This is a genomic window from Tateyamaria sp. syn59, from assembly GCF_007995245.1.
Taxonomy (GTDB): Bacteria; Pseudomonadota; Alphaproteobacteria; order Rhodobacterales; family Rhodobacteraceae; genus Tateyamaria.
On record NZ_VCBA01000002.1, the window covers coordinates 1 to 55,407 of the forward strand.

At 59.1% G+C, this 55,407-nt stretch carries 59 protein-coding genes and 1 tRNA gene (1 of these 60 only partly in view); 35 read left to right on the plus strand and 25 right to left on the minus strand.

What is annotated here, in order from left to right:
- Positions 1 to 500 precede the first annotated feature (500 nt).
- On the minus strand, positions 501 to 725 hold the full coding sequence (locus FD715_RS03315; protein ID WP_147105233.1) for a hypothetical protein: 225 nt from the start codon (positions 723 to 725) through the stop codon (positions 501 to 503).
- 49 nt (positions 726 to 774) lie between these two features.
- On the opposite strand from FD715_RS03315, the gene FD715_RS03320 reads away from it, so the two are divergent.
- The 3 genes from FD715_RS03320 (at position 775) to FD715_RS03330 (ending at position 3,552) form a co-directional block, all read left to right on the plus strand.
- Positions 775 to 1,485 carry an ABC transporter ATP-binding protein gene (locus tag FD715_RS03320; RefSeq protein WP_147105236.1) on the plus strand — a complete coding sequence of 237 codons (711 nt, stop codon included), beginning with the start codon at positions 775 to 777 and terminating at the stop codon, positions 1,483 to 1,485.
- A 29-nt stretch (positions 1,486 to 1,514) separates the two neighbouring features.
- A complete protein-coding gene (locus FD715_RS03325; protein WP_147105239.1) occupies positions 1,515 to 2,642 on the plus strand; it encodes a SufD family Fe-S cluster assembly protein in 1,128 nt (375 codons plus the stop codon).
- A gap of 265 nt (positions 2,643 to 2,907) precedes the next feature.
- Positions 2,908 to 3,552, plus strand: a complete 645-nt coding sequence (locus FD715_RS03330; protein ID WP_189799399.1) for a protein-S-isoprenylcysteine O-methyltransferase — start codon at positions 2,908 to 2,910, stop codon at positions 3,550 to 3,552.
- Between the two features lie 148 nt (positions 3,553 to 3,700).
- Here FD715_RS03330 and FD715_RS03335 read toward each other — a convergent pair whose 3' ends face one another.
- Positions 3,701 to 6,868, minus strand: a complete 3,168-nt coding sequence (locus FD715_RS03335) for an Ig-like domain-containing protein (RefSeq protein ID WP_147105244.1) — start codon at positions 6,866 to 6,868, stop codon at positions 3,701 to 3,703.
- A gap of 378 nt (positions 6,869 to 7,246) precedes the next feature.
- Between FD715_RS03335 and FD715_RS03340 the strand changes: the two genes are divergently transcribed.
- The 7 genes from FD715_RS03340 (at position 7,247) to FD715_RS03370 (ending at position 15,458) form a co-directional block, all read left to right on the plus strand.
- A complete protein-coding gene (locus tag FD715_RS03340) occupies positions 7,247 to 9,007 on the plus strand; it encodes an extracellular solute-binding protein (RefSeq protein ID WP_147105247.1) in 1,761 nt (586 codons plus the stop codon).
- Positions 9,008 to 9,261: 254 nt separating this feature from the next.
- The gene (locus FD715_RS03345; RefSeq protein WP_189799400.1) at positions 9,262 to 11,283 is read left to right on the plus strand and encodes a TonB-dependent receptor; all 2,022 of its coding nucleotides are present in this window, start codon (positions 9,262 to 9,264) and stop codon (positions 11,281 to 11,283) included.
- 396 nt (positions 11,284 to 11,679) lie between these two features.
- Positions 11,680 to 11,970 carry a hypothetical protein gene (locus tag FD715_RS03350; protein WP_147105253.1) on the plus strand — a complete coding sequence of 97 codons (291 nt, stop codon included), beginning with the start codon at positions 11,680 to 11,682 and terminating at the stop codon, positions 11,968 to 11,970.
- Between the two features lie 69 nt (positions 11,971 to 12,039).
- Positions 12,040 to 12,924, plus strand: coding sequence for an MbnP family copper-binding protein (locus FD715_RS03355; protein WP_147105256.1), 885 nt, complete (start codon positions 12,040 to 12,042; stop codon positions 12,922 to 12,924).
- A 6-nt stretch (positions 12,925 to 12,930) separates the two neighbouring features.
- Entirely contained in the window at positions 12,931 to 14,118 is a 1,188-nt protein-coding gene (locus FD715_RS03360) for a methanobactin export MATE transporter MbnM (RefSeq protein ID WP_147105259.1), read from the plus strand.
- Complete coding sequence (locus FD715_RS03365; RefSeq protein ID WP_147105262.1) at positions 14,118 to 14,939, plus strand: copper uptake system-associated protein; 822 nt, start codon at positions 14,118 to 14,120, stop codon at positions 14,937 to 14,939. Before FD715_RS03360 ends, FD715_RS03365 begins: the two co-directional genes overlap by 1 nt.
- A 45-nt stretch (positions 14,940 to 14,984) precedes the next feature.
- Positions 14,985 to 15,458: a copper chaperone PCu(A)C gene (locus tag FD715_RS03370; protein ID WP_147105265.1), complete on the plus strand. Its 474-nt coding sequence runs from the start codon at positions 14,985 to 14,987 to the stop codon at positions 15,456 to 15,458.
- A gap of 242 nt (positions 15,459 to 15,700) precedes the next feature.
- Here FD715_RS03370 and FD715_RS03375 read toward each other — a convergent pair whose 3' ends face one another.
- From FD715_RS03375 to FD715_RS03385, 3 genes are all read right to left on the minus strand, one after another.
- A complete protein-coding gene (locus FD715_RS03375; protein WP_147105268.1) occupies positions 15,701 to 16,291 on the minus strand; it encodes a regulator in 591 nt (196 codons plus the stop codon).
- Between the two features lie 72 nt (positions 16,292 to 16,363).
- On the minus strand, positions 16,364 to 16,945 hold the full coding sequence (locus FD715_RS03380) for a tetratricopeptide repeat protein (protein ID WP_223274721.1): 582 nt from the start codon (positions 16,943 to 16,945) through the stop codon (positions 16,364 to 16,366).
- A gap of 110 nt (positions 16,946 to 17,055) precedes the next feature.
- Positions 17,056 to 17,868: a winged helix-turn-helix domain-containing protein gene (locus FD715_RS03385; protein ID WP_189799401.1), complete on the minus strand. Its 813-nt coding sequence runs from the start codon at positions 17,866 to 17,868 to the stop codon at positions 17,056 to 17,058.
- A 452-nt stretch (positions 17,869 to 18,320) separates the two neighbouring features.
- Here FD715_RS03385 and FD715_RS03390 point away from each other — a divergent pair, with 452 nt between their 5' ends.
- The 5 genes from FD715_RS03390 to FD715_RS03410 all read left to right on the plus strand — a co-directional run bounded on the left by FD715_RS03390 (position 18,321) and on the right by FD715_RS03410 (position 20,869).
- Positions 18,321 to 18,761: an ion channel gene (locus tag FD715_RS03390; RefSeq protein WP_147105274.1), complete on the plus strand. Its 441-nt coding sequence runs from the start codon at positions 18,321 to 18,323 to the stop codon at positions 18,759 to 18,761.
- A gap of 78 nt (positions 18,762 to 18,839) precedes the next feature.
- Complete coding sequence (locus tag FD715_RS03395; protein ID WP_147105277.1) at positions 18,840 to 19,691, plus strand: isoprenylcysteine carboxylmethyltransferase family protein; 852 nt, start codon at positions 18,840 to 18,842, stop codon at positions 19,689 to 19,691.
- Positions 19,654 to 20,376: a bifunctional 2-polyprenyl-6-hydroxyphenol methylase/3-demethylubiquinol 3-O-methyltransferase UbiG gene (gene ubiG, locus FD715_RS03400; RefSeq protein ID WP_147105280.1), complete on the plus strand. Its 723-nt coding sequence runs from the start codon at positions 19,654 to 19,656 to the stop codon at positions 20,374 to 20,376. Before FD715_RS03395 ends, ubiG begins: the two co-directional genes overlap by 38 nt.
- 23 nt (positions 20,377 to 20,399) lie before the next feature.
- A complete protein-coding gene (locus FD715_RS03405) occupies positions 20,400 to 20,675 on the plus strand; it encodes a hypothetical protein (RefSeq protein ID WP_147106675.1) in 276 nt (91 codons plus the stop codon).
- Between the two features lie 2 nt (positions 20,676 to 20,677).
- Positions 20,678 to 20,869 (plus strand): hypothetical protein, encoded by a 192-nt coding sequence (locus FD715_RS03410; protein WP_147105283.1) that lies wholly within the window; start codon positions 20,678 to 20,680, stop codon positions 20,867 to 20,869.
- Here the strand turns inward: FD715_RS03410 and FD715_RS03415 are convergent.
- Together FD715_RS03415 and FD715_RS03420 are read right to left on the minus strand one after the other, a co-directional pair.
- Complete coding sequence (locus tag FD715_RS03415) at positions 20,866 to 21,246, minus strand: VOC family protein (protein WP_147105285.1); 381 nt, start codon at positions 21,244 to 21,246, stop codon at positions 20,866 to 20,868. The genes FD715_RS03410 and FD715_RS03415 overlap by 4 nt on opposite strands.
- Positions 21,247 to 21,287: 41 nt before the next feature.
- Positions 21,288 to 22,376, minus strand: coding sequence for a PQQ-dependent sugar dehydrogenase (locus FD715_RS03420; RefSeq protein ID WP_147105288.1), 1,089 nt, complete (start codon positions 22,374 to 22,376; stop codon positions 21,288 to 21,290).
- A 155-nt stretch (positions 22,377 to 22,531) separates the two neighbouring features.
- On the opposite strand from FD715_RS03420, the gene FD715_RS03425 reads away from it, so the two are divergent.
- From FD715_RS03425 to FD715_RS03455, 7 genes are all read left to right on the plus strand, one after another.
- Positions 22,532 to 23,719: an ABC transporter substrate-binding protein gene (locus FD715_RS03425; RefSeq protein WP_147105290.1), complete on the plus strand. Its 1,188-nt coding sequence runs from the start codon at positions 22,532 to 22,534 to the stop codon at positions 23,717 to 23,719.
- A gap of 90 nt (positions 23,720 to 23,809) precedes the next feature.
- Positions 23,810 to 24,592, plus strand: coding sequence for an ABC transporter ATP-binding protein (locus FD715_RS03430; protein ID WP_147105293.1), 783 nt, complete (start codon positions 23,810 to 23,812; stop codon positions 24,590 to 24,592).
- A complete protein-coding gene (locus FD715_RS03435; protein ID WP_147105296.1) occupies positions 24,589 to 25,209 on the plus strand; it encodes a hypothetical protein in 621 nt (206 codons plus the stop codon). Before FD715_RS03430 ends, FD715_RS03435 begins: the two co-directional genes overlap by 4 nt.
- Positions 25,202 to 25,915, plus strand: a complete 714-nt coding sequence (locus FD715_RS03440; RefSeq protein WP_147105299.1) for an ABC transporter ATP-binding protein — start codon at positions 25,202 to 25,204, stop codon at positions 25,913 to 25,915. The genes FD715_RS03435 and FD715_RS03440 overlap by 8 nt, the downstream gene beginning before the upstream one ends.
- 364 nt (positions 25,916 to 26,279) lie before the next feature.
- Positions 26,280 to 27,290 (plus strand): branched-chain amino acid ABC transporter permease, encoded by a 1,011-nt coding sequence (locus FD715_RS03445; protein WP_147105301.1) that lies wholly within the window; start codon positions 26,280 to 26,282, stop codon positions 27,288 to 27,290.
- A complete protein-coding gene (locus FD715_RS03450; protein WP_147105304.1) occupies positions 27,287 to 28,591 on the plus strand; it encodes a branched-chain amino acid ABC transporter permease in 1,305 nt (434 codons plus the stop codon). The genes FD715_RS03445 and FD715_RS03450 overlap by 4 nt, the downstream gene beginning before the upstream one ends.
- A 1-nt stretch (position 28,592) precedes the next feature.
- Positions 28,593 to 29,297, plus strand: a complete 705-nt coding sequence (locus FD715_RS03455; protein ID WP_147105307.1) for a DUF2306 domain-containing protein — start codon at positions 28,593 to 28,595, stop codon at positions 29,295 to 29,297.
- 7 nt (positions 29,298 to 29,304) lie between these two features.
- Here the strand turns inward: FD715_RS03455 and FD715_RS03460 are convergent, their stop codons facing one another.
- Positions 29,305 to 29,604 (minus strand): Dabb family protein, encoded by a 300-nt coding sequence (locus FD715_RS03460; protein WP_147105310.1) that lies wholly within the window; start codon positions 29,602 to 29,604, stop codon positions 29,305 to 29,307.
- 60 nt (positions 29,605 to 29,664) lie between these two features.
- The gene (locus tag FD715_RS03465; RefSeq protein WP_147105313.1) at positions 29,665 to 31,206 is read right to left on the minus strand and encodes a helicase HerA-like domain-containing protein; all 1,542 of its coding nucleotides are present in this window, start codon (positions 31,204 to 31,206) and stop codon (positions 29,665 to 29,667) included.
- Positions 31,207 to 31,666: 460 nt separating this feature from the next.
- Here FD715_RS03465 and FD715_RS03470 point away from each other — a divergent pair, with 460 nt between their 5' ends.
- Complete coding sequence (locus FD715_RS03470) at positions 31,667 to 32,245, plus strand: invasion associated locus B family protein (protein ID WP_147105316.1); 579 nt, start codon at positions 31,667 to 31,669, stop codon at positions 32,243 to 32,245.
- A 48-nt stretch (positions 32,246 to 32,293) separates the two neighbouring features.
- Here the strand turns inward: FD715_RS03470 and FD715_RS03475 are convergent, their stop codons facing one another.
- From FD715_RS03475 to FD715_RS03490, 4 genes are read right to left on the minus strand one after another with little or no spacing between them, the layout of a single operon-like run.
- A complete protein-coding gene (locus tag FD715_RS03475) occupies positions 32,294 to 33,502 on the minus strand; it encodes a beta-ketoacyl synthase (RefSeq protein WP_147105319.1) in 1,209 nt (402 codons plus the stop codon).
- Positions 33,502 to 33,762, minus strand: a complete 261-nt coding sequence (locus FD715_RS03480; RefSeq protein ID WP_147105321.1) for an acyl carrier protein — start codon at positions 33,760 to 33,762, stop codon at positions 33,502 to 33,504. The genes FD715_RS03475 and FD715_RS03480 overlap by 1 nt, the downstream gene beginning before the upstream one ends.
- Before the next feature lie 33 nt (positions 33,763 to 33,795).
- A complete protein-coding gene (gene lpxD / locus FD715_RS03485; protein ID WP_147105324.1) occupies positions 33,796 to 34,887 on the minus strand; it encodes a UDP-3-O-(3-hydroxymyristoyl)glucosamine N-acyltransferase in 1,092 nt (363 codons plus the stop codon).
- Positions 34,888 to 34,923: 36 nt separating this feature from the next.
- Positions 34,924 to 36,531, minus strand: a complete 1,608-nt coding sequence (locus FD715_RS03490; protein ID WP_147105328.1) for a murein L,D-transpeptidase — start codon at positions 36,529 to 36,531, stop codon at positions 34,924 to 34,926.
- A 334-nt stretch (positions 36,532 to 36,865) separates the two neighbouring features.
- Here FD715_RS03490 and FD715_RS03495 point away from each other — a divergent pair, with 334 nt between their 5' ends.
- The 4 genes from FD715_RS03495 to FD715_RS03510 all read left to right on the plus strand — a co-directional run bounded on the left by FD715_RS03495 (position 36,866) and on the right by FD715_RS03510 (position 40,323).
- Positions 36,866 to 37,411 (plus strand): DUF882 domain-containing protein, encoded by a 546-nt coding sequence (locus tag FD715_RS03495; protein WP_189799416.1) that lies wholly within the window; start codon positions 36,866 to 36,868, stop codon positions 37,409 to 37,411.
- A 256-nt stretch (positions 37,412 to 37,667) separates the two neighbouring features.
- Positions 37,668 to 39,626 (plus strand): bifunctional 2',3'-cyclic-nucleotide 2'-phosphodiesterase/3'-nucleotidase, encoded by a 1,959-nt coding sequence (locus FD715_RS03500; RefSeq protein WP_147105334.1) that lies wholly within the window; start codon positions 37,668 to 37,670, stop codon positions 39,624 to 39,626.
- A gap of 83 nt (positions 39,627 to 39,709) precedes the next feature.
- Positions 39,710 to 39,786 (plus strand) — tRNA-Arg (locus FD715_RS03505).
- 129 nt (positions 39,787 to 39,915) lie between these two features.
- Entirely contained in the window at positions 39,916 to 40,323 is a 408-nt protein-coding gene (locus FD715_RS03510) for an N-acetyltransferase (RefSeq protein WP_189799402.1), read from the plus strand.
- A gap of 95 nt (positions 40,324 to 40,418) precedes the next feature.
- Here the strand turns inward: FD715_RS03510 and FD715_RS03515 are convergent, their stop codons facing one another.
- The 11 genes from FD715_RS03515 to FD715_RS03565 all read right to left on the minus strand — a co-directional run bounded on the left by FD715_RS03515 (position 40,419) and on the right by FD715_RS03565 (position 48,937).
- Complete coding sequence (locus FD715_RS03515; RefSeq protein WP_147105339.1) at positions 40,419 to 41,639, minus strand: cysteine desulfurase; 1,221 nt, start codon at positions 41,637 to 41,639, stop codon at positions 40,419 to 40,421.
- 1 nt (position 41,640) lies between these two features.
- Positions 41,641 to 42,237 carry a YIP1 family protein gene (locus FD715_RS03520; RefSeq protein ID WP_147105342.1) on the minus strand — a complete coding sequence of 199 codons (597 nt, stop codon included), beginning with the start codon at positions 42,235 to 42,237 and terminating at the stop codon, positions 41,641 to 41,643.
- Positions 42,234 to 42,716 carry a YIP1 family protein gene (locus tag FD715_RS03525; protein WP_147105345.1) on the minus strand — a complete coding sequence of 161 codons (483 nt, stop codon included), beginning with the start codon at positions 42,714 to 42,716 and terminating at the stop codon, positions 42,234 to 42,236. Before FD715_RS03525 ends, FD715_RS03520 begins: the two co-directional genes overlap by 4 nt.
- Positions 42,717 to 42,719: 3 nt before the next feature.
- Positions 42,720 to 43,994 (minus strand): SufD family Fe-S cluster assembly protein, encoded by a 1,275-nt coding sequence (sufD, locus tag FD715_RS03530; protein ID WP_147105348.1) that lies wholly within the window; start codon positions 43,992 to 43,994, stop codon positions 42,720 to 42,722.
- On the minus strand, positions 43,994 to 44,749 hold the full coding sequence (sufC, locus tag FD715_RS03535; protein WP_147105351.1) for a Fe-S cluster assembly ATPase SufC: 756 nt from the start codon (positions 44,747 to 44,749) through the stop codon (positions 43,994 to 43,996). The genes sufD and sufC overlap by 1 nt, the downstream gene beginning before the upstream one ends.
- A 105-nt stretch (positions 44,750 to 44,854) precedes the next feature.
- Complete coding sequence (locus FD715_RS03540) at positions 44,855 to 45,184, minus strand: hypothetical protein (RefSeq protein WP_147105354.1); 330 nt, start codon at positions 45,182 to 45,184, stop codon at positions 44,855 to 44,857.
- 36 nt (positions 45,185 to 45,220) lie between these two features.
- Entirely contained in the window at positions 45,221 to 45,463 is a 243-nt protein-coding gene (locus tag FD715_RS03545; RefSeq protein ID WP_147105357.1) for a hypothetical protein, read from the minus strand.
- 159 nt (positions 45,464 to 45,622) lie between these two features.
- Complete coding sequence (locus tag FD715_RS03550; protein ID WP_147105360.1) at positions 45,623 to 45,808, minus strand: hypothetical protein; 186 nt, start codon at positions 45,806 to 45,808, stop codon at positions 45,623 to 45,625.
- A gap of 3 nt (positions 45,809 to 45,811) precedes the next feature.
- The gene (gene sufB / locus FD715_RS03555; RefSeq protein ID WP_039687801.1) at positions 45,812 to 47,335 is read right to left on the minus strand and encodes a Fe-S cluster assembly protein SufB; all 1,524 of its coding nucleotides are present in this window, start codon (positions 47,333 to 47,335) and stop codon (positions 45,812 to 45,814) included.
- A gap of 29 nt (positions 47,336 to 47,364) precedes the next feature.
- A complete protein-coding gene (locus FD715_RS03560) occupies positions 47,365 to 48,408 on the minus strand; it encodes a cysteine desulfurase family protein (protein WP_147105363.1) in 1,044 nt (347 codons plus the stop codon).
- A 67-nt stretch (positions 48,409 to 48,475) separates the two neighbouring features.
- Entirely contained in the window at positions 48,476 to 48,937 is a 462-nt protein-coding gene (locus FD715_RS03565) for an Rrf2 family transcriptional regulator (protein ID WP_147105366.1), read from the minus strand.
- 157 nt (positions 48,938 to 49,094) lie between these two features.
- On the opposite strand from FD715_RS03565, the gene FD715_RS03570 reads away from it, so the two are divergent.
- The 5 genes from FD715_RS03570 (at position 49,095) to FD715_RS03590 (ending at position 52,595) form a co-directional block, all read left to right on the plus strand.
- The gene (locus FD715_RS03570; protein WP_147105370.1) at positions 49,095 to 49,748 is read left to right on the plus strand and encodes an alpha/beta hydrolase; all 654 of its coding nucleotides are present in this window, start codon (positions 49,095 to 49,097) and stop codon (positions 49,746 to 49,748) included.
- A 1-nt stretch (position 49,749) separates the two neighbouring features.
- Positions 49,750 to 49,989: a hypothetical protein gene (locus FD715_RS03575; protein WP_147105374.1), complete on the plus strand. Its 240-nt coding sequence runs from the start codon at positions 49,750 to 49,752 to the stop codon at positions 49,987 to 49,989.
- Positions 49,986 to 50,564 carry an HD family hydrolase gene (locus tag FD715_RS03580; RefSeq protein ID WP_147105377.1) on the plus strand — a complete coding sequence of 193 codons (579 nt, stop codon included), beginning with the start codon at positions 49,986 to 49,988 and terminating at the stop codon, positions 50,562 to 50,564. Before FD715_RS03575 ends, FD715_RS03580 begins: the two co-directional genes overlap by 4 nt.
- A 98-nt stretch (positions 50,565 to 50,662) precedes the next feature.
- On the plus strand, positions 50,663 to 51,877 hold the full coding sequence (locus FD715_RS03585; RefSeq protein WP_147105379.1) for an NADP-dependent isocitrate dehydrogenase: 1,215 nt from the start codon (positions 50,663 to 50,665) through the stop codon (positions 51,875 to 51,877).
- A gap of 103 nt (positions 51,878 to 51,980) precedes the next feature.
- Positions 51,981 to 52,595: a YitT family protein gene (locus tag FD715_RS03590; RefSeq protein ID WP_147105382.1), complete on the plus strand. Its 615-nt coding sequence runs from the start codon at positions 51,981 to 51,983 to the stop codon at positions 52,593 to 52,595.
- Here FD715_RS03590 and FD715_RS22735 read toward each other — a convergent pair.
- Entirely contained in the window at positions 52,521 to 52,799 is a 279-nt protein-coding gene (locus tag FD715_RS22735) for a DUF6356 family protein (protein ID WP_370455337.1), read from the minus strand. The genes FD715_RS03590 and FD715_RS22735 overlap by 75 nt on opposite strands.
- A 115-nt stretch (positions 52,800 to 52,914) precedes the next feature.
- Here FD715_RS22735 and FD715_RS03600 point away from each other — a divergent pair, with 115 nt between their 5' ends.
- The 3 genes from FD715_RS03600 to typA form a co-directional block, all read left to right on the plus strand.
- The gene (locus FD715_RS03600) at positions 52,915 to 53,370 is read left to right on the plus strand and encodes an Lrp/AsnC family transcriptional regulator (protein ID WP_147105385.1); all 456 of its coding nucleotides are present in this window, start codon (positions 52,915 to 52,917) and stop codon (positions 53,368 to 53,370) included.
- Between the two features lie 12 nt (positions 53,371 to 53,382).
- The gene (locus FD715_RS03605; protein WP_147105390.1) at positions 53,383 to 53,718 is read left to right on the plus strand and encodes a multidrug efflux SMR transporter; all 336 of its coding nucleotides are present in this window, start codon (positions 53,383 to 53,385) and stop codon (positions 53,716 to 53,718) included.
- 72 nt (positions 53,719 to 53,790) lie between these two features.
- Positions 53,791 to 55,407, plus strand: partial view of a translational GTPase TypA gene (gene typA, locus FD715_RS03610; RefSeq protein ID WP_147105393.1) — the 5' portion only. Its footprint extends 201 nt past the window's final position; 1,617 of the gene's 1,818 nt are visible here — the first part of the coding sequence; the start codon lies at positions 53,791 to 53,793; the stop codon falls past the right edge of the window.

Here is a 55,407-nt window from a genome sequence, read left to right on the forward strand (position 1 = left end):
AAACAATCGGCAAAGTATCGTTATCAAAAGTTGTGCCACGCCCCCGCCTGCCGCGCGAGTCGAGAGTGGCAAGCAGCCCGCCATCGGCGTATCTTTGCAAAGCGCGGGTCTAAACATGGGGCCAACCGCGCCCAGAACGAGGGCGTCCCGCGCCCCGCCGCCTACCACATTCTGCCCATGACGAAAGCGACCTCAACATGATGATTTTCATCAAAAAAAATAGCGAAAATCCCGCACTGTACGGCAAGTCAATGAGCTGCAAAAAGTCTGTAAAGCAGCATGCGGATCATTGAAGGCCACGGCGGAGTTGAAATGTGTAGTGCCATAGCTGCGGCAGCCCTTAGCTAAGCGGTAAGGAATGTCGTCAATGCGCGGGCTAGAGGCCAGCGCTTTGGTCGATGGTGGGTGTCTTCTTTGGGCTGTGTTTACATGCAAAAGCGGCAAGCCACTGACGATTTCGCGCAGCCTCAAAGGTTTCTAAACATCCTTACTTAACCTCTTCAGATCGTTCTGCGCGCAGCACGCGTATCGCCGCACGTGCAAAAAATGCCCTGCTGTGCGGTGATGAGGGAAATGGAAGCCCCATAACCGGCAACAACCCACAATTGTTGGCAGCAGCACTTTAAAAACGCCTCCCGCATACCAACCTTATTGCAAAGGCTGCGAGGATCAGCCACGCCAATACGCTCTGCCACCTCCCGCTCGCCGTGCTTGATCGACGCCATGTCTTGGTGACCTCAAGTTCAGTTTGCTTTTGACAGCAAGGAGGCAGCGATGTTGGAGATACGGGGCCTTTCAGTTGCGGTAGGGGATCGGCCAATCCTCACCTCGGTCAATCTCACATTGCCGGAGGGCGAGCTGCACGTCCTTCTCGGGCCCAACGGCTCAGGGAAATCAAGTTTGCTTGCAACGATCATGGGCTTACCGCCTTTCGACGTTGTCGGTGGGGATATCCTCTTTGACGGACAACCGATCCAGGATCTTGCACTGGATGAACGCGCACGATTGGGGATCGGGTTGGGCTATCAACGTCCGCCACGGCTCGGCGGTGTTTCCGTACGCAGCTTTGCAGAAGCTTTAGGCGCTGGGGAGCGTTTGGAACGCGAAGCGGCTGCACTGAACCTTGGAGACTTCTTACACCGCGACATGAATGTCGGGTTCTCAGGTGGCGAAAGCAAGCGCTGGGAAGTCCTGAAGCTGGTACTTCAGGATCCCCGCCTTTTGCTGTTTGACGAACCCGAGAGCGGCGTTGATCTGGAGCATGTGAGCGCTGTGGGCGATGCGATCGCCCGGGTTGTGCGCGCGCCCGACAAGCAAGGGCGCATATGCTCCGGTCTCGTCATCACGCATACGGGCGTGATCCTGAAATACGTGAAGGCCGATTGCGCCCATATCATGCGGGATGGGCGCATCCTGTATTCTGGCGATGCCGAAGAGGCATTCGAGCATATTCAAACCGCTGGCTACACCGCACCCGCAGCTTGAACGCGCGGGTCTGATGAGGATGTTGTGACATGATCCCGACCGAACACTCCGTTCCCACCGCGCAGGACCTGAGCAATTCTCAGAGAAACATTCTATGCGATGTAGGGTTTGATGATCAATCGAAACGGGCAGCGACAGGTATCCTGATTGATCGTGCCATGCGCATCGCGCGCTCCAACGATGCCGGTGTCGAAATCATGCCTCTGGCCGACGCCCTTCGGACCTATGATTTCGTTCAGGACCTCATGTTTGGCCTTGTGGCACCTGACGAAAACGAGCACGTTGCCAAGGTGGCCGAGCATATGCATGATCCGCTCGGCCACTTCATTTGGGTCAAAGCGGGCGCCAAGGTGACCTTGCCGGTGCAGAGTTTCACGGTTTTGGAAACGCCCCAGGCGAGGCAATTCACGCACGATATTACACTGATCGACGAAGGCGCGGAGGTCGAGATGATATCGGGTGCCGCGGTGCCACATACCGTGCACAGGGGACGCCATATTTCCATTGGCGAGTGTTACATGCGTGCAGGCTCCTCATGCAAATCGGTGTCGATCGAGCACTGGGGCGAAGGCATGGAGGTGTATTCCTACGGTTATTCAAAGCTCGACGAAGATGCGCGGAACCAAGCGACGTCTGTTATGATGGCCCCTATCGCACGCAGCGTCAGCTTGTCCGTCTCCAAACTGGCGGCAGGGGCAAAATCCACAAGTCAGGCCATCGTTTTCGCCCCGGACGGGACCGAACGCCGGATTGAAACGGAGACACATCTGCTGGGTGCAGGCGCGACATCCGAAGATGTGGCGCGCATGGTTGCAGCAGGGGGAACCATCATCAACGTTGCACGCCTTGTTGGCGATTCCGCGGGCACCAGTGGGTTCCTTGGGTGCGATGGGCTAAAGCTGACAGATCGCGGTGATATTGTGGCGGTGCCCGAACTCAAGGCCCGTGCCGAGGGTGCCATGCTGAGCCATGAGGCCAGTGTCGGCATTATTGATGACGAGAAACTCAATTACCTCATGGCCACCGGCATCGATGAAGATGCTGCGCGCGGTCTTATCATCCAGGGCTTCTTGTCTCTGAACAGCGATGCCATCCCGCCAACCTTGCGAGATCGGGTTGCGCAACTCATTGCAGATTCAAAGTCGGGAGGGATGTGAAATATGGAGGGCTTGCTTTGATGCGGAGTTTAGCGGCTCCGTCAGAATGAGGTCGAACCAACGGCATGCCGCTCAACCCGGCTGCGTGGCCCCGGCGCAGGCCGAAATCATCCAGGGCCAAGTGCCATAGTGCTTCGAACTGCTTTGCGAGCCGAGTTAAGTGTAGCTTCGCACAAATTGCGAATGGTTCGCAAATAGACTAACCTCAATAAGCACTCAGCCAGCGTCCACGCCAGCGGTTCCCGCTTCACTGGTGATGATATTCATGGTCGGCAAGTTCACCCCTTATGCTATTTTGGCAATCGTCACAGCCCTCGCATTTTGGCGCGACGCGCCCTACGCCAGCCTGCCGTTTCTCGCGTTTATGACGTCTTGGTACACCATTCGGATATGGCTCACGGACTCCACCCCTCTGGACGTCTCGGAGGAGCGTGATGCGACCAGAGAGCGCCTACTTGCGGCGGCTGTGGGTTTCGGCATGATCATCTTGCCACTTTTCGCGCTCGCCACACCTGTGCTTGATTTTGCAGCCTATTCGGCCACTAGTGCGCAGTCCGTGTTGGGCGGTGTGTGCGCACTTGCGGGTCTTTTTGTCTTTTTCCGCTCGCATGCCGATCTTGGCTCATTCTGGTCAGCACACCTAGAATTGCGCGAAGGCCATGCTCTCGTGACGACGGGTATCTACAGCCGCATGCGTCATCCAATGTATACGGCAATCTTTCTCATCACGATTGCCCAGGCGCTGCTCTTGGCCAACTGGGTGGCCGGGCCCGCCGGGCTCGTGATCTTCGCATTGCTTTACGTCGTCCGGGTCGGACCCGAAGAACGCATGATGGCGGAGCGGTTTGGCGCTGAATGGGAGGGCTACGCCAGCCGTACACCCCGCCTGCTCCCTCGGCTCAGGGATTGAAATCGCCGGCGGCGTTGGAAACACCAATTACATCTTTTTTGAGTGGGGCGCCGCGCAACGGCTCTGCACACACAGGCAGCGTCGCGCATCAAACGGCGAGAGAAAGTGAGAGGCGGAAGCTGCACATGCAGCTCCCGCCGAAGAATTGTCAGACAAAACTGAACATATCGGCACTCAACTCGTCCAATTGAGTGTTGCGCAATGTCAGGCTGTCTTCTGCGCTGAACTGGAATGTCACAGCCCGTGCTGACTGACTTGCGCTGGTAACAAGAGCCTCGAAGTCGCTGGTGCCTTCGATGTCGATCACGATCTGATCGGAGGAAAGCCAATCAAACCCGGTATCGAAATCCCGGATCAGGTCATGTCCGCCAGTGAAGACAAATGTATCGCTGCCGAAGCCGCCTGTCATCCGGTCGTCCCCAGCACCGCCATCCAGCGTGTCGTTGCCAAAGCCACCGTTCAAGCGGTCATCGCCCGCACCGCCGAACAGCACATCGTAGGACCACCCGCCATTCAGCCGGTCATTGTCTGCGCCACCATCCAGCGTGTCCTGGCCCCAACCGCCATTCAGGCGATCGCGCCCTGCGTTTCCAAGCATTTCGTCATCCCCCCAGCCACCGTTAAGTCGGTCGTTGCCTTCACCGCCTGAGATCAGGTCATCGCCCGCGCGGCCATTGATGCGGTCGTCATCCGCACCGCCGCGCAACAGATCGTCGTCGAAGGTTCCACGATAGCGATCCTCGGATGCCGCCGCCTCCTCGGACGTGATGAAGTTGAAGGTGGATGTATCGCCTTCATCAATCCCCTCGAAGGCTTGCCCCTGATCGTCCAGAAATGCCCCGTCCTCAATCTCAACCGCATACCGTGCGTCGGTGTCCAAATGAGATGGCGGTGTGACAGTGACGGTATCACCATCAAAGCTGACAAGACGGCTGTCGGTCACGTTGATCTCGATTCGCTCGCCTGTGTCCCGATTGACCAGCGTGATCAGCCCTTCGCCCGGCTCGACCTCTTCCGTGAAAGTCAGCGTCAGCGCCGCGTCATTTCCCACGTCGCGGCCATTGTCCGAGGGCACAGCCGACAGCAGGAAGGGCGCGGGGTCCGCGTCAAAGTCGACTTCGCGCGGGACATAAACCGAGCCATCAGTGGAATAGCCAAGGCGCCCGTCCGAGTTCGAGCCCCAGGTGAAGATGGCACCCGTATCGCTCACCGCGATGATCGAGTTGGGCCCGGTCTGGATTTCGACAATGTGCACATCATCAAGTTCCGCGATCAGGGTGGGCAGGAAGCTGACATCGCTCTCTGCTGCCGGATCGCCATCCAGCCCACCTGTGGGACCTTCATCATTTGGCCCCCAAGCATAGACATCGCCATCTTTGGTAAGCGCAACAGACCAGCGCGCGCCGCCCTGTATGTCGATGATACCCTCGGGCAATCCGGTCAGTTCAATCGGTTCAGCGACATCGTCGGGGTTTGGCGAGAATGTACCGTCACCGTTATCTTCGCCCTGCAACAACTGCCCATTACGGCTCTCGCCCCAGCCAAAGATGCGGCCATCGAACGTGATAGCATAGGATGTACGTCCCTCGCCCGAGATGGCCACGATGTTGTCCGGCAACCCTTCAATCAATGTCGGTTCTATCACGCGGCGCTCGTCGGATGGGCTGACCTGATTGTCGGTATTGCCGCCGAAGCCATAGACCTCACCATCCGCCGTCAGGACCAGGGTGTGCGTCACACCTGCGGATACAGCCACAACGGTTTCGTTGGACAGTGCGCTGATTTCGGTTGGGACAAGACGTTCTTCCTGATCGCCTGTGCCAAGCTGGCCGTTGGTGTTGCTGCCCCAGCCATAAAGCGTGCCGTCCGCAGCAATAGCAAAGGACGTACCATTGCCGTTTTCGATGCCAATGACGTCGATGTCGTCCAAGGCTTCGATCTTTGTCGCTGTCGTCCGCGCCTCTTCGTCACCCAGGCCAAGCGGGCCGCGGTTGTTGAAGCCAAAGGCGTACACATCGCCATCATTCGTCAGGAATGTGGTGTGCAACAGCCCGCCCGCAACCGAGGTGATTTCGGCGTCAAACCCTTCCGGCAGCGACACCGGCAGCGGCGCTTTGACATCGAATCCGGTGGTGCCGTTGCCCAATTGGCTGACCACGTTTTCGCCGGAACTGTACAGCACCCCATCCCTCAGGAAGACAGAAAAGTGGTTGCCCGCGCCCACGGTGCTGGCCACGACCTGGGCCTCGCCCTCATAGGCTTCAACCGCGCGCGGGCGGACCAACTGACCGTCATATTGATCCGAGCCGAGGATGGTCGTCTCGCCTGCGTCAAAGAAATCGCCATCACCGTTGAGGTTGGTCAGTTGGACTACGCTTGCGTCCCCGGCAAAGCTATTGGCGGTGAGGATGAGGCCCCCATCGTCATCTGTGGCCAGTGAGAAGCCGATCTCCGCCAGGATGCCATCCGGCATGGCGCTCGCATTCCAGACCTCGACCGCTTCGAACACGTTGTCGATCTGTCCGGACCCGTCCAGATCGTTGAGACGGTAAATCTTCAACTCTTCATCCCCGTCCGGGAACCATGTGAGGGTATAGAGCGAGCCATCGACCGACACCGCACTTGATATGTCCACCGGAGCGCCAAAGCTCATGTCGTCCGAGATGAAATTTGTCACTTCTTCAGTCTGGATTGTGCCATCACCGTTCGCGTCTTCGATCCGGTAAATGACATCCGTTCCCGTTCCAGCCAGATCGTTGAGGTAGGCGATGTCGCCGTCAAAGCTGAGATCAAAGGGTACCGAGGTGTCGATCACCGTCTGGAGGTCGAGCCACACGGTCGCTTCTCCGGCGTCGTTTGCGTCCCCGTCGTCGTTGAGGTCAATGGTGCGGTAGATCGCGTCTTGCGGTGCCGACGCGGTGCCGGCGTTTGAGATGTATATGGCACCGTCAGCGCCTTCGGCGATGCCATTGGGTGTCACTGTGGAGAGGCCACCGGCATTGTCTGCCGAAAACCAAACTGTCGCTTCGCCCTCGTCCTGTGCATCGCCGTCGGCATTGGTGTCGATCAGGCGATAGATCGCATCTGTGGTGCCATCACCGACATAGACCGATTTGTCATCAGCCTGATGCACCGTGAAGACATTGTTCGTTGGTGTGTCGAGGCCGCTCGCGTTGTCTGCGTCAAAGAAGACAGTCGTTTCGCCGGGCCCTCGCGCCGTTCCATCACCATCCAGATCTTGCAAAAGCAACACCTGATCCTTGCGTTGGTCTGCGACCAAAACCCCGGCTATCGTCTGTTTGGATATGCGCCCCATATGGCAACTCCCGAAAATGAGAGAGTGCCTCGCGAATGGCTGGGTCCTCGATTTGAAAGAGATTGGATGCTGTGCACCCACGCGTTCTTTGGACCAATTTGGGACAGAGGTGAAGCCCTCAAAAGCACCGTTTCATGACACAATGACGCAAGGCTGACCGCATGATCGACAACGAGAGAATGGTCAGCGGACCGCACCATTCAAAATAAGCCAAAAACATACAGTGCCGTATGTCGCGTCATTTGGGCTTGATCCAGAAATTTTGCGCTCGTGATTTCACTGAAGAGCGCTAATATCAACGGCATCCAGCCGGTCATGTAGTTTGCATCAGCACGCATGAGGCCAGACAGCATCTAAACCCAAGACGGAACGCTGCATATGGGCCTACGGCTGATCTGGTGTTGCCTGGCATTGTGTTTTCAGCTCGATACGGCCAGCGCGGATGTCGTCCGCTTCTCGCCATTTGACGATGTGGGCACGGCCAAGGGCACTTTATCCTATACCAACGCATCCGCCCCCAGCAGCGGCACTTTGCGGCTTGGCAGCACGGTCAACTTCGACAGCACGAACTTTATGCGTTTTCCTGGACGTGCCCCCCACGAAATGCGTCATGCATTCGACACACTTCTGGTGCCTGTTCGTGATCAGACGGCTGTCTTTTATGGGCTCTTGGCCAAGGACTTGGACATCGCCGACGACTTCAGTTTCGTGCGTTTCCATCTGGAACCGGTTGCGCGTTGGCATGACGGACGCGCGGTAACCGCAGAAGACGTTGCCTTCACCTTCCAAAGTCTCCGCGCGCATGGATTGCCGCGCTATCGCAACGCGCTCCGAAACATAGACATTGAAATTAAAGATGCGCACACGATCACGTTCAAAAACCGTGGTGCACGATCATGGCGGTACATCGAACTGCTGGGGACGTTTCCAATTCAATCCAAGGCCTTTTGGTCCGCACGCGCAGTGGGTGACATCACACTTGACATTCCATTGGGCAGCGGCCCCTACCGGGTGTCGGAGTTGAGCTTCAACAGAGAAATGGTTCTGGAGCGGGTCGAGGATTACTGGGCCGCCGATCACCCCGTCAATCAGGGGCGCTGGAACTTTGATGAGATCGTCGTCAGCTACTTCTTTGACGAGACAGCGCTCATTGAGGCGGTAAAGAGCGGACGCCTCGACGTGCGCAGGGAGTTCTCGGCCGCCGCTTGGGATGGGCGTTACGACGGCGATGCATTGAGTTCAAACCGCATCGTTAAGACCACCCTTCCCCGCGCCGATGCAGGTGCGCTTCATACCTTGGTGATCAATCAGCGTCGTCCGCCTTTTGATGACATCAGGGTCCGGGAAGCACTTGGACTGCTGTTTGACACGCAGTGGTATCTTGATCTGTTTGGCGGTGCATATGATGCGCCCGGTAGCTTTTACGGTGATACACCCTTTGCGGCTATTGGTTCGGCGTCCGCAGCAGAACGCACGTTGCTTGCGCAATTCGCGGAGCAGTCTCCACAAGGCGCTGTAGACAGTCCTGCGCCCCAGTGGCCAGAACAGCGACGGCAGCGCATGCGGAGGGCTAACGCCCTTTTGGATGAAGCGGAATTTGAACTTCGCGGCGGTGTGCGGATCAATCCGATTACGGGTGACCCTTGGACCGTTGAATTCGTAACGGCACACCGCGCCTCTGTGGAACGTCTTGAGCCGTACCGCAAAGCACTTGAACAGGTCGGCATCCAGCTTGACTTACGCGCATATGACTATGTGTCGGGGCGCCGATTGATCCTTGATCACGAATATGACCTCACACTTCTCACGTGGCAGGCTTCCATTCCTCCGGGTGTGCAGGAAACCTGGTTCTGGCATAGCGATCAGGCCGGGCCACACGGTTACGGGTTGGGTGGGCTCAACAACCCGGCTGTCGATTACATGATCGACCAAATGCAGGTGGCAAAGGATCTGGAGGACCTGCAAGCAGCGGCACGGGCGTTTGACCGGTTGATGCGGTGGGGGCACTACGTCGTACCGATGTGGCACAATGCCAGTCTTTGGTATGTGCATGGATCCGATCTTCGCATCCCCGTGGGTGGACATGTGGAAACCGACCCGATTGTTCACTGGTGGCGCGCACCTCCTCCTGACAACTGACAGTTGTCTATTGCCTTTCAGCCGGTCGCTGCTAACTTTTTCCGGGACCCACCGTTTTGGCAGGCAGGACAAAACGCTCGGGGGCTATCATGAAGATATCGGTTTCATTCGTTTGGGCACGCACTCTGTCCATGCAGGTCAGTTGTGTGGCATTGCTCGCCTCAACAGCGCATGCACAACAAGGCAATCAAGAACCTTTCCAACTGCCAGATCTGATCTTTGAATCAAACCGGGACGCGACACCGATTGATGAGGTGCCACGTGCCGTCAAAAGCATCGACCAGACCGAAGTCGAAGATGCGGGCAAGACCAGCACGAATTTCTCTCAGACACTGCCACAGATAATCCCCGGCTTCGGCACACCGGTTTTCCAGAATGCGACACGCGGATTAACGCTGCGCGGGCGCGATCCTCTGTTTCTTGTGGATGGCATTCCCCTGTCCAGCGCCTTTGGCGTCCAGTTCCAATATTTTGATCAACGGTCTATCGACAGCATCGAAGTGCTGTACGGACCCACAGCACTTTACGGTCAGGGCGCATCCGGTGGCGTCATCCAGTTTTTTACCAAGGATCCGACAGAGGAGCAGGTCAACCGGATCACCACGGGCTTTACGACGTCGCTGGCAGATGGGAGCGCCTTCGATAATGAAAGCTTCAGCTACCGGTTCAGCGCGGAAACGTCGGGCCGGGTCGAGGACTTTGGATATGTCGGTGTGCTGAGCCTCGAACGGCACGGTGCCCATTTCCAGTCCGACGGTCAGCGGATCGCGCCAACACGGCTCGATGATTTCGATGATGCCAGCGTGTTCGGCAAGTTTGTCTACGACATCGATGCCACGCAATCCGTCGAGGGCCTGTTGAGCTACGCGCGCTCCACCGCGCGTGCCACGGACTTTACCAACACGGCTTCCGAAGGTCCGGATCCGACCGCAGTCGCACTTTTTGCCCCTCAACAATACAACGATGAGCCAAGGCAAGAAGGCACGTTTGCGTCATTCAGTTATCTCAACTCAGACCTGGCAGGCGGCGATTTCAAGTTTCAGCTTTACTACTCGAGCGAGGAACTCACACAGATCGGCGGCGATATTCGCGCAGCGCAGGGCCCGGGCCCCAACGATCTCCCGGAGTTTTGGCCAGGTTTGTTTCAGACCAACGGCGCCACCGAAGCCATCGGTGTGCGCGTCGATTACAGCATTGATGTCAGCGACACGTTCAAGCTTAATGTCGGCGCGGATTATCGGGACGAAAGTGAGGTGTTGACTGTCGGCATTTCGGACCCTGCGGTGTTTGACGCAACCGGTCTCTTTGATGCCTCGGACAGCGGCCCACAAGCGCCGCCCGTCGACATTGAGTCCTTTGGCCTTTTTGTGCAGGGCGCCTGGGATGTGGCGGACCGCGTCACCCTGACAGGCGGCGTCAGGTACGACAGTTTTGACTTCTCGGTCGGTCCCGCAGAGCCCGTGTTCTCAAGAGACCCGGGCTTCAGACCGGGCGGCGATGGAAGTTCGGACGGTTTTTCGTACAACCTTGGCGTTCTTTATGACCTGAACCCAAACACCACGCTCTTCGCAAGTTTCGCCCAGGGCTTTTCCTTGCCGACCATCAATTTCGCAGCAGGATCCGTCGCACCAGGCGTACCGCTATCTGGGACGAACCTGCTCGAACCAATTGTCGTCGACAGTTACGAGGTCGGGGTACGCGGAGCGATTGGACTGACGGACTATTCATTCGCAGCATTCTACGCTGAGTCAGATCTGGGCTCATCAGTTCGCGTGGACGCGGCCACCGGCGGAGGGCGGCTGGAACGGGCACCGCAACGCAACTACGGCTTTGAGTTCGAAGCAGCGCGGCCCATTTCGGAAACGGTCAACCTTGGCCTAGGTGTGTCCTGGAACGATGGTGAGAACGACGCCGATAATGATGGTGAGTACCTCGCCCTCTCCAGCCTGACTGTGCTGCCTTTGAAGGTCTCACTGAGTGCCGACTGGCAAGTCACGCCAAACATGAAACTGGACGCGATTATCTTCTACCTCGGTGACCGAGACAGGGCATTTGACGATGGCGTCGATAGTTTTGAAGCCGAAGGATATGTGACAGCGGACCTGGGTCTGACCTATTCCTTCGATAATGGATCAGAGCTTGCCGTTCGTGCCACCAATATCTTCAATGAAGCGTACATCCCCCTGGAAAGTCAGTCACGATTTGGCGTAACCGCCGACCGGCGCTTTGCAGGTCCGGGACGAGAGCTGTCAGTAAACTATTCATTCTCTTTCTAAGCCTTCGTCCGGATAAGCGGTTTGGCACGACGGGGAAGCATTTGCGGCTGGATGACCATGGTCGAGTGACCGCCAAGTGCCTCCCTTAGTTCGTCAAGAAGCGCTGAAGATGAGGTGTGGCCCGCCTCTGATCTGATATTCAGAGGCGCGCATGCTGCTGCTTCTCATACCGATGAGATAGCTGATATCGACATAGCCCGCGCCGAGGTCGAATGCGACTCGCCAATGCTCGGTCCGCTCTATTTACCCGACTGCGCGCAAGGCATTTCCGCCCGGCTGCGACACTCTAAGCCTAGTGCTGTGTGGACAGTTGGTGGTATTCTCTTGCCAATGATTAAAGCGCTCCGCCAAATTTGGTTCAAAGGACTGCTCGCAACTATTTTGGTTGTCGCGAGCATGCACTTTGCGGGCCATTCGGTCCGGGCGGAAGCGAACGACCCCGAGCTCGCAGCCTTTCTTGCCATGGGCGGCACATCCGACGATCTGTGCCTGATCAGTGAGCGTGCGCACGATCATTCGCACTGCCCGTTTTGCCGCGAGTTGGACGTCTTTGTCCTGGCAGATCAGAATGTGGCTCCGGCGCTTATTGCTGCTGTGGGTTTCACAACTGTTCTGCCCTCGAAACACGTCTTTGCGAATGCCATGCGCGACGTCCGACCACCGGCGCGCGCACCTCCAACAGCATAGTCTCCCTCAAACCTGACTGACACATTCCGCAACTCCGACAGCTGCGGGCGACTTTCTTTTGGAGGACCTATGACACGGTATCTTTTGGCTGCCGCAATGCTGGCAGCGCATCCCGCATGGGCGGATCAATCCGTCGAAATCACATTCGCGGCCGAGCTTGATGGCCAGCAATTCTCCTGCCTCGAGACCTATGAAGGTGTCGGGGCCGGCCCACTCCCCATCCAGGTGCTGGACTACAGGATGTTTGTGTCCGAACCCGCGCTTCTGAAAGCCGATGGTACGGCCGTGCCCATGGCGCTGGAACAAGACGGCGCATGGCAGGTCGAAAACATCGCGCTTCTCGATTTCGAAAACGCAACCGGCTCTTGTACCAATGGTACAGCCGATACCAATATGACACTGCGCGGAACGGTGCCCGAGGGCACATACGCCGGCCTCAGCTTCGCGATTGGTGTGCCGTTTGACTGGAACCATGGCGATCCTACGGTCGCGCCCTCCCCTTTGAACCTGACGGCTATGTTCTGGAACTGGCGCGCGGGCTACAAATTCATAAAGTTCGAAACCAGCCCGGTCATGGGCGACGGGATGAACATGGCGTCGACGACCCACAGCGAGAGCGATGGCCATGGCGATACTGCGGCGTCGGGCTGGTTCTTGCACCTCGGATCGACCATGTGCCCGGCTCCGTCCCGGACTGAGGCGCCGACAGAAGCTTGCGCCAATCCCAACGTCATGCAGGTCGTTTTTGACGACTTCGATCCGGCCAATCATGTGGTTGTCATTGATCCCGCGCCGGTCATCGCAGGTGCCGATCTGGCCACAAACGCACCGGAGACGAGCCCCGGTTGCATGTCGTTCCCCAACGATATCGACTGCAACACTGTGCTGCCTCGGCTCGGATTGGCATTCAATGAATTCGATGCTGAAGACCAGCTTCTTGCATCGGTCAGGTAGGCCGCCATGGCTTTGCGATATGCTTTGCTGAGGCCAATCGCGGGTCTGGCACTGGCGGTGACGCCCGCCAGTGCCGATCAGAGCGATCTGGGCTTTCGCTGGTTGATGCCCGCATGGCTGGCGCCGCCGCCGGTGCCGGACGACAATCCGATGAGCGTCGAGAAGGTCGAGCTTGGGCGACACCTGTTCTATGATGCCCGGCTGTCCGCGGATGGCACGGTTGGGTGCGTGTCGTGTCACGTGCAGGAGCGTGCATTTACCGATGGGCGTGCGCTTTCAGTTGGCGTCTTTGGGACTGCGGCCGCACACAATGCACCGAGCCTTGCAAACGTCGGCTACAACCCGGCGCTGACATGGGCCAACCCGCACGCCGATACGCTGGAGTTTCAGGCCCTCTTTCCGCTCTTCGGGACCGGTCCTGTCGAGATGGGCATGGCCGGAAAAGAGCAGGAACTGTTCGCGCGTCTGACCGCTGATGACTACTACCCGGATGCTTTTTCTGCGGCGTTTCCAGAACGCGACGGCGCGATCGACCTGTTTACGATCACCCGGGCCTTGGGCGCGTTCCAAAGATCCATGATTTCGGTCGACAGCCCTTATGACCGCTACAAGTACGGCGGCGACCGCTCGGCGATGACGGAGGCCGCATTGCGGGGCGAGCAGCTGTTCTTTGACCATCGGTTTGAATGCTACCACTGCCATCTTGGTGTGATGTTCACAGACAACCTGCAGACCGCTCGCTCCCCCTTTGTCGAGACTGCGTTCCACAACAACGGGCTCTACAATATCGGTGGAACAGGTGCCTATCCACCAGGGGCGCAAGGGCTGGCCGAGTTTACCGGGCGCGAGCAGGACATTGGCATGTTCCGCACGCCGTCCTTGCGCAATGTCGCTGTCACCGCCCCGTACATGCATGACGGTTCCATCGAGACGCTGCGCGAGGTGATCGAACACTATGCGGTGGGCGGTCGGACATTCAATGACGGACCCTTCGCAGGTGTTGGCGCGAACCATCCCAACAAAAGCGGACTGCTCATTGGGTTCAAAGCGACGGAGCAAGAGGTGGAAGACCTGATCGCATTCCTCGAAAGCCTGACGGACGAAACGTTTCTGGAAAAGCCCGCTTACGCCGACCCGTGGCCGGAGGATCATCCAGCGCGTGCAATCCGCGCGATGCCGGAGGTTGTCAACTGATGCAGAGGATCCTGTTTCTCATCCTGGCAATGTCGTGTGCAGCGCCTGCTATTACCCACGAGTATCTCGTCGGCACACTCGCAATCATTCATCCCAACACGCACCCCACCGGGCCAAACGGCGACTTGGCAAAAGGGTATATGGAATTGTTTAACGGTGGATCAGAACCTGAGCGTCTGCTTGCAGTACGCTCGGGGATTGCCGATGTCTCCTTCTTCGATCCAAACGCGGATGATGGGCACGGGGCGCGGGTTGGAGACGCGATTGAGATTGCGCCCGGTCAATCGGTTCTTTTGAGACCAGACACGTTGCAAATCCGCTTTGCGGGATTGGTCGATCCTCTAAGGGTCGGAGACAAGTTCCTGACAACTCTCGTTTTCGAAAGTGTCGGTGAGGTGACTGTGGAGTTCTGGGTTGAAGGTATCGCCGAAACGCAGCCTGACCCGATCCCCGCTGCTGTTCCGAACACTCGCCCAGAACAGGTGGCGGAGGCGGCCATCACCGCGCAACTTCTTGCGCGTCTGGGTGCCGACACCGATGTCGTAACTGTTTCAGTTGCCGGTTCGGCGGCGGTTGCAGGATGGATGCAGGGCGAGGACGCGGGACGCGCCTTTCTGCGGCAACATGAGGAAGACTGGCAGCTGATGCTTTTATCCGGGGGCAGCCTCGTGAGCCCGGCGGGCTTGCGCGCTCAGGGGTTGTCACCGCGTCTCGCAAACGAGCTTCTCGAGACGATTCAAGGCGATGACGCAAAACTGCCCATTGAAACACGACACCAAATCGACTCCTTCGAAGGCACGCTGATCCTCACAAATGAATGAACGCGGCGCTACCGGCGCTCCGCACCAAGTCAGAAGGAACACGACATGAAACGTTTGATACTCGCATCCGCCCTAACCCTTTGTGCCACCGCGGCCCTCTCACACGACTTTAAAAGCGGTTCTCTGATCGTTGATCATCCGATGGCCTTCCCGACGATGGCGACTGCCATGTCCGGCGCCGGATACTTTTCGGTCACCAACACGGGCACTGAAGACGACCGGCTTATCGGCATCCGCGCCGACTTTCCGCGAGTGACGCTCCACGGAACCACAAACGAAGATGGTGTGATGAGGATGTTCGACATCGACGCGATTGATATCCCCGCAGGTGAAACTGTCGGCCTCGAACCGGGCGGCAAACACATCATGTTCATGGGACTGAGCGGCGATACTTTTGAAGTCGGCGATGAAATCCCTGCGACGCTGGTCTTCGAAAAAGCAGGCGAGATAGACGTTGTCTTCTACGTGGAGCCTCGCGGCGGCGCATCAGATGAGGTGGATCATTCCGCGCATAATTGAGCGGGTAACTCAAGCAGGTGAGTCTTCATTTCGGAGTACATGCGGTCGGCTGCATTCAGGCGGTTGTAGACCGCATATCCGGTTTAGCCGTCCGCACCGAGAAGAGCGCACGAACCTGTCGGTTTTAACAATCACCGATCAGTTCGTGTTCTCGCGAAGCCAGGACTGACCCGCGAGGACATGCACATATTCGACGATGCGTAGCATAGGTTTGCAGTGCGATTCATCGCGCGATGCTCCGGTTAACTTGGAACAATAGGCTGTACCGGTTCGTCCTGCGCCTGCATCAAGGCTTCAAATTCCGGCAAACCCAGAGTTCCCAGCGTCTCGCCATTTGGTCCCAGGATTTCATAGATCACACTGTCGGTGCCTTTATTGCTGAACCAGGCGATGCAGTCTTCGTCCCCGCCGCCTTCGGTGTGTGGCGGGCCGCCGGCAGACTTCTGCACATAGCTCGCGGTTGGACGGATTTCGGTCAATTCACCCTCGGCATTGTACAGACGCAACTCCCCTTGGATAATAAACGTGCTGTAGTCAGCGTGATGCTTGTGCAGTATGACCTTTTCATTGGCGGCAAACTTCAGAAGCGCATCGACGACTTTCATGTCCCGATCCACGTTGAGAACATGATACGACAGATGCTCGATACCTTCGAGCGTGTTCCATTTGATATTCGATTGATCAAATGAAGCGGCGACCAAGGTCGCGGCCTTGCTTGCGTTGGCACCCAAGGCAACAGCTGCGACGGTTGTTCCGATGGCGGCCAGGCCCTCACGGCGTGTCAGTTTACTCATCATCTCTTCCTTTTTAAGATATTTGCGCGACGGCAGCATGGGTCTGCGCGGCGGCATGTCCGGCGCAGACCGCGCGCCAGACGGTCAATGGACGTTTCGTTCCAGTGCTGCTCAGAACAGCTTTTTCTCGTACTTCCATTCGTCGGCATCGGGCGTGACGCTATCGAGGTCAAAGTCATTGTCGATCAGATGCTGCGCTGAACTGTCTCCCAGTTCAGCCGCGCGTTGGATGATCCTGCGACCAAGTTCCTCGTCGTAGGTGACACCACGGCCGCGCAGAATGTCCAAGCCATAGTTGAATGCACCGACCGAACTGCCCGCCTCCATGGACCGGCGGTCCCACTCCGCGGCGGCGGCCGCATCCTCGGGCCCGCCCAGACCGTTGTCTTCCATCCAGGCCATCCAGGTCATTGCCGGAATATTGCCCGCGTCAGCCAGTGTGCTGAAAATCTCGCGCGCCGTGTCGTGGTTTCCAGCCTTTGACTCGACATAGCCGATGAAGCCCAACACCGGATGCGTCTCGCCTTGCCGCATACGGTCGATATGGCCGCAAAGTGTGAGCTCTTCGGGGTTGTGGGTTCCATACGCGTCAGACTTGTGTTTGCCGCATTGCCCCATGGTTTGAGCAAACGCAGGCGACACAAGGACGGTAAAGAGTGCAACACTCGGCACGATAAATGAATTTAGACGCATCAGGATCTCGCCTTTCGGTCTTGGTTTCGACTGAGGCCAGACTTGAACAAGCATCCCAAGCGGTGTGCGAATTTCCCGCAAAAAACATGCAAAAATTCTGCAAAAAAACACTATTCCAGCAGTCGATACCCAACACCGCGCACGGTTTCGATGACCGGAGACCGAGACTTGTCGGGGTCCAGCTTCTTTCGCAAGTTGATCATGTGCTGATCCAGCGCCCGTGAGTTGGGCATGAAATTGCGGCCCCATCCTGCATCGTAAAGTTCATCCTTGGTGACGACTTTGCCCTGCCGCGTTTGAAGGAATTCCAGCAATCGAAAGTCGCGTGGCGTGAGGGCAACCTCAAGCGTGCCGCGGCGCGCACTGTGCTGTTCAGGCAGCAGGATAAGCTGATCGTCATGTTTGGCGGACGTCCCACGCCGCAAGAACAATAAAAAGCTCAGCACCCCCGCAGTTGCCAGCAATCCTATCACACCCCGACTGACACCGTTCAGAGAGACGCCAAGTGCGTTCTGCAGCTCAATGCGGGCATAGATCAAACACATCCGAGGTGCGGGCTGGCAATAAAGAAGCTGTTTCCCGTCCCTGTCATAGTTTGACCAATTGGCGTAAAAATCTCCGGACGTCAGGCGTGTGAGATCCTCCAAATCCTCCACTGAAAGATCAAACCGTGTGGGCGCATATATGCCTGGGCCGGGATACAGAACCGACCCTGCTTCTGACCAAGCCACTGCTTTCAAAAGAGCGGGATCCTTACTCAGCAAAAAGCCGATGCGGTCGGGCTGATTTTGAACCTCGTGTATCGAATGCACGTCCGCCGAACTCTTCAAAGTTGCCAGCTTCCAGGCGTCACCGGTCACCCATAGGTAGCCAGCCCCTACAAGGCTGGTGAGCCCGATCAACAAAAACCAAGGTCGCAACATGGTATGAGAATGCATGAAATGGCAGTTTTTCAAATGAGACGTTCGTCAGAGGGTGTGAGCCATGGCGTCGACTGAATGACACGTTGGCGCAGCGACATTTGAGTTTGCTGGGTCTCCGACTGTGCGATCGCAGCGGTTGGCGGCCAATCGGACAGCTTCCGCTGCGTCTTGACTAAGTGATAAAGGTAGGACCTCGTCGTTCTTCTTAGTCCCTTGTCATGGTGTTGTATGCTGGTCCCAGTCAGAACATCACCGGTGATCCTGCAAGAAACTGACTCCGTGAGTTAAATTCGAAGCCACGAGCTTTGCCGGGCTCCCGGTATCTCCGCCATTTCCCGACCGCCAAGACAAATGCACGGTCACTTGCTTCTGCCAACCCATTCGGCGCCACTTGCCTTTGCCTGACAAAACAGGTGCGATACCTCCAACCGAACCCAAAGGAACGTTTAGGAATGACGACCGCCGCAGAAATCGCATTTGGAAGCCTGTTGCTGGTGGTGTGTGCCATCGTCCATGTCGGCATCGTCACGGCTGCGATACCGGTGATTATGAGGGTCGCTTCAGTCCTTCACGGTGCACGGACGGCGTTGAGTGTTTTGCTGCTGCTGAGCTTTGGTGTGACTGTCATCCTGTTCGCGCACACGGTCCAGGTCTGGTCCTGGGCCTTCGTCTTTCTGATGATTGACGCGTTCGAGGGATTTGCAGAAGCGTTCTATTTCGCGATGGCGACCTATACGACGGTTGGCTACGGCGACATCATTCTTGAACCCGGAATGCGCATCTTTGCTACCTTTGCCGCCGTCACGGGGTTTCTAACCTTCGGGATCAGCACCGCCTTTCTGATGACAGTCATCAGCGCTCTGTTTCCAAAGATCCATGGGCGTGAACCCTAAAAGGTTTCGTTCCGCGCGATCCGCGACCTTTTGACGGGGACAATGGAAACCTGAGCCGCGCTGGCTAATTGGCCGCTCATGCAAAGCAATGGCCCATCTCCGTTTCAGCGTCTTTGGACGCTTGCCTTGGGCACCTTGCGTCCGCCGCCGGGACGCGCGCGGATCGCGCTGGCGTTTGCTTATGGGGCGGTCTGTCATGCGCTCTTTGCCGCGGCGGTACTTGCAATGATCGCAGTGATGTTCTTTGGCATGAGCATCAGCCTGGGCACCCTGCCCGCGCCCTGGTCTTATGCCGCCAACGCGCTTTTGCTGCTGCAGTTTCCACTGGTGCATTCACTGCTTTTGACGCGGCGCGGCCGGCGTAAACTGTCGCGCCTTGCGCCGTCGCCGCATGGTCGCACCTTGGCAACCACGACCTATGCCATCGTCGCGTCTGTCCAATTGCTGTTGCTGTTCGTGCTATGGACGCCAAGCGGCACGATATGGTGGCGGGCTGAGGGCGCGGCCTTTGCCGTTCTATGCGCCGCCTACACGGCAAGCTGGGTGCTGCTGATCAAGGCCAGTTATGACGCGGGCGCCGAGGTGCAGTCGGGTGCGTTGGGCTGGATGTCGCTGGCGCAGGACAAGAAGCCTGAGTTTCCAGACATGCCGACGGGCGGGCTCTTCCGCTACATCCGCCAGCCCATTTATGTCGCATTTGCCCTGACCACGTGGACCGTCCCGGTCTGGACCCCGGATCAGTTAGCCGTTGCTGCGACCCTCACTGCGTATTGCCTGCTGGCGCCGATCCTAAAAGAACGCCGCTTTGCCGACCGCTACGGCGACAGGTTTGCCGCCTACAAAGCACGCGTGCCATACGCCCTTCCCCTTCCCCTTCCCTGGACCCGAACAGATGACACAGACAGAACGCAACAACCTTCAGATCTATGACGATGTGGCGGCCCAATGGTGGTCGGATGACATCAAATGGGTGCGCACGCTGAAAAACATGGTGCCCGGGCGACTGAAATGGTTTGACCGGCACATCGACTGGTCGGGCAAGGACGTGCTTGATCTGGGATGCGCGGGCGGCTTCATGGCCGAGGCGCTGGCCGAACGCGGCGCGCAGGTGACCGGAATCGACCCAGCCGCGCAAGCCATAGAAGCCGCGCGCGTCCATGCGCAGGCATCGGGCAAAGAAATCCGCTACGACACCGGCGTGGGCGACGACATGCCCTACCCCGATGCCAGCTTTGATGCGGTGGTGTGCGTCGACGTGCTTGAGCATGTTTCTGATCTGGCACAGGTGCTGACCGAAGTGGCGCGCGTTCTGCGTCCCGGCGGTCTGTTCCTTTTCGATACGATCAATCGCAACCCCGTGGCGCGGCTCGCCACGATTACAATCGCAGAGGATGTCATCGGCCTATTGCCCAAGGGCACACATGACCCCGGGATGTTCATCAAGCCCGCGGAACTCACGACAGCCTTGAAACAAGCCGGGTTTGATGTCGGGCCGCAAACCGGGCTTGGCCCGCGCGGCTTGACCCGTCAGCTTGATTTCACCTTCGGCCCACTTCCCAGCAAGGCGATCATCTACATGGGTGTCGCCGCACTGCCAGGCCGGACGCCATCGTGACCGACCCGGTGGCCCGCTACCTCATGCTGACGCGCGAAGTTTTGCCCGGACTGGCCGCTGAACCGGGGCGCGGATGGCCGGTGCGCAACGATCACTGCTTTCAGCGGATCGTATTGGACGCGGTCTGCGGTGGGGTCTGGTACAACCACTTACAACGCCCGGCCTACAAGCACCTCACACAGGATCAGGCGCAACGCGCCGTCGACGTGTGCGAAGACATTATGGCAGGTCGCGCGGACCTGCACGCCCTGAACAGGCAATCGCTGGCCTGGCGCGGGAAACTAAGGGTCAGGGCCTGAGCATGCCGAAACGCACCTCTCCCAAGGACGCGCGGCGAGTCGAAGTGGCCGATGATCTGGACGAAATCGTCACGGACAAGCGCGAAGGTTGGCGCGCAACTTCGGCCAAGGCGCGGCGCAGGCAGCGCCGATATGCCAAACAGTTGACGCATGAACTGACGCGCATGGCGCGCGACGACGACGAAGACACTTAATCAGAAACGAAATCCACATGGATGTGATTGCCATCGGGATCCCAGATGTTGAACGCGACCAGCTTCATTGCGTCGATCTTCGACTTGCGAAAGGGTATACAGTGCTTTTGCAATCGGTCCTGAAAATCCGCAGCATCCCCGCGCGCGCGAAAGGCAAAATGCTCCAGCTTCAAAGGTTGGTCTGATCCGACAGCGCCATCGTCCTCGACCGCGACAAGATGAACGGCTGCCGAATCTCCAGCATAGAGCCACGCGCCATCCATACTGAAGTCAGGACGCGCGCCTGCGGACAGCCCAAGAACCTCTTCGTACCATCGGGTCATCTCTGCCAGACGGGTTGTCCGCAGGTTGACGTGATCCAGACGCGTGATGGTCATAGGTGCCCTCCTTGTTCAAAGCGCACCCTAACCGTGATCGTTCAGCGCGTCATCCGGTAGACGGTTCCATTGCCCACGGAAATAAACAGGATACTGCCGTCCGGTGCCTCGACAATGTCGCGCACGCGCAAGGTTTCGTCACCTTCGATCTGCTCAACCTCGCGCACGGTGTCGCCATCCATGTCCAGCCGCGAGATATAGCTGAATTTCAGAGAACCCACGAACATGTCGCCACGCCACTCCGGGAACATGTCGCCCTGGTAGATCATCAGCCCGGATGGCGCCATGGACGGGTCCCAGTAAAAGGCAGGCTGCTCCATCCCCTCCTGCGCGGTGCCTTCCCCGATGCTGCGCCCGGAGTAATGCACGCCATAGGAAATGACAGGCCAGCCGAAATTGGCCGCCCTCTGCACCCTATTCACCTCGTCGCCGCCGCGTGCTCCGTGTTCTGCCGTCCACAGGTCACCCTGCGCGTCCAGCCCTGCGCCCTGCGGGTTGCGATGGCCGTAGGACCAGATATGCGGCTGAATGCCGTCCTGCCCGACAAAAGGGTTGTCGGCAGGCACCCTGCCATCGCGCGTGACGCGGACAATGGCGCCGTTGTGATTACTGCGGTCCTGCGCCGACGGGCGATCGCCGCGATCTCCGATCGTGACGTACAGCGTACCGTCCGGGGCCTCGACCACGCGGCTGCCATAATGCCGCCCCGTCCGCCCGGCGGGCGCGCTTTCAAACAGATCGCGCAGGTTCTCAAGCTGCGTTCCGTCCGCGCTTAACTCTGCCGCCGCCAAAGCGGTGCCCGATCCACCGCCCTGCGGCTTTGAATAGGTCAGAAATAACGTGCGAGAGGTGGCAAAGTCGCTGGCAAGCGTGATGTCCAGCAGGCCGCCTTGGCCCTGTGCTGCGACTCGCGGCGTGCCAGCCACCTGCTGCGTCGCGCCGCCCCGCGCCAGGACAAGCTGCCCATTCCGCTCGGTCACCAGAAACGATCCGTCGGGAAGCTCTGCAACACCCCATGGCGCATCAAGCCCAGTGACCACCGGAGTGACAGTAATGGTGCCCCTTTCGGTGTCGAGAGCGAGGGCAGCACATGGTGTCAAAGCAAGGGCAAGAGCGGCAAAACGGTGCATGAGGCGTCCTCCTAAATCGCTTGAGGATTACGTAGGCATCGCGACCATCCCTTCCACCCACATTCCCGTGGGCACGCGCATCTATTCGCCTTTTCTTTTTTCAAGGCCGCGCATAGGCTTTGCCGCAGGACAGCAGATCCACAGGGAGTAAACACATGAAAAAACTGCTTACGGCTACGGCTGCAACGGCTCTGATGGCGGGAACGGCCTTTGCGGAGGACGTCAAGATCGGCGTCATTCTCGGCTTCACCGGCCCGATTGAATCGCTTACACCTTCGATGGCTGATGGTGCAGAACTGGCGATGCAAGAAGTAACAGATAGCGGTCTGCTGCTCGATGGCGCGTCGGTGTCGTCTGTGCGCGCGGATTCGACATGTGTCGATGCCGGCGCTGCAACCGCTGCGGCCGAACGCCTGATCACCTCCGACCAGGTCGATGCGATCATGGGTGCCGACTGCTCCGGTGTGACCGGCGCGATCCTGAACAACGTGGCGGTTGCCAACGGCGTCGTGATGATCTCGCCCTCGGCCACATCGCCCGGCCTGTCGCACAACGACAACGAAGACAACGGCCTGTTTTTCCGCACAGCCCCCTCTGACGCGCGCCAGGGCGTCGTGATGACCGAAGTGCTGATGGAAGAAGGGATCAAGGAAGTCGCAGTCACCTACACCAACAACGACTACGGCAAGGGTCTGGCCGACAGCTTCCAGGCCGCGTTTGAGGCCGCAGGCGGCACAGTGACGATCAACGCCGCACACGAAGACGGCAAAGCAGACTATTCCGCCGAAGTCGGCGCGCTTGCGGCTGCGGGCGGTGAGCGTCTGGTGGTTGCAGGCTACGTAGACCAGGGTGGCTCGGGCATCGTGCGCGCAGCCATCGACTCGGGCGCATTCGACACGTTCCACTTCCCCGACGGCATGATCGGCGCGAAGCTGGCTGAAAACTTCGGGGACGAAATCGAAGGCTCCACCGGTCAGCACCCCGGCACCGACAGCGAAGGCGCTGCCATGTTTGCCGAAATGGTCGGCGACGCCTTCGACGCCACCTCGCCCTTCACACCCGAAAGCTATGACGCAGCTGCCCTGATCATGCTGGCGATGGAAGCTGCAGGCTCCAAAGACAGCAATGTCTTCAAAGAGCACGTGATGGACGTGGCCAACGCACCCGGCGAACAGATCTTCCCCGGTGAGCTGGCCAAAGCACTGCAGATCCTCAAGGACGGTGGCGACATCGACTATGTGGGCGCAACGGCTGTCGAACTCATCGGCGCCGGTGAATCTGCGGGCAACTACCGCCAGATCGTCATCGAAGGCGGCGAAATCACGACGGCGAAGTACCGCTAAACGTCATTTGACTTGACCAGACAGCCCGTGGCGCAATCCTCGGGCTGATTCAATTTGCCAAGACTGTCCCAAGACAGCACGGGGAAGTACATGATCGTCGTTGACGACATCCACAAGCAATTCGGCGGCTTCCACGCCGTGGACGGCGCATCGCTGTCCATCGAACCGGGGGCGATTACCGGCCTCATCGGACCGAATGGAGCCGGAAAAACCACCCTTTTCAACGTGATCGCAGGCGTTCTTCAACCAACTTCCGGTCGCGTGACCATGGATGGCGAAGACATCACTGGCCTGCCGCCGCACACGCTCTTCCACAAGGGGCTTCTACGCACCTTCCAGATCGCGCATGAATTCTCCTCCATGTCATGCCGCGAGAACCTAATGATGGTGCCCGGCGACCAATCAGGCGAGACGCTGTGGAACACGTGGTTCGGACGCAAACGCATCGCCGATGAAGAACGCGCGCTGGCCGCCAAAGCCGACGAGGTGCTCGAATTCCTGACCATCGAGCATCTGTCCGACCACAAGGCGGGCCAGGTGTCCGGTGGCCAGAAAAAGCTGCTGGAACTTGGCCGCACCATGATGGTCGATGCCAAGATCGTCTTTCTGGACGAGGTCGGCGCAGGCGTGAACCGCACACTTCTGAACACCATCGGCGACGCCATCCTGCGCCTGAACAAAGAGCGCAACTACACTTTTGTTGTGATCGAACACGACATGGATTTCATCGGCAAGATCTGCGACCCGGTCATCTGCATGGCCGAGGGCAAGGTGCTGGCCGAGGGCACGCTGGACGAGATCAAGGCCAACGAACAGGTGATCGAGGCGTATCTGGGCACCGGCCTCAAGAACAAGGACAAGGTGGGCGCATGATCCATCGCCAAACGCGTGTCGTTTCCTTATTGAGCGTGCGGATATTGCTCTCTTTGTCCCTGCTTTTCACTGGTGCAACGACACAAGCCAGAGAACTCATGCTCCAAGACACCGTTCAAGATCAAAAGGTATTGATCTTTGACGATGGCTTCTGGCGTTTCAGTGACAGTGGCGGCAAACGCTGCACGAAAGTCGCTTTCGTCGGTGAGCTATGTGCTTTGCCATCTTCCTGGGCACCCTTTCCGCAGGCTGACACAAAAGCGCTCCGCCCGCGGTTTGTCCGTGCAGCGTTCGAAGGTTTTGTGACCTCTTTGACGCCTGTTGACGGACCCGTCGAAGCTGACTCAGTGAACAGGACCTTGACCGATTTGGCCGACTTTGACGGTGAAGCCCCAACGGTGCTCCAAAAAAAAAGTGCGCGATTGGGCGAACTCCAGGGTCAGCAAATTGTATATGCGCACGGAAATAGGGTCGTCGCGTTCAGCGTTTTTGATCAAAATGGGCGGATTTTGTTTTTTCAAAGCCAAAGACGTGGTTTCACCCTGTTTCACAAAGATCACGAGACGGCGCATCAAGATCTGATCAACGCTGTAGTGTTGGAGGCATTCGATGGCTGAGCCGTTTCTGATCGGGGATGCGATGACGGGCGGGTACGGGGCCGGGCCGGATATCCTGCACGACTGCACCGTGGCCGTGGACCCGGGCGAGATTGCAGTGATCGTTGGCCCCAATGGCGCGGGCAAGTCCACCGCGATGAAGGCTGTATTTGGTATGCTGGACGTGCGCCAAGGGTCTGTGCGGCTGGACGGAGAGGACATCACCGCCCTCAGCCCGCAGGACCGTGTCGGCAAGGGCATGGGGTTTGTGCCACAGACGTCGAACATCTTCACCTCCATGATGGTCGAAGAAAACCTTGAGATGGGTGCGTTCATCCGGCGCGACGATTTCTCGGACACGATGGCGCAGGTCTATGACCTGTTCCCGATCCTCAAGGAAAAGCGCCGCCAGCCTGCGGGTGAGTTGTCGGGCGGCCAGCGCCAGCAGGTCGCCGTGGGTCGCGCGCTGATGACCCAGCCCAAGGTGCTGATGCTGGACGAGCCCACCGCCGGGGTCAGCCCTATCGTCATGGACGAGCTTTTTGACCGCATCATCGAGGTCGCCCGCACCGGCATCCCGATCCTGATGGTCGAACAGAACGCCCGCCAAGCGCTTGAGATTGCAGATAAAGGCTATGTGCTGGTGCAGGGCCGAAATGCGTATACGGGGACGGGCAAGGAACTGCTGGCCGATCCTGAAGTGCGCAAGAGTTTCTTGGGGGGTTAGGATGGTGCGCTCGATCTTAACGATTGTTTTGATTTGCGCTCCAATGGCGCTGTCAGCCAAGACCTTTCAACGCTCGTGCTTGTTCAAGACGCAAGTACTCCCGGATGGGCAATACCCGGTACAACTGCCAGTCAATGTCGCGAGCAATGGCACACGCGCCAAAATCGCTGTTGGCGCCAGTGGCACCTATAACGGCACCGTGCGACGCACAAATGCAGGCGGCCAAGAATACTTTTTTCGCACAGCTGTGTCACGCGAAGTGATAACAGTCGGTCCAGACGGTGAAACTGCATGGCAGATAGACTTCAACGATGGCAGCGTCCGCGGGTACTTCGGTATGTGCGGCGCTGAAAGGTAGTTAAGAATGGACTTCCTCAACGCCTTCATCACCCTCTCCAACTTCGTCCTGATCCCCGCCATCGCCTACGGCAGCCAACTCGCTCTCGGCGCGCTCGGGGTCACGCTCATCTACGGTATCCTCAGGTTCTCCAACTTCGCCCATGGCGACACGATGGCCTTTGGCACCATGGCGACGATCCTCATCACCTGGGCCTTCCAGGGGCTGGGCATCTCCGCCGCCCCCCTGCCGACCGCCCTGCTCGCCCTGCCCTTCGGTATCGGCGTTTGTGCCCTGCTCGTCCTCGCCACCGACCGGGGCGTCTACCGCTTCTACCGGGGCCAAAAGGCGAAACCGATCATCTTCGTCATGGTCTCGCTTGGCGTCATGTTCATCATGAACGGCCTCGTCCGCTTCATCATCGGCCCCGACGACCAGCGGTTCTCGGACGGCGAACGCTTCATCATCTCAGTACGCCAGTTCAAGGCGCTGACCGGCCTCGACGAAGGATTGGCGATCAAGACGACCCAAGGCATCACGGTCATCACCGCGATCATCGTCGTGGTTCTGCTCTTCTACTTCCTGAACCGTACCCGCACCGGCAAATCCATGCGCGCCTATTCGGACAACGAAGACCTCGCGCTCCTGTCCGGCATCAACCCCGAACGGGTGGTCATGGTCACATGGCTGATCGTCGCGGCCCTCGCAACGGTGGCAGGCGTGCTCTACGGACTCGACAAATCCTTCAAACCCTTCGTCTATTTCCAGCTGCTGCTACCCATCTTCGCCTCCGCCATCGTGGGCGGCCTCGGCAACCCACTGGGCGCCATCGCGGGCGGCTTCACCATCGCATTCTCCGAGGTGATGATCACCTACGCCTGGAAAAAGGTCGCAGGTTACGCCCTGCCCGACAGCCTCGCTCCTGACGGCCTCGCCCAGCTTCTGTCGACCGACTACAAATTCGCCGTCAGCTTCGTAATCCTGCTGATCGTGCTTCTGTTCAAGCCCACCGGCCTCTTCTCGGGGAAAGCGGTATGACTGACACCACACGCAACGTCTTCTACTTCGGCTGTATCGCCGCGCTGCTGATCGGCACCGGGATCATGACGTCCTGGAACCTCGCCATCACGATCCTGAACTTCGGCCTGATCTCGGCGATCATGGCGCTGGGGGTGAACCTGCAATGGGGCTTCGCGGGGCTTTTTAACGTGGGCATCATGGGGTTCGTTGCGCTCGGCGGCCTCGCTACTGTACTCGTCGCCATGCCCCCGGTGGGCGAGGCATGGGCCGCAGGCGGCCTGCGCGTCATCACGGCCCTCGTCCTCGGTGCAGCGACAATCGTCGGCGCAATCCTCGCCTACAACGCCCTGCCCAAAGGGCGCATGCGCACCCTCGGCCTGCTCGCCATCCTCATCGTGGGCTTCTTCATCTACCGCGCCGTGTTCGACAGCGGCGTACAAGCGGTAGAGGCCATAAACCCCGCCACAGCGGGCTATCTCGGCGGCCTCGGCCTGCCCGTGCTGCTCGCTTGGCCCGTGGGCGGGCTGCTCGCCGCAGGGGCCGCGTGGATCATCGGCAAAACCGCCCTTGGCCTGCGCTCCGACTACCTCGCCATCGCCACGCTCGGCATCGCGGAGATCATCATCGCCATCCTCAAGAACGAGGACTGGCTCGCACGCGGCGTCAAGAACGTCGTCGGCCTACCCCGCCCCGCGCCCTACGAGATCGACCTGCAAAACAGCGACACCTTCGTCGAACGCGCCACCAGCCTCGGCATCGACCCGGTCACGGCCTCCACCCTCTGGGTCAAGGCGATCTATGCAGGCCTCTTCACCGTCGTCCTGCTGATCCTCTTCATGCTCGCCCAACGCGCCCTGCACTCGCCCTGGGGCCGCATGATGCGCGCGATCCGCGACAACGAGGTTGCGGCCGAAGCCATGGGCAAGGACGTCACAGCCCGCCACCTGCAAATCTTCGTCCTCGGCTCCGCCATCTGCGGCATCGCAGGGGCGATGATGACCACCCTCGACGGGCAACTCACACCCGGCACCTACCAGCCCCTGCGCTTCACCTTCCTTGTCTGGGTCATGGTGATCGTGGGCGGCTCCGGCAACAACCTCGGCGCGGTCTTAGGCGGCTTCCTGATCTGGTGGCTTTGGGTCATGGTCGAACCGATCGGCCTATGGCTGATGCAAGTTGTCACCTCCGGCATGGCCGACGGGTTCTGGCTGCGCGAGCACCTGCTCGACTCGGCTGCGCACATGCGGCTTCTGACGATGGGTGTTGTACTGCTTCTCGTGCTGCGGTTTAGTCCTAGAGGGCTGATACCGGAGAAATAGAATGCAGCGCGCAGCGCGCCTGAGATGGGGACCAATCGTCGGGTTGGTCACACTATTTGTCCTGATCCAGGGCTGTGTCTGGCACTCGGCCTATCGTGGAGCCACGGGACTGTCAGGGAACCCGTCGGCGATCGAAATGCTCACAGGACCTACGGCAAGCGTCATGATCCTGTTCAGCCATATGGTACTGGGCGCGTTGGTCACCGTTCTGGCTGTCGTTCAGCTTGCCGGACCTATTCGAAAACGGTGGCCGCGTGTGCACCGCATGTCCGGACGGGTCATGGCCATTTTGGCGCTGCTGACCGGGTTAGGAGGACTGGCCTATATCGCTGCCAGTGGCACAATTGGCGGGCCGCTGATGTCCGTGGCGTTTGCCGGATATGGGCTGCTTATGGTCGTTGCCGCCGTCCAAACGCCGCGCTTTGCCATGGCCCGCGACTACGACAGGCACCGCCGCTGGGGTCTGCGCCTGATCGTGCTCGGCTTGGGCTCGTGGCTCTACCGTCTGCACTACGGGCTTTGGTATGGAACCACCTGCAGCCTCAGCGACACCCTGTGCGGTATTGCAGCCGAACCGGATTTCTCTGGCCTCTTCGACCAGATCAATCTCTTTGCGTTTTACCTGCCCTATCTGCTGGTGCTGGAGTGGTACTTACGACGCACACCAAAGCAGCGCGTGGACAGCCCACCCTACGCCCGTTCATAAGGCTGCATCAGAACGCGATGTCAGCGGCCACGCGCATGTCCCGCAGCGGGCGTACGATGTCGATGGACTGCTGATAGAGCGGATGCGCCTTGTAATCCGCCAGCGCCTGGCCGTCCCGAAACTCGGCATAGACTACCACATCAACCTCATCCGAAAGCGCGTCGGAATGCGTGTTGCGGCGGACGGAGATCACATCCGCATGCGGGTTCGCCTCCAGTATGGACAGCCCGTCATACACACGGTCCACATCGGCGCGATTTCGGGCGCGAAAAAACACGACATGGCGCAGGCGTTCGGCGTCGGACATTGGCACGGTCCTCAAATTAGGTCTGAAAGCTTCGGCCCTCGCCCTCGACATAGAGCCGGATCATCGACCTTTGAAGAGGCCGCCGAGAATACCACGCACCATGCGACGACCGGTCGTACCAGTCAGTTCCTTGACCACCATCTTGGTCATCGCCTCGCCAAAACTGGCGCCGCGCCGGGTGGACCGGGACGTCGACCGCGACACACGGGCACCGGAATAGCGTCGCCCGGCATTGAACTCACGCAATACCGGTTCCATCTCCTCCGCCTTTTCCTCTGCCGCAGCCGCCTCGGCGGCTGCTTTCTCTGCCCGCGCCTGCAAGATCTCGAAGGCGGAGGTGCGATCAAGCGGTGCGTCGTACTTCCCGGCCATATCGCTGGCGGCCAAATGCGCCTTGCGCTCTGCCGCCGTGATTGGCCCCAATTGCGACGATGGCGGGCGGATCAGCGTCCGCTCGACGATCCCCGGCACACCCTTTTTCTGCAGCATCGACGTCACCGCCTCGCCCACACCGACCTCGCGGATGGCCTCTTCCGTCTTGAAACGCGGGTTCTCGCGATAGGTCTCCGCCGCCATCCGCAACTCCTTGCGGTCCTTAGCAGTAAAGGCACGCAGGGCATGTTGGAACCGATTGCCCAGCTGCCCCAGGATATCCTCGGGCACGTCCGCCGGATTCTGCGTGATAAAGTACACACCAACACCTTTAGAGCGGATCAATCGGGCCACTTGTTCGACCTTGTCGACGAGTGCCTTGGGTGCGTCCTCGAACAGCAGGTGCGCTTCGTCAAAGAAAAAGACCAGCTTGGGTTTGTCCGGATCGCCCACTTCGGGCAATTCCTCGAAAAGCTCACTCAGCAACCACAAGAGGAATGTGGCATAGAGTTTGGGCGAGCCCATCAGCTTGTCGGCGGCAAGGACGTTGACCATGCCCTTTCCAGTCGTATCCGTGCGCATCAAGTCAGACAATTCCAGTGCGGGTTCGCCAAAAAGCTGGCTCGCCCCCTGGTTTTCCAGAACCAGCAAGCGCCGCTGGATGGCCCCGATGGACTGTGCCGACACGTTGCCGTAGCGCAGCGAAAGTGTCTTGGCATTCTCGCCCACCCAAACCAACAGAGCCTGCAGATCCTTGAGGTCCAGAAGCGGCATGCCTTCCTCGTCCGCGAGGCGAAAGGCGATGTTCAGGATGCCCTCTTGCGCTTCGGTCAACTCCAACAGTTGGGCCAGCAACAGCGGCCCCATCTCGGACACGGTGGTGCGCACTGGATGGCCCTGCTGACCGAACATGTCCCAGAAGGTCACCGGGCAGGCGTGATAGGCGTAGTCGGAAAAGCCAATCTTTTCGGCGCGTTCCGTAAATGGGCCGTGCAGCTTATGATCCGCGGTGCCCGACTTGGCCAACCCCGACAGATCCCCCTTCACGTCCGACAGGAACACCGGAACGCCCGCATTCGAAAACCCTTCCGCCAGGATTTGCAGCGTCACGGTCTTGCCCGTCCCGGTCGCACCTGCCACCAAACCGTGTCGGTTGGCGTACTTCAGCGTCAGTCCCTGTTTTTCGGCATAGTCGACCCCGCCCCCACCGATAAAAATGTGATCTTCCATGCCGTTAACCTTTTGTCCATTGGGGCCTTCGGCGCGACCATACAAAGTTAACCATTGGGTGCCATAGTGTTTTTGTTCCTGCCGAGAGTCCTCCTGGCATGGAACACTTCCTCCCTGTCAGACTGGGCCGCGCTTCGTGCGCGGCCTTTTTTTGTCCAGAGCAGCGGAACGGTTTAGTCGCTGATTTCACGATGTTTTCTTTTTCACATATTCCCGGTTGACCGCCGCGCGGGCCTTGCGTAACCTTCGCGCAATAAGTCGGCCAGTCCGACGGGGAGAGAAAAAAGACGTGTGAAAAAGGGGGCTTTGGGGTCCCCTTTTTTGCTGTCTGCCGCCGGTCACGAAAACTTTGCGCTTTGGCCCTGACACTGGTTGCAGTCCGTGCTAGCAGTTTGCGAAACGAAACAAGAGCGGAACCGATATGCGCACGTCCCTGATTGCCCTTTCCGTCGCCCTACTGATGCCAATTAGCGTCATGGCGCAAGACACGGACACGACAACCGAAGACGCAACCGATGCCCCAGGCGCCGGGACATCCATCGAAGACCAATTGAGCCTTGGCGAAGACGCCTCGGCCCCCCAGGTCGGCCAGACCTACACAGCCGAGACGCTCGGCGACTGGGAACTGCGCTGCATCAAAGGCGAAGAAGGTCAGGAAGAGCCCTGCCAGATGTATCAGCTAATGCAGGATGCAGAAGGCACGCCTGTGGCTGAGATTTCGATCTTCCGCCTGCCCGAAGGTGGCCGTGCGATGGCCGGTGCAACGATCATCGTTCCGCTGGAAACCTCGCTGACGCAGCAACTGACCCTCGAGATTGATGGCGGTCAGGCCCGTCGCTACCCCTATGCGTTCTGCAATCCGATCGGTTGCTACTCACGCGTCGGTCTGGTGGCGGAAGAGGTTGCGCAGTTCCGGCGTGGCGCCAACGCCAAGCTGACGATTGTGCCCGCCCTGGCACCCGATCAGAAGGTCGAGCTGAACATGTCACTCAACGGCTTCACCGCAGCTTTTGAAAAGACATCTGTCGCACAGTTCTGATAGGTCACCAGATCAACGACAAAAGCCGCCTTCGGGCGGCTTTTTTTGTCAGCTCTTGCGCAACGCAAGCACCGCGTTCATGCCACCGAACGCAAATGCATTCGACAGCGCAACATCGACGGTCGCCTCCCGCGCCTCGTTCGGAACCACATCCAGCGCGCATTCCGGGTCAGGCTCCTCATACCCTATGGTCGGTGCCACGACGCCATCCCGTAGGGCCATGATGCACGCCAGCAGCTCCACCGCGCCGGTCCCGCCAATCAAATGCCCATGCATCGACTTGGTGGACGAAATCATCAACTTGTCCGCATGCGGTCCGAACACATCCGCCACAGCCGCGCATTCGGTCTTGTCATTGGCCGCCGTGCCAGTGCCATGTGCATTTATATACCCGACATCATCCGCATTCACCCGCGCATCGGACAAGGCACCGGCCATCGCGCGCGCCGCCCCATTCTTTGATGGCATCACGATGTCGGCAGCATCCGACGACATGGCAAACCCGATCACCTCACACAGGATGTCGGCACCACGTGACCGGGCATGTTCATATTCTTCAAACACGAAAATGCCCGCACCTTCGCCCTGCACCATACCGTTGCGGTTGGCCGAAAACGGGCGGCACGCATCCTTGGACATTACGCGCAAGCCTTCCCACGCCTTTACGCCACCAAAGCACAGCATCGATTCCGATCCACCCGTGATCATCACCGGCGCCATGCCTGTCCGCACCATCTGAAACGCTTGCGCCATGGCGTGGTTGGAGGACGCGCACGCCGTCGCGACGGTAAAGGACGGCCCTTTGAGGTTCCATTCCATCGAGACGTGGCTGGCGGCCGCATTGTTCATCAGCTTGGGCACGACAAAAGGGTGAACCCGGTTCTTCCCTTCCTCGTATACCAGGCGGTAGTTTTGATCCCACGTGCTGACACCGCCCGCTGCGGTGCCCAGAATTACGCCCGATTTCGCGGCCTCTTCCCCGGCAAAGGTCAGCCCTGCCTGTTCAATCGCTTCCTTGGCGGCAGCGAGTGTGAACTGCGTGAACCGGTCATAAAGGCTCATCTGCTGACGGTTGTATCGCCCTTCGGCCTCAAAGCCGCGGACCTGGCCGCCGATCTTGATGGCCAGCCGGTCGACGTCCTGAAATTCCAGCGGGCCAATACCGCAGCGGCCCTCGCGCATGGCCTCCAGCGTTTCGGGCACATCGTGACCGAGGGCATTGACGGTGCCCGCTCCGGTAATGACAACGCGGTGCATCAGGTTTTCTGTTCTGCGATCAGCCGCTCAATGCCCGCAATGATCGTTTGCACATTCGAAATGTCAAAGTCACTTTCGGTCGGGGCGTTCGCGTTGAAGGGGACCTGAATGTCGAACTCTTCCTCGATGGCAAAGATGCTTTCGACGAGGCCCAGACTGTCGATGCCAAGATCTTCAAGCGTGTTGGTCAGGCCGACATCCGACGGTTCCAACACCGCCTGCTCTGCGACAATCTCAATGACCTTGTCCTTGATGCTCACGACACCTGCCCCCTTGCCTGACTTGGCGTTGATTTAGTCACTGCCATCCGACTTGAAAACAGCTTTCTTCAACTCCGCGACGTCGCGCAGGATGCGCGGCAGGCGCTTGGTGTTCTTGTACATGTCGAGATTTGTTTTCATCTCATTGGCGGGATAGCCCAGCATCACCTTGCCATCCTTGACCGAACTCATGACCTTGCAGGCCGCAGCCAGGACGACGTTGTTGCCGATGGTCAGGTTGTCCGACACGCCGACCTGCCCCGCCATGACGACGAAATTGCCAACCGTGACCGAGCCTGCCAAGCCGACCTGTCCGCAGATCAGGTTGTCCTCGCCGATGACGCAGTTGTGGCCAATATGAACCATGTTGTCGATTTTGGTGCGATGCCCGACCTGCGTGGGGCGGATCGTGCCGTTGTCGATCACGGAATTACTGCCGATCTCGACATCGTCGCCAATCACCACGGCGCCAAGGCTGGCGATCCGCGCCCAAGGTTGTCCACCTGCCTCGCCCTGCTCGCCCAGCGTTTCACGCACATTCTCGACAGCGCTTTTTTCCGGCGTGACAAAGGAAAACCCGTCTCCGCCAAGGCGGGCGCCCGGGTTGCAGATAAAGTTGGCGCCAACGCGCACGCGCGCACCGATGCTGACATGTTCCCGCAAAAAGGCGTTCGGACCGAGCACGGCGCGCCAGCCCACGAAACACAGCGGCCCGATGATCGACCCTGCGCCGATCTCGGCCTCCGGCCCAATGACAGCGCCGGCACCAACAGTCACGTCTGCGCCCAGCTTGGCGGTCGGATCAATCGACGCGCTGGGGTGAATGCCCTGTCCGAACCCGTGCCCCGGATCCGCCATCGCGGTCAGGCGCGACATCGCAAATCGGGGGCGTTTGGGCAGGATGGCGGCACGCAGACCGAGGGCTTGCCAATCAGCGCTGTCCCACAGCAGTGCTGCCCGCGCCGCACCGACCGCAAGGCTGTCCGCGTATTTCGGGTTGCTTGCCAGCGCCAGATCATCGGCACCGGCGTGTGCAGGCTCTGCCAGCCCGGTCACCACCGTTGCGGTGTCACCAACAGCCTCAGCCTCTAGCGCACGGGCAAGCTCGGCAACAGTGTAACGCATGGCAGGCCCCTTTGGCATATCGCTCAGGGCCGGGATTTACCCCTGAACAGCGCGCAGTGCCACCCCCGCATTGGCCAGCGCATTCCAAACCTTGGCATCGCGGCCATAGATGTCGCGGCGGTACTGGGTGTGCCCCTTGGGCGTGGTAAAGGCCGTACGGTAGATGATGTGCACAGGCACGGGCGCCTTGAGATCCACGCGGGTCTCGCGCCCTGTGGCCAGAACCGACTGGAAATACTCCTGCGGGTTGGCCTCCTGCTTGGCCAGCAGCGCATAGGCAAAGTCGAACGGATCGGCCAGACGAACGCACCCGTGGCTATAGGCGCGCACTTCCCGACCAAACAGGTTCTTGGCGGGCGTGTCATGCAGATAGATATTGTGCACGTTGGGGAACATGAACTTGACCAGACCCAGTGCATTGCCCTTGCTGGGCGGCTGGCGCATGGCGAAGGGGAACGTCCGTGCCGTGTACTGATTGAAATTCACCGCCGCGCGGTTCACCTTGCGCCCACGGCTGTCGGTGATCTCAATGTGACGGACGGCATTGCGGTTGCGCTTGAGCGCGGGCAGATATTCCTTGGTCACGATCGAGCGTGGGACATACCAGCTCGGGTTGATCACCATGAACTCCATCACGTCCGAAAATTCAGGTGTTGGGCGGTCATCCTTGTTGGCCCCCACGACCGACCGCGTCTCGAACGTGACCTTGCCATTGTCGACAACCTTGGCGGTGAAGTCTGGAATGTTCACGAGGATATGCCGCTTGCCGCGTTCCTGATTGACCCAACGCTCCCGCTCCATCGCGACGATGATCGAGCGCAGGCGATCCTGCACGGATTTGTTCATCTCGGTGATTGTTGCCTGCCCGGCAACACCGTCGGCTGTCATACCGTGGGCCAACTGGAACTGTTGGACAGCGGCCTGAATGTCGGCGTCGTAGACCTGAGTGTTCGTGCGTTTCAGGAATCCCATGACCATCAAACGGTTGCGCATGATTGCGACCGCATCGCCCGATTGGCCGGGCTTGAGGCTGCTAACCGGCACCTGCTGGCCCCACCCGCCATTGGCAAGCAGACGCTCCATGCGCAGTTTTTCCTTCATCAGCGCGGTGTATTCCATGGTCTTCGGCGCAAGCGCCTTGAAGAACCCCGATGGCGAGGATTTGGAGAAATTCACGAGGTATGAGGTTCGGTCGCGGTACGGTATCTGCCGTACGATGGCCCGGTCCACGCGCGACGGCACCAGCACACCGGTCTGCAAGTCTCGCGAAAACTGCAGGAAAGTGCGGCTCATTTCGACCTCGACGAGCCCGCGGTCGCGCTGTGTCTTGGCCGCCTTCATCTTGGCCTGAAGCCCAGCCGCATCATAGCGCGCTGCAGGCAGACCGTGGTTGCCCGCCTGATCCAGCGCCTTAAACAGCGCGACACGACGCTGACGCTCACGGCCCGACCGACCGGTCCAAAGGCTCTCATACCCGTTGCCTTTATAGAATGCAGCGATATCGGCGTCTCTCGCGGCGGCTTCGGCCACGGCTTGCTTGAAGGCTGTCACTTGCGCCGACACCCCCTGCGGCGCGGCCCATAAAACCGCCGTCAGCGCCAGGCCCAAAGCCACCATCCAAGATCTGAAATATGCCACCGTCATATTGCACCCATTATTATAAACTTCGCACCGGGTACGAGTATCCCAAGCGCGCACTGCGCCTGTCTATTCACATTGACGACACACCGGCAAGAAGCACATGCGTGATGCGCGTCTGCATCGCGTCGCGGCCCTTGCGCCACACAAGTCCGAATTTGCGCAAAAATCTGCCTAAATCTCTTGCGAGGTTTTTTCACGCAGATTCAGAGCTTGGTAAACGAATCGAGCTATGCAATAAAAATGTTGCATCTGGGGATGAGATGGCAAAATCCGTGTAACATCACGGACAGGCAGGCGTACGGGACGGCGCAGTGATATGAATGATACCTCTACGGGCATGACCCGCCGAGCCTTACTTGGCGCATTCGCGGCAACGGCAGTAACGGCGGCACCAACTTTCTCAAATGCAGCAGGATTTTTGCGAGGTGCGGGCGACATCCGACGCCTCCGTATGTATTCCGGTCGAACGGGCGAACGGATCGACATGATCTACTGGATCGAAGGGCATTACATCAAAGACGCGGTCAAGGAAGTGAACCATTTCATGCGTGATTGGCGGACCGATGACGTAAAGTCCATGGATCTTCGCAATGTTGACATCATGGCCGCAGCCCACAACCTGATGCAAACCGACGAACCATACATGCTGCTTTCGGGTTACCGCAGCCCGAAAACTAATGCCATGCTCCGCTCTCGCAGCCGCGGCGTGGCCAAAAACTCGCTTCACCTGAAAGGTCAAGCTGCCGATTTGCGCCTGTCCTCACGTTCCGTCAGCCAGATGGCACGCGCCGCACAGGCCTGCCGCGGCGGTGGGGTCGGCAAGTATTCCGGGTCCAACTTTGTGCATATGGACTGCGGCGTCGTTCGGTCTTGGGGCCGGTAAGACCGGCCCTCTTGATTGGTTTCAGCAAATGGGCGCTTCGGCGCCCTTTTTCGTTGGCGGCGCGCACTGGGGGATGCCGCACACCACCAACATGGAACGGTTGCTGTTCGCAACGTGCGGTTAACGGCGAAAAGGACAGCATGGTTCCCCGACCAGCAAAGAAAATGTGCAACCTTCCGCCGAACCTGACATCAAACTGTGACATCCGGCTCTTACCCGCCTAGCGTGAAACGATCTGATATCCCGGGGGACCCATATGACACACCTGATTTCGCGCCGCAAATTTCTGGCGACAACGGCCACCTTTGCGGCCATGCATCCGTTCTCGCTGCGCGCCAGCACCAACCAAGCACACCTGCGGATCATGGAAACCACTGACCTGCACGTCCACGTCTTTCCTTACGACTATTACGCTGATCGCCCCCGCGACACGGTGGGCCTGTCGCGCACCGCGTCCATCATCGAAAGCATCCGGGCGGAGGCCACCAACTCCATGCTGATCGACAATGGAGACTTCCTTCAGGGCAATCCGATGGGAGACTACATCGCCTACGAACGCGGCATGAAAGAGGGCGACTCCCACCCGATCATCACCGCGATGAACACCGTGGGCTTTGACGCGGCCACCTTGGGCAACCACGAATTCAACTACGGCCTGGACTTCCTGATGAAGTCGCTCGCGGGCGCCGACTTCCCCGTCGTCTGCGCCAATGTCTCCACCAAACAGGGTGCCGACGCGTCCGCTGACACAACCCTCCTGCCCCCCTTCGTCATCCTCGACCATACGGTTACCGATGGTGCGGGCGACATCCACCCGATAAAGGTCGGCCTCATCGGCTTTGTCCCGCCCCAGATCATGACCTGGGATCGCCGCCACCTTGAGGGCAGCGTGCAAACCCGTGATATCGTGGACACGGCCAAGACGCTCGTGCCGCTGATGAAGGAGCAAGGCGCTGACATCATCATCGCGCTCAACCACTCGGGCATCGGGGCAGCAGACCACACGGACGGCATGGAAAACGCCTCTGTCCCCCTCGCCGCTGTGGACGGAATCGACGCAATCCTGACAGGCCACCACCACCAGGTCTTCCCCTCTAACACCTACGCCGACATGCCCGCCGTTGACGTTGCTGCGGGCACGATACACGGCAAACCGGCCGCCATGGGCGGGTTCTGGGGCTCGCATCTTGGTGTCATCGACCTGATGCTTGAACGCGACGGCTCTGACTGGCGGATCACAGGCTTTGGGTCCGAAGCTCGACCCATCTCTCAACGAAATGAAGACCGCTCTGTCACTGCGCTGGTCGAAGACAATCAAGAGGTGCTCGACAGCGTTCAGGACGAACACGACGCCACCTTGGTCTATGTCCGACGCGCGGTGGGCAAGACAGACGCGCCACTGCACAGCTACTTTGCCCTCGTCGCTGACGACCCGTCAGTTCAGATCGTGTCGATAGCCCAAAGCTGGTACATCGCCCAGATGATGCAGGGCACTGAATACGAGGGGCTGCCAATCTTGTCGGCCGCCGCCCCGTTCAAGGCAGGTGGTCGCGGAGGTCCGGAGTATTTCACCGATGTGCCCAAGGGCGATGTCGCGATCAAGAACGTGTCCGACCTCTACCTATATCCCAACACCGCGCGCGCGGTTCTGGTCACGGGCGAACAGGTCAAGGACTGGCTCGAACGCTCTGCAGGTATGTTCAATCAGATCGAACCCGGCAGCACCGACGCGCCCCTCCTGAACCCCGATTTCCCGAGCTACAATTTCGACGTGATCGACGGAGTGACGTACCAGATCGACCTCAGTCAGCCGTCCAAATTTGACAGCGACGGCGCGGTCATCAACGCGGATGCCGGCCGGATCATTAACCTGAAGTACAACGGCGAACCAATTGACCCTGCGGCACAATTCATCATTGCCACCAACAACTACCGCGCGGGTGGCGGCGGCAACTTCCCGGGCGCCAACAGCGACACGGTCATCTTCGAAGGGCCCGACACCAACCGCGACGTGATCGTACGCTACATCGTTGAACAGGGCACGATCAGCCCCCGCGCCGACGCCAACTGGTCCTTTGCGCCGCTGGACGGCACAAGCGTGTTGTTCGAAACCGGACCCAAGGCCAAGGACTACATCGACGACGTCAAAGGGGTCACAATCGAACCGGCAGGCGACGGCCCCGATGGCTTTGCGCAATTCCGCATCTCGCTCTGACGGACCAAGGCGCGGAGCACCCCCCGTGCCTTACGATTTAGCAATTGCAGGGCGCGGGTGGCACCGCTATACCGCGCCTCAATGGACCGTTAGCTCAGCTGGATAGAGCGCTGCCCTCCGAAGGCAGAGGCCAGAGGTTCGAATCCTCTACGGTCCGCCATTTCCACCATCCACTTGAAGGGCGAGTGCTCAAACGCGCATGACGCTTATTCGGGATCTCAAAAGATCAGACCACGATGCCGCGCGCCTCCACCTTGCGCGGTGTTGGCGCGCGGCTTACGGGCCGCTTTTGAGCGCTCAACAGTTCGAAAACCTTCTCGCGACACTCGACGCGCCGGACCTGGGCCTTTTGGCACCGGATGGTATGGCTCTTGCAGCACTTGACCACAACCGGGGCCAAAACCCGCGCATGGTCGGCACTGTGATGGCAGCAGAACGTGGCGACACCGCTTACCTTTGGGGGATGTACGTAGCACCGGATGCCATACGACGCGGGATTGGTACGCAGCTTTTCAACGCTGTCCTCACGCGCATATCAACAAGCGACATCTCACTTGTCGTGCTGGAAAGCAGTTACGCCGCGCGGGCATTCTATGCGTCGCTCGGGTTCCGCGCGAACGGATCTCTCAGCATGGATTTTGGTTCGGGACAGGAGTTACCCGCTATCAAAATGACATGTCCTTGCTATGAGAGGTAAACGGCCCTTTGAGTAATCGGAACACCGACTGATCAGATTTGTCGCGCCAAACTGCAACACAGTCTCCAGCATGGTCTTCCCTAAAGGGGAACGGTTCAAGCGAACAGATCGTGCGCCAACTCCAGCGCGTCAACCAGCACGTCCACTTCTTCCTTGGTGTTGTACATCCCAAACGACGCGCGGCATGTCGCGTTCAACCCCATATGCTCCATCAGTGGCCCAACACAATGCTGCCCCGCACGCACCGCGACCCCCTTCTTGTCGAGGATCGTCGAGATATCGTGCGCGTGCCCGGCCCCGTCCAAAGTGAACGAAAAAATCGCGCCCTTGTCCGGCGTCGTGCCCTGCACCTGCAACCAGTTCAGACCGCCGAGTTTTTCTACAGTGTAGTCCCGGAGAGAATCCTCATGCGCCGCGATGGCGTCCATCCCCTGGCTCATCATGTAATCCAGCGCGACACCCAAGCCGATCATCTGTACGATGCCGGGCGTGCCCGCCTCGAATTTATGGGGTGGGTCGTTGTAGACAACGCCGTCCTTGCTGACTTCCTTGATCATGTCGCCGCCACCGATAAACGGACGCATCTCTGCCATCCGTTCGGCTTTACAATAGATGGCACCAGAGCCTGACGGACCATAGAGTTTGTGACCCGTGATGGCGTAGAAGTCGGCGCCCAGATCCTGCACGTCCACCGGCATATGCACCGCCGCCTGAGAGCCATCGACCATCACCGGAACGCCCTTGGCATGGGCACCTTCGCAGATCGTCTTGATGTCCACCTTGGTGCCCAACACGTTGGACATATGGGTAACGGCAACCAGCTTGGTCTTGGGGCCGACAGCGTCAATGACCTTTTGCGGGTCAAGCGCGCCAGTGCTGTCCACATCGACCCATTTCAGCACCACACCCTGTCGTTCGCGCAGATAGTGCCAGGGCACGATGTTGGCGTGATGTTCCATGACCGACAGGACAATCTCGTCGCCCGCCTCCATCCGCGGCATGGCCCAGGCATAGGCGACCATGTTGATACCCTCGGTCGTGCCCGAGTTCATCACGATCTCATCTTCGGAGGCTGCGTTCAGAAACCGGGCGAGCTTGCCGCGGACCGCCTCGTAATTCTCAGTCGCGAGATTAGAAAGGTAGTGCAAACCCCTGTGAACATTCGAATATTCTTCGGAATATGACTTGGAAATCGCATCAATCACCACTTGCGGCTTCTGCGCCGACGCGCCGTTGTCGAGATAGACCAGCGGCTTCCCGTTCACCTCTCGCGACAGGATCGGAAAGTCCCCGCGGATGGCGTTCACATCATACATCTCACAATCCTCCTGCCGTCACGCCGGTCAGCGTCACAAGCATCATCAATCCAATAAACAGGCCTGCCAGCACCACAAGCAAAAGGCCGAAAGCCCGAAAGAGCGAGTCGAAGCGTAGGGCTGCGCTGATGAAGTGCAACAGCAGCCAGAAGGCTACAATTGCCACACCCAACGCAACCAACCCGGCGATGGCCGGAACCACCATGCTCAGCACCAGAACCAGAAGCTGCGCAGCGGCGCGCAGTGCCTGAAGCCAGGTAAGAAGCGCCAGCATGTCAGTAAATTCGCCCTGCCCGCCCAAAGCCCGACCGGCCCAGACCAGACCGTGTACCATTACCAGCAGCCCGCCAGCGATGATCGCAAACAGCGCGATGGGCCGTTCGAGCAACCCAAGAATGGGCATGGCCGCGCGCGCGGCGGCGTCCACCTGCCCATCGAACAGCACAACCGGCGCCGAGGCCAGTACGGCGTTCACCGCAGCCACCGCAAACAAGGCCGTATAAAGCGTCGCCCGATCCAACTGCCATCCGATGATCTGGGCTGCCACCTGCTTGGGGTCGCGCAGCGTATCGACGGCGAGGTCTGACACAGCACTCATTCCGAACGCTCCTGAGCGATGGATCCACCGATCCAGAACCACATGAAAACGAGAAACCAGATGAGGCCCACAGCCTGCTTTTCCATGCCCGGCCCTATAAAGCCGGACACAAGACCATGAAGCAGGATCAGCGGCGACGATGCCAGCAGAGCCCAGAACAGCGCCAACCGTGCACCGTAAGCCGTGCCCGTGCCGCCAAAGACGCGCCCGACGACACGCGCTAAAAGTGCGATCGCATAGAACAAGAGCGGCGCGATGAAGATCAGCGCCATAAGTGACGCGCCCATCAGCATGTTCAGGTCTTCGCCCGTCAGATGTGCCTCGCGCGCCAGACGCGGCAGTTGCGCGATAAAGATTAGCACGCAAGACGCCATGAGGTAGGCCAGCGCGCGGTCCTCCCGCTCGCCCAGCGAAAGGAGTTGCCGCACGACACGACCAGGCCCCCGATAGGTGGCGCCGATGTTCCGTGTGATCGCCATGGCCTAGCCTCGGTGCCGCTCCAGCCAGCCTTGCAGGCGTTCAACAAGCGCATCGCGCAGGGTCTCGTTTTCGATCTCTTCCACCGCTTCAGCGAGGAAGGCGAGCGTCAACAAGTCGGTCGCCACATTGGCAGGCACGCCGCGCGAGCGCAGGTAGAACAGCGCCTCTTCGTCGATGGCACCCGAGGTCGAGCCGTGCGAACAGGCCACATCATCGGCATAGATCTCAAGCTCGGGCTTGGCGAGGAACTGGCTGTCATCGTCCAGCAGAAGCGACTGGCTGATCTGGTAGCCGTCTGTTTTCTGAGCACCTTCCTTGACCAAGATCTTACCCTGGAACACGCCGACAGCGCCGTTGCGCAGCACCTTCTTGAACACCTGCCGGCTTTCGCAGCGCAGCGCATCATGGGTGACAAATACGGTGTCGTCGTGGTGGAAATCACCGTCGCCCACGCAGGCTCCAGCCACATGCGCCACCGCATCGTCACCGGTCAACTCAACCACGCATTCGTTGCGGGTCAGGCGCCCGTTCACGGTCAGCGTGAAGGTTTTGAACACCGATTCAGTGCCAAGGCGCGCAAAGATATGCGTCGCGGCCCGGCGTTCATGATCGCGTCCCTGCGCGCGCACGTGGTGGAAGTTGGCGGTGTCGGCCACGTCCACTTCCATGCACTTGTTGAACCGCGCCGCCGCGGGGCCGGTTTCAAGCAAAGTGAGTTCGGCGCCGGGGTCCAGTTTAACCACATGGTGCAGAATGGCATCCGACGTTTCATTCTCGTGCAAGTAAATGAAGTTGATCGGCTTCTCCGCCTTGCCCGTTACGTGGATCAAAACCCCGTCTGTAGCATAGGCCGTGTTCAGCGCAGCCAACGGGCGTGGCACGTAGTGACCGTTCGCCTCAAGCGCACCGTAAAGGTCGGAGGCCCAGTGGATGTCTGCGCTGTCAGCCAAGCGGTCGATGCGCACACCCGAAAGCGTCAGATCGTCAGATTGTTTGGGATCGAACACACCGTCGACAAACACGATCTTGAGCCGATCCATCTCACCGAACAGAGGGCCCTCTTCATTATGAAAAAGGGCCGCCTGAGGTGCGTCCGCTTGCACCAACGTGTCCGGGCGCGTGAACTTCCAGTATTCGTCGCGACGACCCGGCAAGCCCATTTCACGCACGCGGGCCAAAGCAGCCTTGCGTGCGGCATCCGCCCAACCGTTTTCGGGCATGGACAGCGTCGCCAACCGGTCCTCGGTCGGGTTTGGTTTGGTTGCAGCTTCGCCCATTACGCCACCTCGGCCAGAATGTCGGCGTAGCCGTTGTTCTCGACCTCAAGTGCCAGTTCCGGCCCGCCGGTTTTGACGATCTTGCCATCCGCCATGATGTGCACGACGTCGGGTTTGATGTGATCCAGCAGACGCTGGTAGTGGGTAATCACAAGGAACCCGCGCCCTTCATTGCGCAGGGCGTTCACACCTTCGGCAACCAGCTTCATCGCATCAACGTCAAGGCCGGAGTCGGTTTCGTCCAAGATGCACATCTTGGGTTCCAGCATCGCCATCTGCAGGATCTCGTTGCGCTTTTTCTCACCGCCCGAGAAGCCTACGTTCACCGGTCGCTTCAGCATGTCGGCGTCAATTTTCAGTGCCTTGGCCCGCTCGCGGATGATCTTGAGGAAGTCGGCCGCGCTCAGTTCCTCTTCCCCGCGCGCCTTGCGTTGCGCGTTCACGGCGGTGCGTAGGAAGGTCATGTTGCCCACACCAGGGATTTCAACCGGGTATTGGAAGGCGAGGAACAGGCCCGCTGCGGCACGCTCTTCAGGCTCCATGTCGAGCAGATCTTCTCCATCCAGCGTCGCTTCGCCGCCGGTCACTTCGTACCCGTCGCGGCCGGACAGCACATAGCTGAGTGTGGACTTGCCCGATCCGTTGGGTCCCATGATCGCATGCACCTTGCCCGCCTCGACGGTCAGGTCAACGCCCTTTAGGATCTGCTTGTCTTCTTCTTCCAGTTGCACGTGCAAGTTTTTGATATTCAACATGATACGTTCCTCGTCCTGCGCGATACCGCGCGTTATTTCAATTTGATGGCTCTGTCGTGGGCAGTGGCCGTTTACACTGAGCCGTCCACTATCCGGTGGTCTTGATCATTCCGGGTCCCCGCATCGCTGATTGCAACGGGGGCAGACGCAGTCACCGGCTCGTGCGCGTTGCAGCATCGTCATCAGCCGGTAGGTCAATGCGCCCCAGCACACGAACAGAACAAGACCGAAGAGAAGCTCGAATTGCTCGGCAAAACGGGCAAAGATCCAACCATCCGCGACCATCTCGGCCACGATCTCGTCATGTCCAATAGACAGCAGAAAGACGATCACGTGGCCCAGAATGAGCATGGTGAGCGTTCGGGTTTCCTGCGCCAAACGCCAATGATGGCCAAAGCGGGCAATGCCGGGTTTGCGTGGCGTGTCTGGTGCCATCGGGTCAGGCTCCGCTCTTGTGGGTGGGTGTCTCGGTCATTCCGCATCCTCCACCGTCTCACGGGAAAAGAGTTGCTGAACGCCCAAGCCCACCGTGATCGCCATGAACAGCAGCACGCACCAGACCCAAAACGATGTGAGCGCACCGGGCGCCAAAGACGCGGCCGCAATCATTCCGCCCAACACTGCAATAACAAAGGCGAGCCCGCCCTGCTGCGTGCCATCGAGGTCAGAGACAGTGTGACGCTTGATCGATTTGCGTTCGCTCACTTCGATCATTTTTTCCTCGCCTGTATGTCCGCAAGTGCTTGTATTGATTGTCTGTTGGTTTGGATGATGGCTTGAGAGTGATTATTAGTGTTGCGCGTGTTGCACCAGTTCAGCGCCCAGAGGTCGTGTGCGCCTATGCGCGCATTCCCCTCGATGTTGGACCCGTAGTCATCCATCTTGAAACAACATCCATGCAACCGCGATGGCACCTGTCATCATCGCACCGCCAATGGCCAGGGCCGCAGCAAAATCCGGTAGCACAGCAACACCCAACCCGCCGCCCAAGGCCGCACCCGAAAGCACGGACAAGGCCATGGTCACGAAGGCGGATCGGGATTTTTGCTCGCCGGACATCTGCTAGCCCACTGAACCTTCGAGGGAGATGGCGACCAACTGCTGCGCTTCCATCGCAAACTCCATGGGCAGCGCTTGCAGCACGTCTTTACAGAAGCCGTTGACGACGAGGGCCACGGCCTCTTCCTCGTCCATGCCACGGCTGCGGCAGTAGAACAGCTGGTCATCATCCACTTTGGACGTCGTCGCCTCGTGTTCCACACGGGACGAGTTGTTCTTGACCTCAATATACGGAACCGTGTGGGCGCCGCATTTGTCGCCGATCAACAAGCTGTCGCATTGCGTGTAGTTGCGGCTGTCCTTCGCCTTGGGGTGCATCGAAACCAGCCCGCGATAGGTGTTTTGCGCCTTACCGGCACTGATCCCCTTGGACACAATCCGTGACTTGGTGTTCTTGCCCAGGTGCACCATCTTGGTGCCGGTATCCGCCTGCTGCATGTTGTTTGCGATGGCGATGGAGTAGAACTCGCCCTGGCTGTCATCGCCGCGCAGGATGCAGGACGGGTATTTCCAGGTCACGGCAGATCCGGTCTCGACCTGTGTCCACATCACCTTGGCCCGGTCACCGCGACAGTCGGCGCGCTTGGTCACGAAGTTATAGATGCCGCCCTTGCCGTTCTCGTCTCCGGGATACCAGTTCTGAACGGTCGAGTACTTCACCTCGGCGTCTTCTTCGATGATGATTTCGACCACGGCGGCGTGCAGCTGTGACGTGTCCCGCTGAGGTGCGGTGCAACCTTCTAGGTAGGACACGTAGCTGCCTTTGTCCGCAATGATCAGCGTGCGCTCAAACTGGCCGGTGTTCTCGGCGTTGATACGGAAGTAAGTCGACAATTCCATCGGGCAGCGCACACCGGGCGGGACGTAGACAAACGATCCGTCCGAGAAAACCGCGCTGTTAAGCGTCGCATAGAAGTTGTCCGACACCGGAACGACCGAGCCAAGATACTTTTTCACAAGCTCGGGATGCTCTTTGATGGCCTCGGAAATCGAGCAGAAGATCACGCCCGCTTTCTTCAGTTCAGCCTGGAAGGTCGTGCCAACCGACACGGAATCAAACACCGCATCCACAGCGACCTTGCGGCCCTCGGCAGGCGCATCTTCGGCCCCCTCGACACCGGCAAGGATCATCTGTTCCTTCAGCGGAATGCCCAGCTTTTCATAGGTGGCAAGCAGCTTGGGATCGACCTCATCCAGCGACTTCGGTTTCACTTCCATGCTCTTGGGACGGGCGTAATAATACTGATCCTGAAAGTCGATCTCCGGGTAGTCGACCATCGCCCAGTCGGGCTCTTCCTTTTGCAGCCAGCGCTCGTAGGCTTGCAGACGCCATTCGGTCATCCACTCCGGCTCTTCATTCTTTTCCGAGATCAGGCGCACGATGTCCGGGGTCAGCCCTTTGGGGGCATATTCCATCTCGATGTCGGTTTCCCAGCCGTATTTATACGTGCTGACGTCCCGCACGGCATCGACTGTTTCCTGATCGACGCCGTCCTTGACGACCACATCTTCTACAACATTGTCCATGTCAGACTTTCCTCTCGCATCTGAGCGGTTCACGCCGCCCGGCACCAGTGTTTCTTCAGTTTTTGCGCCCAAACCTCGGCAAAGCGCATCACATCGTCTTCTGTCGTCTCAAGCCCGAGCGACACCCGCACGGCGGATGAGGCCTCAAGCTCCGAATACCCCATGGCGCCCAGTACCCGGCTTGCCTTCACCTTGCCAGACGAGCAGGCAGAGCCCGCCGAGATGGCGAAACCCGCCAAATCCATCTGCATCACCTGTGTCTCGCCCTTCCACCCGGGCGTGATGAAACAGGAGGTGTTTGGCAGACGTCGCACGCCTTTCCCGACAAAAATAGTTGTCTTTGAGGCGGCAGCAAGAGCGTTTTCTAGAATATTTCTAAGTTTCTCGACACGGCTCCATTTTCCGTCCGCAATATCACGCTGCGCGGCCTCGGCCGCAGCCCCGAATCCAGCGATGCCAATGACGTTTTCGGTGCCGGAGCGGCGCCCCATTTCCTGCCCACCGCCGCGCACCTGCGCCTGCACATCCAGCCCTTGGCGCAGGACCAGCGCACCAACACCCTTCGGCCCGCCCAGCTTGTGGGCCGAGATCAGCCCCATCTCGATCCCCAGCCAGTCGAAACCAAAGGGCAGCTTGCCAAAGCCCTGCGTCAGATCGCTCAGCGCCAACCCTCGCGGCACATCCTGCACCACACCGGTTTCGGAGTTGGCGTATTGCAATGTGGATGCAGCCGGCGTCACAGTGGCAACCAGACCCTGAGCATCCGCGCACAAAACAGGATCGACCCAAGCGCCCACTGCGTCATGCTCAACCTCAGCGCCATGCAGTGACCGGCCTGCGCAAGCGAGCGCCGCGGCCTCCGTCGCACTTGCCGTAAACACGATATCGGCACCAGAGGCACCTAGAGCCTCTGATATCTGCCCACGCGCTTTTTCGACAATCGCCTTCGCCGCCCGCCCCTCTGCATGAATCGACGACGGATTGCCCACAACATCCATGGCGCGCAGCATCGCCTCCCGCGCCTCGGGCCTCAGGGGTGTCGTTGCGTTATGATCCAGATAGACCCGGCCCATCACTTCCCTGTTTCAAAAAAAATGCCGGGGGAGTCGCGCCAGCGACGGGGGCTGGCCCCCTCGGGCATCAAGCATCATCGACCACCGCAAAGAGGTTGGGCACCGCCGGACAAGGCGCCAGATCATTTGCAATCACGTCCGACAATCTCGTCTGGTGCAAGAACACATAGACATGCGCACTCAGCCCCTCCCACAAGCGGTTTGTCAGTGACTGCGCCTTGGATCCGGACGCGGCTCCAGAGGCACCCGCCCCCTTGTGCATCGCATCCACCTTTTCATCCACGGCAGCCAACACATCGGCCACGCGGATCTCAGAAGCCGACCGCGCGAGGCGATATCCGCCACCGGGCCCACGCACGGACACCACCAGATCGGCCCGCCGCAGCTTGACGAAAAGCTGCTCCAGATACGGTAGCGAAATGTCCTGCCGGCCGGAGATATCGCTCAGGCTCACCAGCTTATCCACGGGCTGCATGGCGATGTCCGCAAGTGCCACCATCGCGTAGCGCCCTTTCGTCGACAGTTTCATCGCAAAGCCCCCAATTGACGTTACCCGCCCAAACCCATACATCCGTGACCACTGCAGGATGTATGCCTGCGCCTTAAGTTAGAACCGTTCTAAGGTAACCGATCAATTCCGTCAAGAAATCGGATGCCGAAAAGACGCGACAAGGACAGTACCGCATATGCCCGAGGTCATTTTTCCCGGACCCGAAGGCCGCCTGGAAGGCCGCTACCACCCTCAAAAAGAGCGTGACGCCCCCATCGCCATCGTGCTGCATCCACACCCGCAATTCGGCGGGACGATGAATCACAAGGTGGTGCATGCGCTGCACTATGCGTTTTTCAACATGGGCTTCACGGTTTTGCGCTTCAACTTCCGGGGCGTTGGTCGCAGCCAGGGCGAGTACGATCAGGGCATTGGTGAGCTGAGCGACGCAGCCTCGGCCCTCGACTACCTCCAGTCGATGAACAACAATTCCAAGCATTGCTGGGTCGCGGGCTTCAGCTTTGGCGCGTGGATCGGTATGCAGCTTTTGATGCGCCGGCCCGAAATCACCGGCTTCATTTCGGTTTCGCCCCCCGCCAACATGTACGACTTTTCGTTTCTGGCGCCCTGCCCATCTTCTGGCCTGATCATCAACGGCACAAACGACCGTGTGGCCCCGCCTGCAGACACGGAATCACTGGTGTCCAAGCTGCATGATCAGAAGGGCATCACGATCACCCACACGCAGGTTGAAGGTGCAGGCCACTTCTTTGAAGAGCCGCATCTCGACACGCTGATTAGCAACACGACCGACTACGTCAAACGGCGTTTGACCGAGACAACCCGCTAACATGGCCGACCCCGTCGTCATCGAGATGGCCAACAAACTGGCCGAGGAATGCCTTGCCGTGCAGAACGAGATCGGGAACGATCGGCTGTTCATGGAAGTCGGCGACGTGCTGGGCGCGTCGTCGCAAACATTGGAAGAGGCGTTCCTGACAGCGATCCGCACACGGATGGCCAATGATCAGGGGCGCCGGTTCCTTGCCCAGAAGATCAAGGCGCACAGGGCCGCGCAGGGGTCCGAGTGACGAGGCTCGACCAACAAATCGCCTTTCTGAACGAGGCGGACAAGCTGAAATCGGTCAACCGCGCAACGACCCTGGCAGATGGCAGCCGGGCCGAGAACAGCGCCGAGCATTCTTGGCACCTCACGCTCTATGCCCTCGTTCTGGCCGATCAGGCTGGACCGAATGTGGACATCAACCGCGTCATCAAGATGCTGATCCTGCATGATCTGGTCGAGATTGACGCGGGCGACACACCCATATTCGAAAACTTCGATGCTGCCGATGTCGCGGCCAAGGAACAAAAAGCCGCCGACCGCATCTTTGGCCTGCTGCCCGCAGACATCGCAACGGCCCTGCGGCCGATCTGGGAGGAGTTCGAAGCGGCCCTTACCCCAACTGCGCAATTCGCGCGTGCGCTCGACCGGTTCCAACCGCCGATGCTGAACCTCGCCTCGGGCGGTGGCAGCTGGACCGACTACAACGTGACCGAGGACATGGTCGCCGCCCGTGTCGGCACCAAGATCGAGCGCGGAGCGCCCGGTTTGTGGGCCTATGCCTGCGAACGCATCGCTGCGTTCTTCGCGTCGGTTTCATAGATCACTTTTTATTTGTATACCATTGCATACACTCTTTCCAAACCGGTCCTGAGACGCTAAGCGACGCGCAAGCTACACCTGTGCGCAAAGGACCCCCCATGAGCAAGATCAAGGTAGAGAACCCCATCGTCGAAATGGACGGGGACGAGATGACCCGCATCATGTGGGACTTCATAAAGAAGAAGCTGATTGAGCCCTATCTGGACGTTGATTTACTCTACTACGATCTGGGGATCGAGGAACGGGACAGGACCGAGGACCAGATCACCATCGATGCCGCGGAAAAGACGAAGGAAGTGGGCGTGGCCGTCAAATGTGCCACCATCACGCCGGATGAGGCGCGGGTCGAAGAGTTTGGCCTTAAGAAGATGTGGCGCAGCCCGAACGGCACCATCCGCAACATCCTCGGCGGTGTGATCTTCCGCCAGCCGATCATCTGCCGCAACGTGCCACGCCTTGTTCCCGGCTGGACCCGGCCAATCGTCGTGGGCCGCCACGCCTTTGGCGACCAGTACAAGGCGACGGACATGAAATTCCCGGGCGCGGGCACGCTGACCATGAAGTTCGTGGGCGAGGACGGGACGGAGATTGAACACGAGGTCTACAAGGCCGATAGCGCGGGCGTGTTCATGTCCATGTATAACATCGACAAATCGATCTACGACTTCGCGCGCGCCTCCTTCAACTACGGGCTAAACCTCGGCTGGCCAGTGTATCTTTCGACCAAAAACACCATCCTCAAGCAATACGACGGGCGCTTCCTTGAGATTTTCCAAGAGGTCTATGACGCCGAGTTCAAGGAACAGTTCGAGGCCAAGAATATCTGGTACGAACACCGCCTGATCGACGACATGGTCGCCTGTGCGATCAAATGGAATGGCGGCTTTGTCTGGGCCTGCAAGAACTACGACGGCGACGTGCAGTCTGACGTAGTGGCGCAAGGATTCGGCAGTTTGGGCATGATGACCAGCCAGCTGATGACCCCCGATGGCAAGATCGTTGAGGCCGAGGCCGCCCACGGCACCGTCACCCGCCATTATCGCCAGCACCAGGCGGGCGAGCAGACCTCCACCAATTCCATCGCGTCGATCTATGCTTGGACTGGCGGACTAAAGCATCGGGCCAAGCTGGACGACAACGCGGCCCTCAAGAACTTTGCCGAAACGCTGGAAAAGGTCATTGTGCAGACCGTGGAGAGCGGTCATATGACCAAGGATCTAGCCCTGCTCGTCGGCCCTGATCAGGGCTGGCTGACGACGATGGGTTTCCTTGAAAAGATCGATGAGAACCTGAACGCCGCTTTGGCGGGCTGATCCGCGCAAAATCCATGCACATGGCGTAGGCCCGCGATGCGCAGGCCTGCTGCCACACTGCGGCGACTGGAAGTTAATGCGGCGCTGTCCTAGCTGTGGCCGCATGGTGACAATTGATGAAACCAAGGTGCGGCACACCGCGTTGGATGACGCACAGGGCCTTGGGCTAGGCGTATTTCTCTGCGGCCTTGGGATGCACTTCCTGACGCATGTTGGCCTGATCACCGGACAAACAGCAGGCATTGCTGTCATCACCAGTTATATGACGGGCTGGTCCTTTGGCGCGGTGTTTTTTGTGATCAACCTGCCCTTTTATGTGCTGGCCTACCGGCGTCTTGGGCTGGAGTTCACGGTGAAATCGCTTGTGTCCGTTACGGCGCTATCGCTGATCGCAGACCTGCTGCCGTTCGGTTTTACCATCGACACGCTCCATCCAGCGCTGGGCGCCGTGATCTTTGGCGCGACCGTGGGCACCGGCCTGCTTGCGATGTTCCGGCACAACGGATCGCTTGGCGGCCTTGGGGTCGTTGCATTGCTGGTGCAAGACAAGACCGGGTTCAAGGCAGGCTACGTGCAGCTGATCTCTGACGCCGTGATCTTTGCCGTTGCAGCCCTGCTGTTTCCACTCAGCGTGGTGGGGTGGTCACTGCTGGGTGCAGTCATTTTGAATATGATCATTACATTCAACCACCGCCGGGACAGATACATCGCCACCTGACCCACCACGGTCTTGGATCGTGGCGTGCATCCTGGCAATCATTTGGCTGGCCGTCTTCTCAAACAGCGACGGCACAAGGGCATGGACAGCTGCTGCGCCTGCTGCCAACGCCAGTTGCGCTGCAAATCTACTTGCAAAAACAGCGTGTTGAACATAGGTCTCATCCACGCTGCGCGGGTGGCTCAGAAAGATACGTGTAAACATGGGGCCTCGTGCTTATTTGTCATGACGGTACGGCACAGCGAGTGGTAAATGTTCCCAAATACCTCCCAGTAGAGCAGTTTTTAGATGAGATTATCCCGCCCTTCGGAGAAGTAAGATGACTTTTGATGCAATCGACGTAAAAATAATGAATGCGCTTCAGCGCGATGCGGGGCAATCGCTGGAAACGCTCGGCGCAGATGTCGGGCTAAGCCGCAATGCGTGTTGGCGCCGGGTGAAATCGCTGGAGGAAGCTGGTGCAATTACGTCGCGCGTGGCTCTGGTCGATGCCAAGGCGGTGGGCTTAGGCCTGATGGTGTTTATGCAACTCAAAATGCACAACCATGACCCCGACTGGCACGCGCAGTTCAAGCGGGCCGCCTGCACCATTCCGGGGATCCTGAGCGTGTACCGCATGACGGGCGATCTGGACTATCTGATCCGCGCACGTGTACCTGACATGGATGGATATGATGCGCTGTATCAGCAATTGATCAGCCAAGTGCCGATTGCGGATGTATCGGCCAGTTTTGTTATGGAAGAGATTAAGGACAGCACCGCGCTGCCCCTTTGAAGGACGTCCCAGATGCCCCTGCACTACATCTACCTTATCGTGGCCGTCGCCGCGGAAACCATTGGCACGACCGCGCTGCAGGCCAGCAGTCAGTTTACGCGGGTCGGTCCAACGGTTCTGGTTGTTGTGGCATATGGCTTTGCTTTTTACTTCCTCGGCATCGCACTGAAGTACATTCCGGTGGGTATCGCCTATGCGCTGTGGTCGGGGCTTGGCATCGTGCTGATTGCCCTTATCGGCTTTGCCATCTTCGGCCAGCGGCTTGATATGCCTGCAGTGCTGGGGCTCGCCATGATCATCGGTGGGATTGTGGTGATCCAGCTCTTCTCGAAAACGGCGACGCACTAGAGGCGCCTTGGGGGGTTCCTTTCTGCACTGCGGCGCTATATGGGCCGGGCAACAATCATTGAGGCTTGTTTTATGGATCTGCGCAACATCGCCATCATCGCACACGTTGACCACGGCAAGACCACGCTGGTGGACGAGCTGCTGAAGCAGTCGGGCACGTTCCGCGACAACCAGGCCACGACCGAACGGGCGATGGACAGTAACGATCTTGAGCGCGAGCGCGGGATCACCATTCTGGCCAAGGCGACGTCCGTGGAATGGAAAGGCACGCGCATCAACATCGTGGACACCCCCGGCCACGCTGATTTCGGCGGCGAGGTGGAGCGCATCCTGTCGATGGTGGACGGTGTTGTCCTGCTGGTCGATGCGGCTGAGGGTCCAATGCCTCAGACCAAGTTTGTGACGTCGAAGGCGCTGGCGCTTGGCCTGCGCCCCATCGTGGTGCTGAACAAGGTGGACAAGCCTGACGGCGAACCCGACCGCGCACTGGACGAGTGCTTTGACCTCTTCGCAAACCTGGGCGCTGACGACGACCAACTGGACTTCCCTGCCATGTACGCATCGGGCCGATCCGGCTGGGCGGATATGGAACTGGACGGGCCGCGCAAGGACCTGTCGGCGCTCTTTGACCTGATCGTGGACCACGTGCCCGCGCCGAAACAGTTGGATGCCAAGGATGAACCCTTCCGCATGTTGGCCACGACCCTCGGCTCTGATCCGTTCATCGGCCGCATCCTGACGGGCCGGGTCGAATCCGGCACTTTGAAAGCAGGTGAAACGGTAAAAGCGCTATCGCGGGACGGCACGCTGATCGAAAACTTCCGCTGCACCAAGATTCTCGCCTTCCGCGGCCTGGGCCAGCAGCCAATCGACCTTGCAGAAGCAGGTGACATTGTCACGCTGGCAGGCATGTCCAAGGCAACCGTAGCGGACAGCATCGTGGCCACGTCGGTAAACGACGCCCTGCCGGCGCAACCTATCGACCCGCCCACCATTACCGTGACTTTCGGCATCAACGACTCACCGCTTGCGGGTCGTGATGGCAAAAAGGTGCAATCCCGCGTCATCCGCGACCGTCTGATGAAAGAGGCGGAATCGAACGTCGCCATCAAAATCACCGACACGCCAGGCGGCGACGCCTTTGAAGTGGCCGGACGCGGCGAACTGCAGATGGGCGTTCTGATCGAAAACATGCGTCGCGAAGGGTTCGAGTTGAGCATTTCACGCCCGCAGGTCCTGTTCCAGGAGATCCACGGCGTGCGCCACGAGCCCATCGAAGAAGCAACGATTGACGTGGATGACGAATACTCGGGCACTGTCATCGAAAAGCTGACCGGCGCGCGCAAGGGCAACCTGGTCGAGATGAAGCCCGCCGGTGCAGGCAAGACACGGATCGTGGCGCATGTCCCGTCGCGCGGGTTGATCGGCTATCACGGCGAATTCCTGACCGACACGCGCGGCACTGGCGTGCTAAACCGCGTGTTCCACGAGTGGGCGCCGCACAAGGGACCGATCCCGGGCCGTCGCGCTGGTGTGTTGATTTCGATGGAAAACGGTCAATCCGTCGCCTTCGCCCTCTGGAACCTGGAAGAGCGTGGGCGCATGTTCATCGGAGCGCAAGCAGACGTCTATACCGGCATGATCATCGGCGAACACAGCCGCGACAACGATCTGGAGGTGAACCCGCTC

Excerpts from the sequence above, each read along its gene's own strand:
- FD715_RS03315 (WP_147105233.1), bottom strand. The coding sequence starts at position 725 with ATGGCGTCGATCAAGCACGGCGAGCGGGAGGTGGCAGAGCGTATTGGC.
- FD715_RS03320 (WP_147105236.1), top strand. The coding sequence starts at position 775 with ATGTTGGAGATACGGGGCCTTTCAGTTGCGGTAGGGGATCGGCCAATC.
- FD715_RS03325 (WP_147105239.1), top strand. The coding sequence starts at position 1,515 with ATGATCCCGACCGAACACTCCGTTCCCACCGCGCAGGACCTGAGCAAT.
- FD715_RS03330 (WP_189799399.1), top strand. The coding sequence starts at position 2,908 with ATGGTCGGCAAGTTCACCCCTTATGCTATTTTGGCAATCGTCACAGCC.
- FD715_RS03335 (WP_147105244.1), bottom strand. The coding sequence starts at position 6,868 with ATGGGGCGCATATCCAAACAGACGATAGCCGGGGTTTTGGTCGCAGAC.
- FD715_RS03340 (WP_147105247.1), top strand. The coding sequence starts at position 7,247 with ATGGGCCTACGGCTGATCTGGTGTTGCCTGGCATTGTGTTTTCAGCTC.
- FD715_RS03350 (WP_147105253.1), top strand. The coding sequence starts at position 11,680 with ATGCACTTTGCGGGCCATTCGGTCCGGGCGGAAGCGAACGACCCCGAG.
- FD715_RS03355 (WP_147105256.1), top strand. The coding sequence starts at position 12,040 with ATGACACGGTATCTTTTGGCTGCCGCAATGCTGGCAGCGCATCCCGCA.
- FD715_RS03360 (WP_147105259.1), top strand. The coding sequence starts at position 12,931 with ATGGCTTTGCGATATGCTTTGCTGAGGCCAATCGCGGGTCTGGCACTG.
- FD715_RS03365 (WP_147105262.1), top strand. The coding sequence starts at position 14,118 with ATGCAGAGGATCCTGTTTCTCATCCTGGCAATGTCGTGTGCAGCGCCT.
- FD715_RS03370 (WP_147105265.1), top strand. The coding sequence starts at position 14,985 with ATGAAACGTTTGATACTCGCATCCGCCCTAACCCTTTGTGCCACCGCG.
- FD715_RS03375 (WP_147105268.1), bottom strand. The coding sequence starts at position 16,291 with ATGCTGCCGTCGCGCAAATATCTTAAAAAGGAAGAGATGATGAGTAAA.
- FD715_RS03380 (WP_223274721.1), bottom strand. The coding sequence starts at position 16,945 with ATGCGTCTAAATTCATTTATCGTGCCGAGTGTTGCACTCTTTACCGTC.
- FD715_RS03385 (WP_189799401.1), bottom strand. The coding sequence starts at position 17,868 with ATGTTGCGACCTTGGTTTTTGTTGATCGGGCTCACCAGCCTTGTAGGG.
- FD715_RS03390 (WP_147105274.1), top strand. The coding sequence starts at position 18,321 with ATGACGACCGCCGCAGAAATCGCATTTGGAAGCCTGTTGCTGGTGGTG.
- FD715_RS03395 (WP_147105277.1), top strand. The coding sequence starts at position 18,840 with ATGCAAAGCAATGGCCCATCTCCGTTTCAGCGTCTTTGGACGCTTGCC.
- ubiG (WP_147105280.1), top strand. The coding sequence starts at position 19,654 with ATGACACAGACAGAACGCAACAACCTTCAGATCTATGACGATGTGGCG.
- FD715_RS03405 (WP_147106675.1), top strand. The coding sequence starts at position 20,400 with ATGCTGACGCGCGAAGTTTTGCCCGGACTGGCCGCTGAACCGGGGCGC.
- FD715_RS03410 (WP_147105283.1), top strand. The coding sequence starts at position 20,678 with ATGCCGAAACGCACCTCTCCCAAGGACGCGCGGCGAGTCGAAGTGGCC.
- FD715_RS03415 (WP_147105285.1), bottom strand. The coding sequence starts at position 21,246 with ATGACCATCACGCGTCTGGATCACGTCAACCTGCGGACAACCCGTCTG.
- FD715_RS03420 (WP_147105288.1), bottom strand. The coding sequence starts at position 22,376 with ATGCACCGTTTTGCCGCTCTTGCCCTTGCTTTGACACCATGTGCTGCC.
- FD715_RS03425 (WP_147105290.1), top strand. The coding sequence starts at position 22,532 with ATGAAAAAACTGCTTACGGCTACGGCTGCAACGGCTCTGATGGCGGGA.
- FD715_RS03430 (WP_147105293.1), top strand. The coding sequence starts at position 23,810 with ATGATCGTCGTTGACGACATCCACAAGCAATTCGGCGGCTTCCACGCC.
- FD715_RS03435 (WP_147105296.1), top strand. The coding sequence starts at position 24,589 with ATGATCCATCGCCAAACGCGTGTCGTTTCCTTATTGAGCGTGCGGATA.
- FD715_RS03440 (WP_147105299.1), top strand. The coding sequence starts at position 25,202 with ATGGCTGAGCCGTTTCTGATCGGGGATGCGATGACGGGCGGGTACGGG.
- FD715_RS03445 (WP_147105301.1), top strand. The coding sequence starts at position 26,280 with ATGGACTTCCTCAACGCCTTCATCACCCTCTCCAACTTCGTCCTGATC.
- FD715_RS03450 (WP_147105304.1), top strand. The coding sequence starts at position 27,287 with ATGACTGACACCACACGCAACGTCTTCTACTTCGGCTGTATCGCCGCG.
- FD715_RS03455 (WP_147105307.1), top strand. The coding sequence starts at position 28,593 with ATGCAGCGCGCAGCGCGCCTGAGATGGGGACCAATCGTCGGGTTGGTC.
- FD715_RS03460 (WP_147105310.1), bottom strand. The coding sequence starts at position 29,604 with ATGTCCGACGCCGAACGCCTGCGCCATGTCGTGTTTTTTCGCGCCCGA.
- FD715_RS03465 (WP_147105313.1), bottom strand. The coding sequence starts at position 31,206 with ATGGAAGATCACATTTTTATCGGTGGGGGCGGGGTCGACTATGCCGAA.
- FD715_RS03470 (WP_147105316.1), top strand. The coding sequence starts at position 31,667 with ATGCCAATTAGCGTCATGGCGCAAGACACGGACACGACAACCGAAGAC.
- FD715_RS03475 (WP_147105319.1), bottom strand. The coding sequence starts at position 33,502 with ATGCACCGCGTTGTCATTACCGGAGCGGGCACCGTCAATGCCCTCGGT.
- lpxD (WP_147105324.1), bottom strand. The coding sequence starts at position 34,887 with ATGCGTTACACTGTTGCCGAGCTTGCCCGTGCGCTAGAGGCTGAGGCT.
- FD715_RS03490 (WP_147105328.1), bottom strand. The coding sequence starts at position 36,531 with ATGACGGTGGCATATTTCAGATCTTGGATGGTGGCTTTGGGCCTGGCG.
- FD715_RS03495 (WP_189799416.1), top strand. The coding sequence starts at position 36,866 with ATGACCCGCCGAGCCTTACTTGGCGCATTCGCGGCAACGGCAGTAACG.
- FD715_RS03500 (WP_147105334.1), top strand. The coding sequence starts at position 37,668 with ATGACACACCTGATTTCGCGCCGCAAATTTCTGGCGACAACGGCCACC.
- FD715_RS03515 (WP_147105339.1), bottom strand. The coding sequence starts at position 41,639 with ATGTATGATGTGAACGCCATCCGCGGGGACTTTCCGATCCTGTCGCGA.
- FD715_RS03520 (WP_147105342.1), bottom strand. The coding sequence starts at position 42,237 with ATGAGTGCTGTGTCAGACCTCGCCGTCGATACGCTGCGCGACCCCAAG.
- FD715_RS03525 (WP_147105345.1), bottom strand. The coding sequence starts at position 42,716 with ATGGCGATCACACGGAACATCGGCGCCACCTATCGGGGGCCTGGTCGT.
- sufD (WP_147105348.1), bottom strand. The coding sequence starts at position 43,994 with ATGGGCGAAGCTGCAACCAAACCAAACCCGACCGAGGACCGGTTGGCG.
- sufC (WP_147105351.1), bottom strand. The coding sequence starts at position 44,749 with ATGTTGAATATCAAAAACTTGCACGTGCAACTGGAAGAAGAAGACAAG.
- FD715_RS03540 (WP_147105354.1), bottom strand. The coding sequence starts at position 45,184 with ATGGCACCAGACACGCCACGCAAACCCGGCATTGCCCGCTTTGGCCAT.
- FD715_RS03545 (WP_147105357.1), bottom strand. The coding sequence starts at position 45,463 with ATGATCGAAGTGAGCGAACGCAAATCGATCAAGCGTCACACTGTCTCT.
- FD715_RS03550 (WP_147105360.1), bottom strand. The coding sequence starts at position 45,808 with ATGTCCGGCGAGCAAAAATCCCGATCCGCCTTCGTGACCATGGCCTTG.
- sufB (WP_039687801.1), bottom strand. The coding sequence starts at position 47,335 with ATGGACAATGTTGTAGAAGATGTGGTCGTCAAGGACGGCGTCGATCAG.
- FD715_RS03560 (WP_147105363.1), bottom strand. The coding sequence starts at position 48,408 with ATGGGCCGGGTCTATCTGGATCATAACGCAACGACACCCCTGAGGCCC.
- FD715_RS03565 (WP_147105366.1), bottom strand. The coding sequence starts at position 48,937 with ATGAAACTGTCGACGAAAGGGCGCTACGCGATGGTGGCACTTGCGGAC.
- FD715_RS03570 (WP_147105370.1), top strand. The coding sequence starts at position 49,095 with ATGCCCGAGGTCATTTTTCCCGGACCCGAAGGCCGCCTGGAAGGCCGC.
- FD715_RS03575 (WP_147105374.1), top strand. The coding sequence starts at position 49,750 with ATGGCCGACCCCGTCGTCATCGAGATGGCCAACAAACTGGCCGAGGAA.
- FD715_RS03585 (WP_147105379.1), top strand. The coding sequence starts at position 50,663 with ATGAGCAAGATCAAGGTAGAGAACCCCATCGTCGAAATGGACGGGGAC.
- FD715_RS03590 (WP_147105382.1), top strand. The coding sequence starts at position 51,981 with ATGGTGACAATTGATGAAACCAAGGTGCGGCACACCGCGTTGGATGAC.
- FD715_RS22735 (WP_370455337.1), bottom strand. The coding sequence starts at position 52,799 with ATGTTTACACGTATCTTTCTGAGCCACCCGCGCAGCGTGGATGAGACC.
- FD715_RS03600 (WP_147105385.1), top strand. The coding sequence starts at position 52,915 with ATGACTTTTGATGCAATCGACGTAAAAATAATGAATGCGCTTCAGCGC.
- FD715_RS03605 (WP_147105390.1), top strand. The coding sequence starts at position 53,383 with ATGCCCCTGCACTACATCTACCTTATCGTGGCCGTCGCCGCGGAAACC.